Genomic DNA, 57,671 nt, shown 5'->3' on the forward strand with positions numbered 1-57,671 from the left:
ATTTTGTTTGCGGGTAAGCAGCCCCAGCTTGCGTGCCACATTACCCGAATGAACATCTAAAGGACATGATAGGGCAGAAGTGGGGATGTTTTTCCATAACCCAAAATCAACATTCCTATTGTCATTTCGTACCATCCATCTTAAATACATGTTGATTCTTTTTGCTGCAGAACCAATAGTGGGATTGGGTAAATGTTTCTCCGTTCTTTGAAGGTGCGGTGTTTCAAAGAAAATGGTTTTGAAATTAGCAATGGCATTTTGGGTGGAATTATCAGTAACATGCTTGGTAAAAACAGCTTCCAATCCGTTATGATTCATGTAAATGTGCTGCAGTCCTTTTACAAAGCCTATAAAATCCTGACCATTGAAAGTACGGTGGACAAAGTTTTCAAGGTTTTCCAGATGATGTTCTTCATGCGACATGATAAAATCATAAGGCGTATTTCCCATGAGTTCCATCATTTTTTGGGCATTTTTGATAATCATCTTTCGGTTGCCCCAGGCAATGACAGAGGCTAAAAATCCTGCAATTTCAATGTCTTCCTTTAAAGTAAACTGATGCGGAATCTGTATAGGGTCACTTTCTATAAAATCGGGACGGTTGTACAAGTCGGTTTTTTCATCCAGAAAAGCCCGTAATTCATTAAAATCCATTTTAACCTAAATTCACAAGGATGTTGTTAATGTCTTTAATGTTACCGTCAACAATTGTAATTTTACGGTCGGCCATATTCGCCAGATCTTCATTATGTGTAACAATTACAAACGTTTGGTTGAGCTCATCACGAAGTTTAAAAAACAATTGGTGCAGATTCTCAGCTGTGGCAGTATCTAAATTCCCCGAAGGTTCGTCGGCAAAAATAACTTTAGGCTTGTTAATCATGGCTCTGGCAACGGCCACACGTTGTTGTTCACCACCGGAAAGTTCACTGGGTTTATGTTGCAAACGGTGTTCCAGTCCTAAATAACTTAAAAGACGTTTGGCTTCTGCTTCAACTTCAGCTTTTGGTCTTTTGGCAATAAAACCTGGGATACAAACATTTTCCAATGCAGTGAATTCAGGTAGTAACTGATGAAACTGAAAGATAAAGCCCAGGTTTAAGTTTCTGAATTTAGACAGCTCATTATCATTCATTTTCAAAATATCCTGACCATTGATTTCCAGAGAAGAACTCAAGGCAACACCTTTACGGTTCTTGAAACTTGGTTTGTCTAATGTTCCCAATATTTGAAGTAGTGTTGTTTTCCCGGCACCCGAAGCTCCAACTATAGAAACAATTTCTCCTTTTTGAATCTCAAGGTTGACACGTTTTAAAACTTTTAATTGGCCAAAATATTTATGAATGTTTACCGCTTTAATCATTTACCAAGTCTTTCCACAAATAAACAAAGAATTTCATTGAACATCAAATAAAGTTTTGTTAACCCAAAATGAAATTAGATTATCTTTTTTTAAATTTGAATATGGCAATAGTGGAAGTTTCAGAATTAGATAATCCTGTTTGGAGTTCATTAACACAAAAGCACAGAGAATTTGCAGTATCTTCTGATTCTGTTGCATTTTATCAACCAGAAATCTGTCCTTTTGGGGCCGTTAATTCAGATTTAGCGGATTCTGTAGCAATATCAGATTATGCGACCCGGTTGGAATCTTTTTTTATAGTCGGCAATCTGCCTCTTAAGCTGCCTGATGACATTGTTTTGGAAAATGAAGTAAAATGTTTTCAGATGATCTGCAATGAAAGAAACGCATTTGATCAAAAGGAGCAGATTATCCAATTAAAAGAAGAAAACTATCAGAAATTATATGATTTGGTCTGGTTATGCCTGCCGGGTTATTTTAATAAAAACACTCCTTTAATGGGAGATTACTATGGAATTTTTAAAGACAGTAAACTAGTAGCCGTAACCGGTGAACGAATGAAATTAAATAAATTTACAGAAATAAGTGCAGTGGTTACCCATCCTAATTACACAAGGAGGGGATATTCTGAACAATTAGTGACATATGTGACAAATAAAATATTTGATGAGAATAAAATTCCGTTTTTACATGTTTCTGTAACTAATCTGGGAGCAATAAAACTTTATGAAAAGCTTGGCTATTCTGTTAGAAGAGAGATGAGCTTCTGGAAATTTAAATCAACAGACAAATGAAATCTTTAACTTTAATACTATTATCTGTATTCACAATATTTTGTGAGTCTAAAACCAAATCTATGGAGAAAATTGAGCCTATGGCTATGCAGTCTCAAAACGGGAAAGAAACAGCTGTTTTTGCCGGCGGATGCTTCTGGTGTACCGAAGCTGTTTTTTTAGAACTTAAAGGAGTTGAAAGTGTTAAGCCCGGTTATATCGGAGGTAAAACAGAAAATCCTACGTATGAAGACGTTTGTTCAGGTTATACCGGGCATGCTGAAGCTATAAAAATAGTTTTTAATCCGGCACTGATTAGTTATGGGGAATTACTGGAAGTTTTTTTTGCGACACATGATCCAACGACTATCAATAGACAAGGAGCTGATGTAGGATCACAATACAGAAGCGAGATCTTTACTGCAAATGCTAAACAAAAAGAACTGGCAGCAGCGTATATTGATTTATTAAATGAAGAAAATACGTATGGTAAAAAAGTAGTGACTAAAGTAACTGATGCAACCACTTTTTATGTAGCCGAAGATTACCACCAGAATTATTACAACCAAAACAAAGAAAAATCATATTGCACGTATGTAATTACACCTAAAATTGAAAAAGTACGTAAGGTTTTTAAAGACAAACTGAAATAACAAATCTGGCATTGGATTTGATGAATTTAAACTGTTGAATCTTAAATTATAGAAAATGACAAGCGAAGTTCATATTGAAGCCGGCAAGACTTTTAAAAAACAGGCTACAACAGGTAAATTAATCGTTGGGCTATTGTTTGACGTTATAGGGATGATGTCTTACGGCATTCCTGTTATAGCAGAAATTACTGATATAGTTTGGGCACCTATTGCAGGTTTTGCCATGACTATGATGTATAAAGGCACTGTGGGTAAAGTAGCGGGGGTAATTGCAATAATAGAAGAGTTGGTACCGGGTCTTGATTTTATTCCATCGTTTACCCTGACATGGTTGTATGAATTGTACCAGGATAAGAAAAATAAAGCTATATAATACAACAGAAGCTGTCCGAATAGTAAATATCAACATCAGGTTTGTCACTCCGACGCAAGGAGGAGTCTTATAATCAATATTAAATGATTTCTTCCTTTGGCCGAATGAAATAATGCGGCCTAACGAAGTTAAAAGACAAGCCTGCAGACTTTTCGGACAGTTATTTTGTGTTTATTTTCCAAAACGTCTCTCCCTGCGGTTTTTAATCTGATTTAAAAGTTTTTGCTTGAATTCCACTTCAATTTGGCGCAGCATAAGTATTTTTTGATTAGGAATAATACCCTGCAGGTTTTTAACCAGTTGTTTTCTGTTATTTTGAAGTTCGGTTTCAATTCTTTCGTCGTCAGCCATTAACTGCGCCGATTCTTTCTCTGATAAATTACCTGTATTTGCAGGCTTTAACTTATGCAGCAACTGTCTTTTTTGACGTTGCAGCTCAAATTGTCTGTCATCAAACTGATTGAAAACTGGCCAGAATTTTTGAGCCTCTTCAGGGGTCAGGTTCAATCTGTCTGAAATATAAGCAACACGCAAAGCCTTCACACGTTCGATTCTGTCGTCCATATCCTGACTGAAAAGCAAAGAGGTAAAAAGAAGTAAAAATATAGTATATATGTATTTCATATTAATTCAAGTAATCGTTAATGTAATTTTCTGTTTGGGTATCTATTTCAGTAATTTCGCTTTCTAAATGAGTTAAATCTTCATTGGTCAGAAGCATCGCAATTTCTTCAGTGGTGACATCTGCTTCATAGGTTAGATAATCCTGAGTCATTTCAATATTTTCTGTTGTTTTTTGCTCAAAATAAAGCCATGTTCCAATAGAAATCACTACAGCCGCCGCAATTCCTGAAATCCATTTAGATTTGCGTTGCCACAACGAAATTACTTTTACTGGCTTTTCTTCTTCTGAAATGCGTTGCATTAATCGGTCTTCAAAAGAATCGAAGTAGTTGTCAGGAATTTTAAAGCCTGATTCTATTTTTTCATCATTTTCTAAATCTATCTTTTTCATATAAGTTGGACAAAATTAATGGGAAAAGGTTTAATTGGAATTTAAAAATTCTTCAATTTTTTTTACGGCATGAAAATAAGATGCTTTTAAGCCGCCTACCGAAGTTTCTAATATTTCACTCATTTCTTCATATTTCATTTCTTCAAAGTATTTCATTTTAAATACCAGCTGCTGTTTTTCTGGGAGAGCGGCAACCGCTTTTTGTAATTTAAGCTGCATTTCGTCACCATCATAATCAATATCAGCCTCAAGATTTTTAATCATTTTATCCTGAAGTTCTTCATTTGAAATACCGCTTTTTCTGGCTCTGGTATTAATAAAAGTTATGGCTTCATTAGTGGCTATCCGGTACATCCAGGAGTACAATTTGCTTTCTCCTTTAAAGTTTTTCAAATGCTGAAAAATTTTAATAAAGGTATTTTGCAGCACATCATCTGTATCATCATGATTTAAAACAATAGTACGGATATGCATATACAAAGGGCGCTGGTATTCACGTACCAGTTTTTTAAACGCTTCATTTTGCGTTTCAGGGTTTAGTAATTCGGTTATAAATATTTTTTCGTCCTGCAATTGAGGTAATTTAAACAGTAAGACTAAAGATATTTAAAAAGGTTTAATTAGGATGAAAAAACTTTGTTCCTGCAATTTCGGACTGTATCTTTGCACAATATAAAAAAACCATGATAAAGACTGTAATTTTTGACATGGACGGCGTAATTGTAGATACCGAACCCGTTCACAAATATGCCTATTACCAGCATTTTATTGAATTGGGAATTGAAGTTTCTGAGGAAATGTATGCTTCTTTTACCGGAAATTCTACCCGGAATGTTTTTCAAAAACTGAAAGCACATTTTAATTTGGAACACGAAGTTGAGGATTTGATTCTGCGTAAACGTCATTTGTTCAATGAGGCATTTGATACCAAACCCGATTTGGAATTAATTGAAGGTGTTTTAGATTTAATCAAGAGACTGCATGTACACGGAATACAGCTTATTTTGGCTTCTTCGGCTTCAAACAGTACTATTAACAGAGTTTTTAACCGTTTTGATCTGAATCAGTATTTTACCCATAAAGTGAGCGGGGAGGATTTCCCGAAATCAAAACCTGATCCGGCTATATTTTTACATGCCGCATCACTTTCTGTGGCTCCTAAAGAGAATTGCATTGTGATAGAAGACAGCACTAACGGAGTAAAAGCGGCAAATGCGGCAGGTATTTTTTGTATAGGTTATGATAGTTTGAATTCAAAACATCAGGATTTGTCACTTGCAGAAAGGGTAATTAAGCATTTTGATGAAATTGATATAAAAAGTTTGAGTCTGTAGTATAATCCCCTCTCAGCGGAGGGGAATACTAACCCACAGCTTCTTTATACACTTTTAAACATTTTTCTCTTGCTTCTTTATGGTCAACCATAGGAAGAGGATATTTTTTAGTTTCAAGTTCAGGAATCCATTTTTTGATATACTTTAAATCTTTGTCAAACTTTTTTATCTGCTCTGTTGGATTAAAAATTCTGAAATACGGTGCCGCATCAACACCACTGCCTGCGGACCATTGCCAGTTGCCTACATTGCTCGATTGTTCGTAATCCAGAAGTTTGTTTGCAAAATAGGCTTCACCCCAGCGCCAGTCAATTAATAAATGCTTGCATAAAAAACTGGCTACAATCATTCGAACACGGTTGTGCATGTGTCCAGTTGCATTTAATTCGCGCATTCCGGCATCTACAAATGGGTAGCCCGTTTTGCCTTCACACCATTTTTGGAATTTGGCTTCATCATTCTCCCATTGGATGTAATCGTATTTTTCTTTAAAACTTTTCGTAACCGTATGTGGAAAATGCCAAAGAATCTGCATGAAAAATTCCCGCCATATCAATTCGTTTAAAAAAGTCTGATTCTGAAATTGCAGTGCATAAGTCACCATTTGCCTGATTGAAACACTTCCAAAACGAAGATGCGGTGCCAAACGGGAAGTGCCTTCAATTGCAGGGAAATTCCGCGTGTCCTGATAATTGTTTATCAACGATTCCTCAATATTGCACTTGGGAACTTTTATTTCAGATTTGGTAAATCCAATATCTTCCAGTGAAAGAAACGGATAATCATGATTAATTATTTTTTCAAGATATTCTTCGGAAGAAAAAGTTTTAATAACTGATTTACTGAGCTTTTCTTTCCATTTTTTAGAGTAGGGAGTATAAACGACATAAGGACTTCCATCATCTTTTACCACTTCATTTTTTTCAAAAATGACCTGATCTTTACAGGTTTTGAAGGAAATTCCGTTTGCTTTGAAAAACTCATTCATTTCTTTATCACGTTTGCGTGCATAAGGCTCGTAATCATGATTGGTATACACTGCGCTTATTTTATTTTCGGAAATGAGTTTCCCGAATACTTCTTTTGGATTGCCTTGAAATACAGCTAGAGATTTTCCGTTGTTGTGTAATTTCTCTTGAATTTTGTGTAATAATTCGTGAATAAAAGTGACCCGTGCATCATTTTTTTCTAACTGGGACAAAATTGTTTTATCAAAAATAAATAACGGCAGCACTTTATCATTTTCAAACAATGAATGAAAAAGTCCCGTATTGTCTTCTAATCTTAAATCACGTCTAAACCAGAAAATTGTCATAATGCTCCAAATATTTCGGTTAATTTTTGCTTTCTAAAGGAAAATATTTCTTCTAATTTTGGTCTGACCAATAAAGGATGAATAAGCTGACCAATTATTCCAAACGGGAGTTTGTAATGTACAATATCTTCCATAAAAACACCTCCTTCAACAGCAGTAAAAAAGTGCTTATGATGCCAGAAGGAGTAAGGGCCAAAACGCTGTTCGTCTACAAAAAAATGTTGATTGGCAACATGTGTAATTTCAGTCACCCATTGCATTTTTATAAAAGGAAAAGGTGAAATTGTGTAATGAATAATTTGTCCGGCAAACATTCTCCTGTCATCACCGGAAAGTGTCTTGAATTTCATTGAATCAGGTGTGATAGTCTTTAAATTTTCAGGATTGCTGAAAAAATCCCAGGCTTCATCCAATGAAATAGGTAATAATTGTTTTGTATATAAGGTATATAATTTCATTTGAAATAAATTGTTTAACAAAATAAAAAATAAATTAAACAAATTATTTTTTATTTTATACTTTTCTTAACAATTAAAAAAAATACAGAAACTTATCTTTGAATAACTAAAAAAAATAAAATGGTACGATTTATAATTGCAATAGCAGTATTTATTGCTTCATTATCTGTAGAAGCACAGATTAAAGTTCCTCAGGCCAGTCCTAAGGCAGTTGTAACGCAAACTGTAGGTTTGACTGAAGTAGAAATTGAGTATTCAAGACCCAGTGCTAAAGGCCGTGTGATTTTTGGCGATTTAGTTCCTTTTGGAAAAGTATGGAGAACCGGAGCAAATGCTAATACTACTATCTCTTTTTCTGAAGATGTAGTGATTAACGGGGCATCATTAAAAAAAGGAAAGTATGCGCTTTACATCACACCTAAAGCAGATGAATGGGAAGTTTTTTTCTATGCTGATACTAATAACTGGGGTAATCCTGAGAAATGGGATGACAGTAAAGTGGCTTTAAAAGCTTCTGCCAAGACAGAGTTGTTAAATAGAACAGTAGAAACTTTTACCATAGGAATTGCCAATACTGATTTGAATTCAGCCAATTTGGAATTTAGCTGGGAGAAGACTTTGGTAGCTTTAAAGTTTGAAGTACCAACACAAAAAACAGCTTTGGCAAGTATAGATAAAGTACTTTCAGGACCTACAGCAGCTGATTACTATGCTGCGGCTCAGTATTATTTCAGTTCAAACGGTGATTTGAATAAAGCATTTGCTTATGTTACCAAAGCTTATGATATGCATGAGAAAAAACCTTACTGGTATTCCCGTTTAAAGTCACAAATTCAAGCTAAATTAGGAGATAAAAAAGGTGCGCTTGAAACTGCTAAGGTTTCATTGGAAGGAGCTAAAGCAGCGAACAATCCTGATTATGTTAAGATGAATGAGGAAAGTATTAAAGAATGGAGTAAAAAATAAATTATTAGAACTATAAAGCCGTCAAACCGACTTTGTAATGAGAAATATATTTTACTGCAAGAGACCGTTTTATTAAACGGTCTCTTGTTATTTTATATATTGCTGTAAGATTGCCGGATTTTTTAAAACTTAATATTGCGGTAATTCACATCCTTTAAATAGTGGGAAAGATATTTTTTAGCTGTTAAACATCCAAATCAAATAATTTTCTTAAAGTTTCAAGAGCAGGATTAAGTTCTTTCATCCGCTCGAATTTTTCCTCGGCAGTAAAAGCTTTTTTGATTTCAATTGCTTCATTGACTTTGATTTCGATATTTATGTTGTGGTTGTGAAGTTTACCGCGTAAATACCCTAATAAATCATGTTTGCCGCTTTCAAAATCTATCTTGGAGCTCTCATTGGGTAATTCGTGAATGATAGTTGTTCCTTCCAGGAAAGGATCGTTAATCAACATTAAAGCTTCTAAAATTTTATAGCCTTTATCACCTAGACGACTGGCGTATTTAACCCACTGTTCCAGCATTTCTGTTTCAGTGAATGTCTCAGTAGGTAAATCATCATGATGTTTTTGCTCAGGTTTTAACTGAGCCTCCATTTCTTTTTTTGCTCTTATACTTGAAAGTGACAAAGCAGATACTTTTGGCTGATTTGAAACTACAGGAGCATTTGAATTATTATTGGAAACTTCCGTCGAATTGTCAACTTGAAGGGAAGGTTGATTTAAAACAGGGTTTTCTGTTTTCAATTCTTCAGCTTTGGTTGTTATTTGTTCAGAAACTTTTGAATTCGAAATTGAGGGTGTTGTTTTAACTTCAGTAATAGAAAAATCCGATTTTCTATAATAAGTTGGTGGAATTATAAAGGACTTAGCTTTTTTTTTTTTCTCCATCAAAAGTGATAGAGGCCAGCTGCATAAGGCATAATTCAACAAGTAAACGTTGGTTTTGCGAAGCTTTATATTTTAAATCGCAATCATTTGCCAATTCGATTCCCTGTAATAAAAATTCTTGTGAAGCTTTTTGTGCCTGCTCACCAAAAAGTTTTTGGGCATGCTCACCGGCTTCCAGTAAAATAAGTGTTGCAGGATTTCTGCAAACCAACAAATCTCTGAAATGGGAAGCAAGACCTGCAATAAAATGGTGTCCGTCAAAACCTTTAGCCAAAATATCATTATACGCTAAAAGTAATTCGGGTATTTTATTTTCTAGGATTAAATCAGTTACTTTTACATAATATTCAAAATCAAGAACATTAAGATTTTCAGTAACAGCCGTACGGGTCAGGTTAGTACCGCAGTACGAAACTACTCTGTCAAAAATTGAAAGTGCATCACGCATAGCTCCGTCAGCTTTTTGGGCTATAATGTGCAGTGCGTCATCTTCAAAAGTAATATTTTGGCTTTTAGCTACTTCAGCCAAATGTTCTTTTGCATCTTTAACTGTAATTCTTTTGAAATCAAATATCTGACAACGGGATAAAATAGTTGGAATAATTTTATGTTTTTCAGTAGTTGCCAAAATAAAAATAGCATGGCGCGGCGGTTCTTCCAATGTTTTAAGAAATGCATTGAAAGCTGCTGTTGACAGCATATGTACCTCGTCAATAATATATACTTTGTATTTTCCTGTTTGGGGAGGAATCCTAACCTGGTCAATCAAATTACGTATGTCATCAACCGAGTTGTTTGATGCTGCATCCAATTCAAATACATTGAAAGCAAAATCTTCGTTAGGATCATCATAGCCCTCCTGGTTTATTTTTCGGGCTAAAATACGTGCACAAGTTGTTTTTCCAACACCTCTTGGTCCTGTAAACAATAACGCCTGAGCAAGGTGATTGCTTTCTATGGCATTTAATAAAGTATTAGTAATAGCCTGTTGTCCAACTACATCTTTAAATGTTTGCGGACGGTACTTTCGGGCAGATACTATAAATTGTTCCATAGAAAATTATGAGTCGCAAATATAGGGTTTGCAGCGACAAATTACAACATGCAAATGATAATTTGTACTGTCATTTTTTGAAAACTGCGTGAAATAGTATTAAAGTCCTTTCCGGCCCTTAATGGTGAGTCCAATTAAAAAGCGAGTTGACTCACATTCAGAATTTGCAGAAAATCCTGATACAAATATGCCTTTTTTATCATGATTTGATTTTGAACGTATTCCGTAGACTGTTGATTCATCATCAGCACTTGAATCGCCTTCATATCTGAAAATATGTACGATTTCAAAATCATGGGGGTTTTTTAAAAACTCATCATGATGAATGTTGTAATCATATATAAATCCCATTTCCTGCAGCTCTTTAAGAGCGTTTGATGTGTCTGCGTAATTGTAGGTATGTATCATAGTATTGTTAATGAGGAGATTATAAAGTTAATAAAAAATATAATAATTATTGTTAAAAACTGATAAAACTAATTTCGTATTAGATAATTATAATTGTAATTTTGCATCGCAGACCGCCTTATCGCTTCTTACTAATAAGAGGAGGAAAGTCCGGACACCACAGAGCAGGCATAGCGGGTAACGCCCGTCATTTCGTCTTTCGGGACGAGAGAGGACAAGTGCAACAGAAAGGATGTACAGGTAATGCTGTAGTGAAACCAGGTAAACTCTATGCGGTGAAATGCCATGTATATCAGTAATTAAGGGCTGCTCGTCCGTTGCTGAGGGGTAGGCAGATAGATTTAGCTGGTAACAGCTAAGCAAGATAAATGATAAGGATTTCAATTTATTGAAATACAGAATCCGGCTTACAGGTCTGCATTTTTTTATTATATTCGAATTTAAATATTCTGTATCTATGAAATTAAATTTGACTGAAATAGAAAGAGTAAAAACAATCTCTAAAGAAGACTTTTATAATAATTACGTCAAAAAACAAAAACCACTTGTTATTGAGCAACTTACTGCTGACTGGCCTGCTTATGCAAAATGGAAGTTAGAATACATAAAAGAAATTGCGGGTAATGAAATAGTTCCTTTGTATGATGACCGACCGGTATCACACAAAGACGGGTTTAATGAGGCCCATGCTAAAATGAAAATGAGTGATTATGTTGATTTGCTGTTGACGAAACCAACAAACTACAGAATTTTTGCGTATAATTTCATGAGTAAAATTCCAAGTTTGCAAAATGATTTTCTCTGGCCAAGCATTGGTCTGCATTTAATAAAACAATTGCCTATGTTGTTTTTTGGAGGTGAAAATTCAAAAGTATTCATGCATTATGATATTGATTATCCTAATATTCTGCATTTTCATTTTCATGGAAAAAAACAATGTATCTTGTTTGCGCCATCAGAAACTCCCTACTTGTATAAAGTACCTCACTCTTTAATTGCCAGAGAAGATATCGATTTTGACAATCCTGATTTTGAAAAATGGCCGGCATTACAGCATGCAAAGGGTTTAATATGCAACTTAAATCACGGAGAAATGCTTTATATGCCTGAAGGTTACTGGCATTACATGAAATATCTTACGCCTGGTTTTTCAATGAGTTTAAGGACTTTTCCTAGAAAAATAGCGAGTTTGATCAAAGCACTTTATAATATTGGGGTAATGCGTCATTATGATGTATTAATGCGTAAATGGAAAGGGCAGGATTGGATAGATTATAAAAATAAAAGAGCTGTTACAGACACGCATAAAGCTTTGGGTATAAAATAAATGAAATTGTTTTAACGAAGTTTTTCAGTCTTTAAATTATCTCTTTCTGATATTAATTTTCCTAAGAATCTTAAGCTGTATTAAAAAAAGCAGTCACAAATTTAATTTGAGACTGCTTTTTTGATGATGTCAAAAATGGAAATTTTAAAAACCCAAATCAGACTATTTACTCATAGTTTTCATTTCCTTTTCGATCATATCGTAGAACTGATCAATTTTAGGCATAATGATAATACGTGTTCTTCTGTTTTTTGCTCTGTTTTCCGGAGTGTCGTTTTCTGCTAATGGAATGTAAGAACTTCTTCCGGCAGGAATTAACTGTTTTGGATTAACCCCTAAATCATTTTGTAATACACGGACAATTGAAGTCGATCTTTTTACAGATAAATCCCAGTTGTCAAGTAACACAGCGTTTTTAATCGGCACATTGTCTGTATGACCTTCAACCATACATTCAAAATCAGGTTTGCTGTTAATTACTTTGGCAACTTTGCCTAAAACACCTTTAGCTCTGTCGCTTACATCATAACTTCCTGATTTGAAAAGTAAGTTGTCAGCTATTGAAATCATTACAACTCCCTTTTCTACATTAATGTTAATGTCCGGATCATCAATTCCAACTTCTCTTTTTAAGCTGGTAACTAAAGCAAGTGTAACCGAATCTTTTTTAGTTAAGGCATCCTGCAACCTTGATATTTTAAGGTCTTTTTCTCTTAAGCTTTCTAACGATTTTTCAAGATTCTGAGCGCCTTTTGTAGTCAGGACAGTCATTTCTTTTGAAGAATTTATCAAATCTGAATTGTTCTTTTTTAAATTCTCATTTTCATTTTGCAAAGCTGCTAAAGAAGCATTTAAGCCTGATTTTTCTTCTAAACATGAATTTAATTTAACTGTAGCTGTATTTAATAAATCCTGTGTTTCTTTGTTTTTAGCCTCTAATTCGGCAAATTTTTTCTTTGACACACAAGAGGTTGCAGTAAGTGCAAGGGCTGATAATACTAAAATTGATTTTCTCATATTTTGATTTTGATTTTCTATAAGTCCGCAAATAGCTTGCCATTCTTAACAAAATAACGGTAAACAACCGACTTTATTTTGTAATAATTTTCCTGTTGGGTTAATCCTCTTTTACTTAGATAGTTATTTAGATAAATGTAAAAATAAAAATGCGATTTTAAGACCGCCCAAAAATGTTTTGGTTTTCCTTCGGTTAAAAATTTCAAACCTGCAGCTCCATCCAGCATTAAACGGAATAATAAAACCGGGAATAATTTACGTGCCGGAAGATTTTTGAGCATCATCCATAATGAATTTCTGAAGTTTAAAAAGGTTTTCATCGGGCTTCCTGTCTGCAAAGTAGCACCGCCTACGTGATAAACTGTTGATTTTCCGCAATATTTGGCCAGATATCCTTTATTATGTGCACGCCAGCACAAATCGATTTCTTCCTGATGTGCAAAAAAATCGGAATCAAATCCTTTTAATTCTCTAAAAACATCTTTTCGGATAAACAGACAGGCACCGGTAGCCCAGAAAATATCTATAATATCGTTATATTGACCTTTGTCTTCTTCCAAAGTTTCAAATATGCGTCCACGGCAAAAAGGGAATCCGTATTTATCAATAAAACCACCTGCCGCACCGGCATACTCAAACATTTTTTTGTCTTTATAGTCTAAAATTTTTGGTTGAGCAATAGCAACTTTTTCATCGCTGAAAAGTTCAATGATGGGTTGAAGCCAATTTTCTGTTACTTCGATGTCTGAATTTACCAAAGCATAAATTTCTTCTTCAACAAATTGTAAAGCTTCATTATATCCTTTGGCATAGCCAAAATTTCCTGAGTTTTGAATTATCTTAATTGACGGATATTGGTTTTTTACAAATTGAACCGAATCATCTGTCGAGGCATTGTCAGCCACATAAATAACAGCTTCCTGAGAATATTGGACTACAGAAGGTAAAAACTGTTCCAATAATTTTTTTCCGTTCCAGTTAAGTATGACTACAGCTATTTTTTTCATTAATTGCTTTTGTGAAGAATTTTTTTGTATCCTAATTTTAGAAGCACAAAAATAAGTACAAGAAAATAAAGAGTAGTTAATATGCTCTTAATAATTGTAAAATTACTGGCAAAAATGACTAAATTTTGAGAAACTTCTGGAAAAGAGCGCAGCATTGCAATTATACTGAAGTTCTCCAGATAATCAAAACCACCTGAAATTAAAGGTAAAATTGTCAGATAAATTAATTTAGTATTCAGTAGATTTAATTTATTTAAAAAAAATGCCAAAATCAAACAAAAACTAATTCCGAATAAGCCCGGGTAAATTAAGTCTAATGGGATTTGACGATACAAATAGATGTTTCTGCCTTCTGCACCAAGATTGTTTAAAAGTTCAATTGCCTCCTGATAAGTATAACCAAATTGCCTGATATCGAAAATTTTAAGATTATCTGCAAACCCGGCAACTTTTGGAATTGTGACCAATATCATTGTAAAATAAACAACCTGTGTAATTGCAAAAAACCAAAAGACTTTTTTCCCCTGTAGGTTTTCTTTAATTATCGTAAACATTTATAAAGTTTTAAAATTAGGCAGATCTGTTAGAAAAGTATATTTTTCATTTTCAAAATCCATTTGACAAAAATAATGATTCAGACCATTTGTCACCATTAAATTTTCTGCTTTCAAAACCAAATTATAACGTGCTATCTGATCAAAAGTCTGCTGTGTAATCTGAACTTCGGGAGCTTTACATTCAATTAATAAAAATATAGAGCCATCTGGTTGAAAAACAGCTATATCGTAGCGTTTAGTTAAATCGTTTATTTTGATTAATTTTTCAACATTTACGTAGGATTTCGGGTATTTTTTTTCTTCCAGTAAAAACCGGACTACATTTTGACGTACCCATTCCTCTGGAGTGAGAATCACAAATTTTTTCCTGATTTCATCAAAAATAGCGACTTTATTTTCACTATTTTTGAACCGAAACGAATATGTTGGAAAGTTTAATTTTTGCATAGAACAAAAATAGTTATTTGTTAATAACTGCCAACGGTTACTGAATACTGAAAACTGGAAATGGACGAAGTTTTAAAAATCATTAAAGACATACAAGCCGGCAATATAAAACCTATTTATTTTTTAATGGGTGAGGAGCCATATTATATAGATAAGCTTTCGGAATATATAGAAGAAAATATATTACAGGAACACGAACGCGATTTTAATCAAACCATTTTATACGGGCGTGATGTTACTGTTGAAGATGTTGTAGGAAATGCCAAGCGTTATCCAATGATGGCAGACCGGCAGGTTGTTATTGTTAAAGAAGCGCAGGAATTATCAAGAACTATTGATAAGTTAGAATCGTATGCCGAAAATCCGCAGGATACAACTGTTTTAGTAGTATGTTATAAATATAAAACACTCGATAAGCGTAAAAAGGTAACCAAAGTTTTAGAAAAGAACGGACTCGTTTTTGAAAGTAAGAAACTCTATGAAAATCAAGTCGGGACATGGTTGACCAGAGTTTTACAAGGAAAAAAACTTCAGATAGAACCTAAAGCCGTACAGATGTTTGTTGACTTTTTAGGAACAGATTTAAGCAGAATTGCGAACGAAATTGACAAGCTGGCTATTATATTAAAACCGGGAGAAGTTATCACACCTGCAATTATTGAGGAAAATATAGGATTTAGCAAGGATTTCAATCCTTTTGAATTGCGTAAAGCCATTGGTGAACGAAATCAATTGCAGGCATATAAAATAGCAGATCATTTTGCGCAAAATCCTAAAGACAATCCTATTGTTTTAACTATTGGATTGGTTTTTAGTTTCTTCTCACAATTGCTGCAGTATCATGGACTTAAGGATAAAAATCCTAAAAATGTGGCTTCTGCATTAAAAGTAAATCCGTATTTTGTTAAGGATTATGAATTGGCAGCAAGAAACTATCCAATGAAAAAAGTAAGCGGGATTGTAGCAACTTTAAAAGATATTGATTTGAAAAGCAAAGGTGTAGGAGCTTCAAATCTGCCACAATCAGATTTGTTAAAAGAAATGCTTGTAAAATTTTTTAATTAAATAATTTATATATGAATCCAATCATCAAAAATATTTTGGCGGTAATCGCCGGTCTTTTTATAGGAAGTATAGTTAATATGGGGATAATTTTAATGGGTGGTTTTGTTATAAGTTTACCCGAAGGAATTGACCCGTCCAATATGGAGAGTCTAAAAGCAGGAATGCATTTATTTGAACCAAAACATTTTGTTTTTCCTTTTCTGGCACACGCTTTCGGGACATTGACAGGTAGTTTTACAGCATCAAGGTTTGGAGCTTCCTATAAATTTGGATTAGCTATGTTTGTAGGTTGTTTTTTTCTGCTGGGAGGTATATCAAATGTATTTGCTTTGCCTGCGCCTATGTGGTTCAGCGCTTTGGATTTGAGTCTGGGGTATATTCCTATGGCTTATTTAGGATGGAAACTGGGAGTAAAGAAAAAATTAGAATAAGAATAAGTTTCTAATTAAATTTTAAAATGCCGATATTTGCATTCCAAATTTTATAAACCAAACAAAACGTAAAGATTATGAGTGTAGGAATGAATAAAAATACTGTATTAGGCTGGGCAACATTAATAATGGTTGTAATGGGGTTTCTTTTAATTGGTTTAGGAGTATATCGTTATGCAGATGTAGCCGGCTGGGGGTTTGGAGCCGTTGGTATAGGATTTTTAGCTAATGCCTGGGTATTCAATGCTTTAAAAGGAAGGGTTTAATTTCCTTTTAAAGCGCTTTATATTGCTTCATTACTTCTAATGGTTCTATTGAAATGTGATTATCCCATATTTTAGAATTGTATTGCTTTAAGTTAATATAATTGAATTCTTTTTCTTTGAGACCATCAAAAGTATTTTGAGCAATTTCATCTTTTGATATTGATAATAATTCTGTTTTAGTAATTAAATCTCCTTCAATTTTCAAATCAAAATCCAAAACGTCTTTTTCACCTTCTTTTAATTCAACAAACTTTACAGGTCTGTTTAAATAAAAATATTGTCCGTTTTCTTCTAAGGCATATTGAAGTTCGTATGCTTTTTTATCAGTTGTTTTTTTGAATATTAAAGTACCATTGCTAATGTTTTCTTTGACTTTAATACCAAATAACATTTTTAAATTTAAACCGTCTACAATTTTTCCTTCTGCTAAATAGTAATTGCATTTTACAACAGCATAATCCGAACCAGACACGTATAATTTTCCTGTATATTTAGCTTTGCTTTTTTTAGGAGAAAAACTTAAAATATAAACTAAATCATCAGTCTCATCATCATATAATTTACCATTATAGCTATACTCATATAGTTCAGGGTTATAGATAAAATCAAATTTTGATTTATCTGAAAACTTTTGTTCAAAAAGAAAAGTATTTACTTTCAATTTTGTATTTGCCAAATTCGAAATTTTGTCTTCCTCTTTTTTTGAATCACTTTTAAAACTGATAGTGTCTCTTGATCCAAACCAACCACTTTTTATTCTATAAAACTTAGTAGAATCCAAATGTTTTAATAATATTGAAAGCCCCTTTTTTTGAAAATCTTCCATTGAAGTTGAAGATCCATCTCCTTTAATACTGGTTGCTTTTATGACATTAATCTTTGAATCAATTTTAGGCTTATTTGACTGATAGTAATCTAAAAGTAAATCTTCATATTTTTTTGATGGATTTGATTTTAGATTATTGCAAAACGAATTAACTTCTCTATCCACTTCTTTCAATTTTTTTTTTGAAAAGCCAGTCGATTTATTGATATCAACATTTATTTGTGAAGGATTAAAATGGATTCCCTCTCTTAAAAAAAATGATCTTTTGATAGTGTTATCATTAGTTGCATAATTGTCGTTTAAACGCTTTTTTACCTCTGACATTATTGTGCCGGGGTTTGGCTTAGCATTATTTACTGCAACTTCATTAAGCTGATAAACAACTTCAGTTAGTTTTACAGTTAAATTTTGCTGTTTTAAATCTTTAACGGATATTTTTTGAGTTTGATAACCTAAATAGCTTACTGTTATACTATTATAATCAGCTTTTTGCTCTGCTGATAAATTAAAAACACCTTCATCGTTTGAAATTAAATCAATGTTATTACTCAATTTAATATTTACATGAGGTAATGGCAAATCATTTTTTGAATCAATTATTTTAATTGAAATGCTTTGTGCAGAAACAACTAAAACAAAAAAGAATAGGAACAATATAAACTTGATTTTCGCCATTTTTAGTTTTTTTCAAATGTATGGTAAAACTTACAGAAATTAATTTATTAAATTGAATTTTTCCAAAATGAATGTATAGAAATAAAAGCTCTATACATCATTAAAACTCATTTAATCTTTATATTTGCATAAATTTTTTCACAAATAAAGAATAATAATTTTTGAAATATGTCAGACGATAAGAAAGTAATATTTTCCATGTCGAGGGTAAGTAAAACGTACTCTTCAACAAACAAACAGGTTTTAAAAGATATTTATCTGAGTTTTTTCTATGGTGCCAAAATTGGTATCCTTGGTTTAAATGGTTCAGGTAAATCATCTTTATTGAAAATTATTGCCGGAGTTGATAAAAACTACCAGGGAGATGTTGTTTTTGCTCCAGGATACACTGTAGGCTATTTAGAGCAGGAACCCCAACTTGACGAAAACAAAACAGTTATTGAAATTGTTCGTGAAGGAGCTGCGGAAGCGGTTAGATTGTTAGAAGAATTTAACACCATAAATGATCAATTTGGGTTACCGGAAGTTTATGAAGATGCAGATAAAATGCAGAAACTTATGGACCGTCAGGCAGAATTGCAGGATAAAATTGATGCTTGCGGTGCCTGGGAATTAGATACAAAACTGGAAATTGCTATGGATGCGCTTCGTTGTCCGGATGCTGATACACCTATTAAAGTTTTGTCAGGAGGAGAGCGCCGTCGTGTGGCTTTATGCCGTTTATTATTACAGGAACCGGATGTATTATTATTGGATGAGCCTACCAACCACTTGGATGCTGAGTCGGTTCATTGGTTGGAACAACATTTACAACAATACAAAGGAACCATTATTGCAGTAACACACGACCGTTATTTCTTAGATAATGTTGCCGGATGGATTTTAGAATTGGATAGAGGAGAGGGTATTCCTTGGAAAGGAAACTATTCTTCATGGCTGGATCAAAAATCAAGTCGTATGGCATTAGAAGAAAAAGTAGCTTCCAAGCGCCGTAAAACTTTAGAGCGAGAGTTGGATTGGGTACGTCAGGGAGCTAAAGGCCGTCAGACTAAACAAAAAGCCCGTTTACAAAACTACGATCGTTTATTAAATGAAGATCAAAAAGAACTTGACGAAAAATTGGAATTATATATCCCTAACGGTCCGCGTTTGGGAACTAATGTAATTGATGCCAAAAGTGTAGCGAAAGCTTACGGAGATAAAATTCTTTATGATGATTTGAATTTTACATTGCCTCAGGCTGGTATTGTTGGGATTATTGGTCCAAACGGAGCTGGTAAAACTACCATTTTTAAAATGATTATGGATGAGTTGCAACCTGACAGTGGTGAGTTTACTACCGGAGAAACTGTTAAAATAGCATACGTAGATCAGTCTCATGCCAATATTGATCCTGAAAAATCTATTTGGGAAAACTTCTGTGATGGTCAGGAATTAATTATGATGGGTGGCCGTCAGGTAAATTCAAGAGCCTATTTATCCCGTTTCAATTTTGGTGGAAGTGATCAAAATAAAAAAGTAAACACTCTTTCAGGAGGGGAACGTAACCGTTTACACTTAGCAATGACTTTACGTGAGGAAGGTAACGTATTGTTACTGGATGAGCCTACGAATGATTTAGATATTAATACACTTCGTGCTTTAGAAGAAGGTTTAGAGAATTTTGCAGGTTGTGCGGTGGTAATCTCTCACGACCGTTGGTTCCTGGATAGAATTTGTACTCATATCTTAGCTTTTGAAGGAGATTCACAAGTTTACTTCTTTGAAGGTGGATTCTCTGATTATGAAGAAAACCGTAAGAAACGTTTAGGTGATGTAGCGCCAACAAAACTTAAGTATAAAAAATTAGTTAGATAATTTTAAAAGGCTGTCTCAAAAGTGAGACAGCCTTTTTTTATTGAATTATAGCTTTATAATTTGAGTATAAGCTTTTATAGATTGAAAAAAAAGAGTCGTTACTTTAAAATGAATCTGAAAAGCAGGAGAGACTTTCTTTTAAAGAAGTCTCTTTTTTTGTTTTTAGATCTCTGATTTATAGCTTTTTATATGTAAATTTATAGGTGAATTTTTAAAGCTCTTTGTCATGAGAAATAGATTACTTTTTTTGTTGCTTGCTCCAAATTTATTTTCTCAGAATATTATCACTCAAAATTTTGACAATGTCAGTTCATTATCCAGCTGGACTTTTATTAATTCCAGTAATCCGCCCGGAAGCAGTCTCTGGCATCAAGGTGATGACACTGCTTATTTAAGTGCCCATGAAGGAAATCCGAATGCTTATATTGCCTGTGATTTTTATTCAACCGGCACAAACGGTACTATAAGTAATTGGCTCATAACTCCGTCATTGCAATTAAATAACGGAGATATAGTGAAATTTTATACTTTTAAAGGAGATAATCCTGAAAGTCAAGGTGTATATCCTGACCGGCTCCAGTTACGGTTAAATAAAAATAATGGGGCAAACCCTTCAACTGATCCTGAGGATGTTGGAGGTTTTACCGATTTATTGCTTGACATTAATCCAAATTTAACCACCACAGATTATCCTTTGAACTGGACTGAATATTCTGTCAGTATATCCGGACTGGCAGGACCTGTAAATTGTAAAATTGGTTTTAGATATTATGTGACAGATGGAGGGTTGTATGGAGCTAATTCTGAATATATTGGTTTAGACACATTCTCAGTAGACAGAACATTGTCATCGTCTGCATTCTTAGCCGCTAAATTGAAAATTTATCCAAATCCGGTTGAAGATTTACTTTATATAGTAAACTCTGAAGGCCTAGAAATCAATACTATTTCGATAATTGACCTAAACGGAAAAGTTATTGCTGTTTACAATTCAATTGATGCAGGTATTGATGTCTCTGATTTACAATCCGGGATTTATTATCTGAAAATCGTTACTTCAAAAGGTGTTATTGGTAAAAAAATAGTCAAGAAATAACTATTATAAAAACTTAGCTTTAATTTCCGGAGTGGGCATCATGCAGCTTTCTTTTTTACCATACCATTTGTAACGATTTTTAGCTATATAATCATAAATTGGATCACGCAACCATGAAGGAAAAATTTTAAAAATGGTTAACCAGTTTAAGTAAGGCAATTCTTTTGCAATCTCTATGGCTGCATTAGATTTGATGTAATATGCTTTATTAGGAACATAAAGCACAATACTGTCAATATTTCTATTTTGAATTCCGATGTGTTTTTGAATTTCCTGACCCAAATCACTTTGTAATGACACAAACCTGAAAACATCCTTTGTGTCTTTTTTAATAATGTATTGCACAGCGTTATCGCATAAATTGCAGACACCGTCAAATAGAATGATTTGTTTGTCTTTGGGAAGTTTTTCCATTTTATAAAATTTATAAAAACTGAATACTGAAAACTGTTACTGAATACTATTTTGGTTGAATATATTCTAATTGATCTAAACTCACTTTTGATGTAAAAATGCCATAATTTACAATCGCATTATTTTTTTCAATTTTGTCAATTGTACCTATTGATTTCCCATCTATCATACGAACTCGGTCACCTACTTTAAGTATTACTTTAGGTTTGTTTTGTTCTTCAATTTTGGCTTTTTCTTTCTTTTCTTTTTTCTCTTTGCGAATTTCTTCTACTTTTTCTTTTACTTCTTCAATGACTTGCTTTTCTACTTTTTCTTTTACTTTTTTCTCTTTGGCTGTAATCTTTTTCCGTTTGGAATTTTCTATTTCAACCATTTTTAAAAACTCTCCAATCAAGTCTTTTTTGTTCTTATCATTAAAATATTTCTCTGAAATATCATCAATTTTTTGACCCATGTAAATCAAACGCTGATTAGCATCGTATAATTCCTGATAACGTTCTAATTTATCCTGAATTTTAGTGTTGATGGTTTCCATTTTTTTACTTTCTTCACGCGCTTTGCTTTCTTCTTCTTTCAGGTTTTGTGAAGTTTTTTCCAACTTGGAACGTTCTTTCTGCAAGGAAGCAATAGTTTTATCAAAACGGATTTTACCGACTTCTATTTTCTTTTTGGCACGGTTTATTAATCCGTAAGGAATTCCGTTTTTTTGCGCGACTTCAAATGTGAAGGAGCTACCTGCCTGGCCTAATACCAATTTGTACATTGGTTCCAATGATTTTTCATCAAAAAACATGTTGGCATTTGTGGCAAATGGCAATTCATTTGCCAATATTTTCAAGTTGGCGTAATGTGTTGTAATAATGCCAAAAGCCTCTCGATGATAAAACTCTTCCAGAAATACTTCGGCTAATGCTCCACCAAGTTCCGGGTCAGAACCTGTACCAAACTCATCTATAAGAAATAAGGTTTTAGAATTACATTTTTTTAAAAAGTAATTCATGTTTTTCAATCGGTAGCTATAGGTACTTAAATGATTTTCAATAGATTGATTATCTCCAATATCTGTTAAAATTCTATCAAATAAACAAGTTTCGCTTCGTTCGTGAACAGGGATAAGCATTCCCGATTGCAGCATTAATTGAAGTAAACCAACAGTCTTCATTGAAATGGTTTTACCTCCGGCATTAGGTCCGGAAATTACCACGATTCTATTTTCTGAATTAAATTCAAAAGTTTGCGGATACGTAGTTTCCCCTTTTTCTTTATTAGTCAGATAAAGAATAGGATGGTAGGCATCACGCAAAAATATTCTTCGCTCCTGAGTTATTCTTGGCAATAAACCATTTATTTTTCTGGCATATTTGGCTTTGGCCGAAACAACATCGATATCGCTTAAAAATTCCTGATATTGAATAAGCAATGGTAAATAAGGACGAATGGTATTTGTTAATTGCTTTAGAATTTTAATAATCTCTTCGCGTTCTTCATATTCTAAATTGGCCAATTCACGTGAATAACGCAAAGTAGCTTCAGGTTCAATATAAGCGATACTTCCAGTTTTTGAACTACCTAAAATTGTTCCTTTCACTTTACGGCGATACATTGCAAGAACCGCTAGAACACGTCTGTTCTCAACAACAGTCTCGCGAATTTCGTCCAAATAACCTAACGAATTGTACTGACTCAAAGCCATTCCAAAACTTTGATTGACTTTACCGCGGATTACATTCATACTACGGCGGATTTCCAATAAATCAGGCGTGGCATCGTCTTTTATTTCTCCGTATTTATCAAAAACTGCTTCGATAGCTTTAGTAACGGCTTTTGTAATTTCAATTTCACTGGCTTTTTGTGCCAGAGCAGGATAATAGTCTTCAAACTTTTTTAAGAACAACAATAACGTATTCGTGTTTTCGGCTATGGAATGAATTTTTTTAAAACTTATGGCTTCCAAAAAACTGTCTTCGATTGCCAAAAATTTAAGTTCATTATTTATGGTTTCAAAACTATGACTTGGCAGTGCATTATTATTATCAAAAGATGATCTGTACTCTGAAGTCTGCAATAAAGATTGCATTAATTCCTCTTCTGTCCTTATTGGTTGAATAGCAAATACTTTTTCAATTCCAATATCAGTAATACAATAGTTAGAAATGGTTTCTAAAATTGTTTGAAATTGTAAGTCTTGTAAAGTTTTATTATTTATTGAAATCATTTTATTACTTGGAAAAGGTCAAAGTTACAAAGTTTCAAAGAAGCAAAGAATCAAAGTAATTATATTTGTCAAAAATATAGCATGGAAATTACTATTCATAAATCCTGGAAAAATTTATTTGAAGCGGAAAGCAATAAAGACTATTTTAAAAATTTGATTGTTCAAGTTGATGAAGAGTACCAAAATTTCACCTGTTTCCCTCCCAAAGATTTGATTTTTAATGCTTTTAACCAATTCCCTGTAAGCGATTTAAAAGTGGTTATCATTGGTCAGGATCCTTATCATGGTGAAGGGGAGGCAAATGGTTTGTGTTTCTCAGTAAATGATGGTGTTGCTATTCCACCTTCGTTAAAGAATATTTTTTCTGAAATTAATAATGAGTATGACCGATTGTTTTTTCCTGCAACAGGTAATTTAGAGCATTGGGCAAAACAGGGTATTCTATTGTTGAATGCTTCTTTAACAGTCCGAAAAGATCTAGCCAACAGTCATAAGCATTTGAAATGGAATGTATTTACAGATGCGGTGATTCAATATATTTCTGATAACAACGAAAATGTTGTTTTTTTGCTATGGGGCAGTTTTGCACAAAAAAAAGGGAGCAAAATTGACAGAGAAAAACATTTTGTTCTGGAAACCGGTCATCCATCACCTTTGAGTGCAAACAGAGGACTTTGGTTTGGGAATAATCATTTTTTGAAAACGAATGAGTATTTAATTTCTAAAAACAAAGACAAAATTGAATGGTAATTTATGTTTTAAACTAAATCTATAATACAACTGTAAATGATATGAATGAAAATTTTAAACAAAATGGTTCTGATGAAAACAACAATGAGTTGTCGCAAAATTATCAAATATTAATCTTTATTTATTGTATAATATGTTTTATCACCAGCTTTTTTGAACTTCCTCCAACTTCATATTTAATTCGTTTTTATTCTTTTATTTTTAATACGGATGAATATTCGCCAATGTTGACGGCTTCATTAATGATTTTATTAGTTTTAATACCAATTTTATATTTGAGAAAAAGAAATAAATTTTGAATTTTAATCACTTAATGTTAATTGTCCTAAAATTGATTCACTCATGAATTTTCCACCGGGATAATTAGCGGTGTAATCCAGATTCAGCCAGATATGGCCACGCTCGTCTATATGATAATGGATTTGTTTGTTTTTGCTTTCTTCCACAAATAATACTTTGCGGATTAAAAAAGTAACATTTTCCAAATCACGTTTTGTACCAATATACATTTCGGGATAAATGTGTGCATCAGTGTGTATTAAACGGGGAATGCCTCCTACCGATTTTACTCCGGCGGCCATTAAAACAGCATGATCATCACAATCACCTGAAAAATGCTGCAGGGATTCTGAAGCGCTTGCTATGTAGTTGTTTCCAATGGGATCACTGACATAATTCCAACGGCTTTTGATTTCTTTAAAAACGGCAAATGCCTGAATAATTGATCTGTATTCCTGATAACCTTTAATTTTTTTAGCTTCTTTAAAATGTTCAGTAGTAGCATACAGAGCAAAATTTCTGACTTTCGGGTTAGAAAAATCGATAGCCTTTAAAACTTTGAACTTATTAGGGAAAGGAAGTAACTTGTCAATAATAATATCCTGCGGATAAGGATTATCGCCCATGGTGTACATCATCGAGCGGTAATCATCATACATTCTGTAAAATCCATAACTACCCAAAATTGTCCCGTAACTTAAAATCACTAAGTAGAAGAATACGCCAATAAGGATGTATTTTTTAATTTTTACAAAAACAAAATGAAATCCTGAAAGTATCGCAATGAAAATGAATATTCTGTCGATTGGGATGCGCCATTCGGTATCTAATAAATTGTGATGTGCAATAATAAAAGTTGGAATGGTGAGTAAAATGCTCAAAATAAAAATGACTACTGTATCCCAAGGCTTCGGTAATGAAAGCTTGTTTTTATATTTGGCATATAAATCTTGGAAAACGTTTGTAGTCATTGCATCAAAACGATAAAAATAAGTATTATTTTACAACCGTTTCAAAATTCACTTTATTTTCAATTAAATTTAACTCTAATAATTGGTTTTGAACTTTATCAAAAGTGTTTTTATCTAATTTTTTCTGCGACCATCTTGTTAATTTTAACCATTCCTGGATATCTTCCAGTTTTTGATTGTATCGCGAAGCCAAAGTTCTGTCGATACTAGGTATGTCTTTAAATTCAATTGTGGTATTATTAATGATATCCAAAATTAAATCAACAGTAGAAGTATTGTTTTTTAAAAACTCATTTCTAATAGCAATCACAAAACAAGGCCAGGGAGTAGGGCAGTCGGCAATTCTTCTGAAAGTACCGTTATCTACTAATGGTTTAGTCATAAAACGCTCCCACATAAAATAATCGGCTTTGCCATTTTGTAATGCTTCAACTGCTCCATCGATAGTGTTAACAATTTCAAATTTCAAATTAAAAGTATCCCAATTTTGTTGCTTTGCATTGACAAAACTCATCAAGTGTGAACCTGAACCAATTCTTGAAATAGCTGACGTAGTGTTTTCTAAATCAGATAATTGATTGTATTTAGAATTAGTATCAACATGAATACCCCAAATTAAAGGCGATTGTACATAGACCTGAACAATTGAAGAATTATTACCTGCTGTAATATCTTTAATAATGCCTTCAGTAAGAATAACTGCTATATCAGTTTCTTCATTACGAAGCATCTGACACATTTTACCGGTACCTTCAGGAACATCTGTCCATTGCAGATCAATACCAACTTGGTCAAATTCGCCATTTTCGATACATAAATGCCAAGGAAGATTAAAATGTTCTGGAACACCAGCTATTTTTACTGATTTCATATTTTTAGATTATAAGTTTAAAGGTATATGTTTAGTCTTTTGAAAGTTCGGAAATACAATTTTCTCTGATATTCCAAATTTCCTCAAAGGATTTTGATTGTTTAGTGTCTTTTATCCAATTTTTAATATAGTTTTTATGATAATTTACTTTAAATTGAGAAACCTGATACGGCTCAATTTCTATTTCTTCTAAAATATCATTTTCAATTTTTGGATATAAAGGATTTTCAACTGTGAAATCGAAATAAGCATTATCAATTTTTAAATAGCAATGCGCTTCAGGAATATATTCTATTTTGTTTTCTTTCAGAATTCTTTCTAAAATCGGCATATTCTCATAATTCATTTTAAAAATTCCTATGATAAGTTTTACTTCTTTAGTTGTAAATTCTGATGCCAAAGATTTTAATAAAGCGTGTTTTGAGCTGCAGGTTCCTTTTTTTTCAGTCAAAACCAAGGTGAAATCTTCCCGATTGCTATTTCTGCCGTATGGAATGTTTTTGATGTAATATGTCAAATCTTCCCAATTAGTAATGTTATTTTGTTTTAAAATGTCTTGAACCATACTATATATTTAGAAATATAATTATTACGAATAATTTCTGGATTCTACATTCAAAATTCTGAATTTACAATTTTCCACCAATTCCATTGAATACCATCTTCTGCGGTATATTCTTCCATGAAATTAAAACCGGATTTCTTTAAAATATGATTGGAGGCATCATTTTGACTATGTGTATAAGCATTCATGTTTTCTATTTTCATGTCATTAAATGCATGTTTTATCCAAAATTGTGTGGCTTCGGTTGCATAACCTTTTCCCCAAAAACGTTCGTCTAAACGATAACCATAATCATAAAAATTTGTATTACCGTTTTCTGTATGATCATCAACAAATTTAATTCCTGTCCAGCCTATTAACTCTCCTGTTTCTTTCAGAACAGTTGCATAGCGTCCAACCTTATTTCTTTCGTATTGAGCATGAACATATTCAATTACCTTAATTACTTCTTCAATTTGTTGTGCAGGTTTTTGCCAAAGATATTTGTGTACATTGGGATTTTTATCCATAATGAACATATTCCCGGCATCACTCATTTCAAGCGGACGAAGCAGTAATCTTTCAGTTTCAAAAACAGAGTCCATAGTTTAGTCTTTTAATTTGAAGCATACCAAACGCTTGGTACTTCTTTATTCCAAATAAATTCGTTTTTTAGTTTAAGTCCGATTTTTTCCAAAATCCGTCTTGAACCAGCATTGTCAATATGTGCCGAAGCATATAAAGTATCTACTTTTAATTCGTTAATGGCATAATCATACCATGCTTTAGCGGCTTCGTAAGCAAAACCTTTACCCCAATATTCTTCTCGAAGGCGATAACCAATTTCATAAAAATTGATATGTTTGTTTTCTTCTTCAGTAATAAATTTTATACCGCTCCAGCCTATGAACTCTCCGGATTCTTTAAGGATAACCGCAAAACGGCCTATTCCGTTATTTTTATACTGATTTTGCAGACTTACAATATAAGCAGTGCTTTCTTCTAAGGATTTTACAGGATGGTTTCCTAAATATTTATGTACATTAGGATTACTTTCCAATAAAAACAAACTTTCTGCATCATTCATTTCGATTGGGCGTAAAATCAATCTTTCGGTTTCCAGTATTACATTCATTATTCAAATATTTGCTTCAAATGATGCTTTAGATGTGTTATATAATCTTCTATTAAAAACTCTAAATCACAAATTGAGAAATCATATAGGTTTATTTTTGTTTTTAATTGTTCTTCTGAAATATCTTTTAAAATAAAGGCAATTTGCTTATTAAGATGGCACCATAATTTTAATAAATCATCAAACTTTTTTTCCTGATATTTATTAATCTTTACTAATTCATCCTGATTATAAGCTGTAACCAAATAAGGTTCATCAGAGAACTGGGATTCTGTAAACCTTTTAAGATTGTTGACTGCAGAATCAACCAAATGACCCAATATTTCACTTTTTGACCATTTGTCAGGCGAAGATTTAAAGCTGTAATCCCAATTGATGTTCATGAAATACAGCTTTTTAGTTTCTTTTATAAGCTCTTCGAGTTGAAAGGAATAAAAATGAACCATTATTCAGTCAATTTTTTCAAGGTATAGGCTATCAATTCATCAACTGCTTTATACGGATCAGCACTAAAAGTTCCATTAGCACGATTTGCAATAATAGCGTTTAATGATAATGTTTCGTGTCCTAATAGTTTTCCAAGCCCATAAATAGCCGCCGTTTCCATTTCAAGATTTGTCATTTGTGTACCGTTGAAATTGAAAGCATCCATTTTGCTGTTCAAATCAGTATCTTGAATATTTAAACGAAGTACACGACCTTGAGGTCCGTAAAATCCACCTGCAGTTCCGGTAAAACCTTTATGGATTTCATCACTTTCAATGATTTTTTCCAATGTTTCAGAACAAGCAATTACATAAGGTCTTCCTTTGCGTAAATCCCAATTGGTTTGCTGGATAAATGCATCCTCAATTTCTTTTTCTGAAATATCATCAATCAAATAGGAACGAAGCATGTTGTCCAATCCTAATCCATATTTAGACATTACAAAACTATCACAAGGAATATCAGCCTGTAAAGAACCCGAAGTTCCAATACGAATGATGTTTAGTTTGGTCAGATTTTCTTTTGGCTGGCGTGTTTCCAAATCTATGTTTACCAGTGCATCTAATTCATTCATTACAATGTCAATATTGTCAGGACCTATACCTGTAGACATTACTGTAATGCGTTTTCCTTTCAAGGTTCCGGTTTGTGTCTTAAATTCTCTCTTTTGTGTTGAAAATTCAATTGAATCAAAGAACTTAGTAATTTTTTCAACTCTGTTTTGATCACCAACAAAGATGATGTCATGAGCAATATGCTCAGGTTTTAAATTTAAGTGGTAAACACTTCCGTCTGGGTTCAGAATTAATTCTGATGATTTAATCTCGCTCATTGTATCGATATTTTATCCGCCTACGCGTTTTACTTTAAATCCTTTTTCTTTTAAAATATTCATTATTTTATCACGGTAATCCCCTTGGATAATGATTTCACCATCTTTAAAACTACCGCCAACAGCTAATTTATTTTTGATTTCTTTAGCTAAGATTTTAAAGTCTTCGTCTTCGCCTTCATAACCTGCTATGATAGTTGTTGGTTTTCCTTTTCTTTTTTCGTACTTACAAATCATAGGTTCTTTTTGAACGAATAATTCATGTTCAGACTCCTTAATTTCTTCCGGTTCATTTGAAGGAATATGGTCAGGGAATAAATTTTTTAATTGGTCTTTTAAATCCATCTTTTTAAAATTTCAATTTTAAAACCCCAAAATACAAATAATTTTAAAAAAACTAAATTCCAAATCCCGTCTTTGTTTGGGATTTGGAATTTGTATTTTGGTATTTTAAAAAAATTACTTCTTAATTAATCCTAAATCAACCAAACGTTCATATAAGAAATCACCGGCAGTGATATCTTCATAAAGTTTAGGATTGTTTTCATCAATACATTCAGGTAAGCAATTTAATGACATATCGCTCACTGGGTGCATAAAGAATGGAATTGAGAAACGGGAAGTTCCCCACAATTCCCTTGGCGGATTAACTACCTGGTGAATAGTAGATTTTAATTTATTGTTTGTATGACGGGATAACATATCTCCCACATTAATCATTAATTCATCTTCTTGAGCAATGGCATCAATCCATTCTCCTGCATGATTTTGTACTTGTAAACCTTTACCCTGAGCTCCCATTAATAATGTAATCAAGTTGATATCACCATGGGCAGCGGCACGAACAGCACCGTCTTTAGGTTCGTCAGTAATAGGAGGGTAGTGGATAGGGCGTAAGATTGAATTTCCATCTTTAATGAATTTATCAAAGTAAAATTCATCCAATCCGATATAAATTGCTAAAGCTCTTAACACATACACACCTGTTTTTTCAAGCATTTGGTATGCTTCTTTTCCTACTTCATTAAAATGAGGTAATTCGGTAACTGTTACGTTGTCAGGATATTCTCCGGCCCATTTAGAACCTTCAGAAACATACTGACCAAAATGCCAGAATTCTTTTAAATCACCAGCTGAACGGCCTTTAGCATGTTCTTTTCCAAAAGAAACATAACCTCTTTGCCCTCCAATACCTGGAATTTCATATTTTTCTTTCACTTCAAGAGGTAAGTTAAAGAAGTTACGTACTTCACTGTACAAGTCTCCAACTAATTTGTCATCTAAAAAGTGGCCTTTTAATGCTACGAAACCAATCTCTTCGTAGGCTTTTCCGATTTCATTTACAAAATTTTGTTTACGTACCGGGTCGTCCGATAGGAAATCACGTAAGTCAACACTAGGAATTTTTTGCATTGTCTTAGTTTTTGTTAATAACTTTTATTAAGGCAAAGCCTTATAAATACAAATATATAGAATTATTTAGTTAGGAATTGACGAAAGTTATCAACAATTCAAAAAAATACAACTTATTTTACTAATACTGTTATTTTTTTATACATTTGAGATAAAGCCAAACTAATAAAAAAATGAATTTTGAACGAAAAAATTTATCTAATGATCAATTGTTAGATTTATATAGAAAACTATTAAAACCAAGATTAGTCGAAGAAAAAATGCTGATCTTAATTCGTCAGGGAAAAGTTTCTAAATGGTTTTCTGGGATAGGACAAGAAGCTATTGCTGTTGGAATTACTGCCGCATTTGATAAAGACGAATATATTTTACCAATGCACCGTAATTTAGGTGTGTTTACCACAAGAGAAATTCCATTACATCGTTTATTCTCTCAATGGCAGGGAAAAAGTAACGGATTTACAAAAGGCAGAGATAGAAGTTTTCATTTTGGAACTCAAGAATATAAAATCATTGGGATGATTTCTCACTTGGGGCCTCAGATGGGAGTAGCCGATGGTATTGCCTTAGCAAATAAGTTATCTCAAAATGGTAAGATAACTGCTGTTTTTACAGGTGAAGGTGCTACAAGTGAAGGAGACTTTCATGAAGCATTAAATGTTGCATCAGTTTGGGATTTACCTGTTCTGTTTGTAATTGAAAATAACGGTTATGGATTATCGACACCTACAAATGAGCAATACCGTTGTGAAAATTTAGCCGATAGAGGAATAGGATATGGTATAGAAAGTCATGTCGTTAACGGAAACAATATTTTAGAAGTTTTTAATTTAATCACAGAATTAAAAGCATCAATGATTGATAATCCAAGACCTATACTATTGGAGTTTAAAACATTCCGCATGCGTGGTCATGAGGAGGCAAGTGGCACAAAATATGTTCCGCAAGAATTGATGGATATATGGGCTACTAAAGATCCAGTAGAAAATTACAGAAAGTATTTGAAAATGACCATGGTACTTTCGGATGAAGAAGATGATGCCATTCATGCAGAAATTAAAAAAGAAATTGATGCTGATTGGGCTAAAGTTCAAGACGAACCTGCTATTATTGCTGATTTAGACGAAGAATTAAACGATGTTTATTGTCCTTGGGAATATGAACAGATTGATCATTTTGATAAGCTTGAAAACATTCGTTTGATTGATGCTATTTCACAAGGCCTGAGTCAATCCATGGAACGTCACTCTAATTTAGTGATTATGGGGCAGGACATAGCCGAATATGGTGGTGCTTTTAAAATAACGGAAGGTTTTGTAGAAAAGTTTGGTAAAGAACGTGTACGCAATACACCTATATGTGAGAGTGTGATTGTATCTGCAGCTAACGGATTATCTATAAACGGACATAAAGCAGTGGTAGAAATGCAGTTTGCCGATTTCGTTTCGACTGGATTTAACCCTATTGTAAATTTATTGGCCAAACAGCATTACCGTTGGTGTGAAAAATCAGATGTTGTGGTTCGTATGCCTTGTGGCGGCGGCACTCAGGCAGGACCTTTCCACTCACAGACAAATGAGGCCTGGTTTACGAAAACACCTGGTTTGAAAGTCGTATATCCCGCATTTCCCTACGATGCAAAAGGATTATTGGCAACAGCAATAAACGATCCTAATCCCGTAATGTTCTTCGAGCACAAACAATTGTACAGAAGCGTGTATCAGGATGTTCCTAAAGATTATTATACTTTGCCTTTTGGAAAAGCTTCTTTGTTGAAAGAAGGTAAGAATGTTACCATTATTTCTTTTGGTGTAGGCGTACACTGGGCTTTGGAGACGTTGAAAAACAATCCTGAAATTTCAGCTGACTTATTGGATTTAAGAACCTTACAACCATTGGACTGGGAAGCAATTTATACTTCGGTTAAGAAAACAAGCCGAGTAATCATTCTTCAGGAAGATACATTGTTTGGTGGTATTGCGAGTGATATTTCTTCCATGATTATGGAAAACTGTTTTGAGTATTTGGACGCTCCGGTCCGCCGTGTAGGGAGCTTGGAATCCGCCATTCCTTTTATGAAATCGTTGGAAGACCAGTATTTGCCAAAAGAGCGATTTGAAAAAGAGTTGAAGGAATTATTGGAGTATTAATCAATGAATACATTATCATAAAAACTTATACAGCATAAACATAAGGCGTAGCTTTTTAATAAACTGATTTTTACAGACTGATTTATGTCTGTAAAAATCAGTTTTTCATTGTAAGAAAAGGTGTTGTATCAAAAGTTATAGTTTATGTTAAAAAATGTCTCAAAAATGTTGATAAGACTATATGTAAGAAAGTTTCTTTTTTCTTAAATTGGCAAAATTATTTCCGCTTTTTTGTAATAAAAATTTTCACAAAATAAATACAGGTCAAGATTACTGTAATAAAAAATAATAATTTATTTTTGAATGTTCTGTGGTTGTTTTTACAATTGCGTATGGAGTATTTTTACTGGTTTAGAAATTTTTAAAGTTAATAAACGCTGTAAAAATGTATGTTTACAGAAAATATCTTTTTAATTGATTAATAAAAAATAAAATTTGACTTTACGATAATATGGCAATTAATTTACAGAAGGGACAAAAAATTGATATTGGATTATCAAAAATAACTGTCGGATTAGGATGGGATCCAAATGAAGGAACTGGTTTTGATTTTGATTTGGATGCTTCGGCAATTATGATTGATGTAAACAGGAAGCTATTAGGTGAAGAGTATTTTATTTTCTATAACAATCTTAAATCACCGGATGGCTCGCTTGAGCATACCGGAGATGATCCTAATGGGAAAAGCAGCAACGGAGATGATGATGAAGCAATCAAAGTTGATCTGGATAAAATCAGCAATGAAGTTAATGAAGTTTTGTTTGTTGTTACAATTGAAGATTTTGAAAGAAGAAAACAGAATTTTGGTCAGGTAAGAAATTCATATATCCGTATTGTGGATGATTCTAACGGACAGGAAATCGCAAAATATGAACTTGATGAAGATTTTTCGATAGAAACCGGAGTTGAATTTGGACGTTTGTATAAAAGGAATGACCAGTGGAAATTTGAAGCTTCAGGTATTGGTTACAGAGCTGATCTGGGGTTCTTTTTGGAAAAATATTATTCGGGACAAATCATTAAATAAGTAACTTTTGGAAATTAATTACAAAGATTACAGTCATTTTTCATTTGATTTATGGCTGACACTTATCCGTTCGAATCCTGAATTTAAAAATAAGAGAAATCAGTTGTTCAGAGACTTTTTTGAAGCCGATTGTCCTTTGGATAAAGTGGCTGAGATTGTACGTTACTATGATGTTTTAACCAATAATATCAATGAAAAGACTGGATTGAATTTAGATACTTACGAGATATATTACCTCATTTTGAGTGCAATGGGTTTAGATATCAGGGAAATAAGCACTAAACGTCTGCAAGAATTTTATAACGAGACTGAGTCGTTGTTTTTGGAATACAAGCCGGAATTGCTTAATCCGGATATTCAGGTTTTATTTAAAAAAATAAGAGAAGAGGAAAAAACAATGAACATCTTGAGCAATACTGCATTTATCAAAGGACTGACTTTGAGAAAAATACTTTCACATTATGAATTGGAAGATTATTTCTCATTTCAGATTTATTCAGATGAAGTTGGTTTTTCTAAACCAAATCACGCTATTTTTCAGATGGTTTACGATTCAATCAGTGATGAAAAAAGAATAGAGAAAAAGAAGGTACTGCACGTAGGTGATAATGTAATTGCAGATTATAACGGTGCCAGAAATTTTGGCTTTGAAGCCTATTTATTAAAATAAGAAAAGTGAATATACGATATAGTTTACATAAAATTAATAAAAAGGAAAACTGTCCTTTTAACGAAGAAGAATACAGTTGGTTTAAATTTGGGGATAAATATTATGCTGAAAAATTTGCAGCTGAATTATTTGAAGGGTTTATAAAAGAGCACGGTGAACTGCTTTTGTCGAAAGAGGAAATAGTGATATTGCCAAGTCCTTTTTTATCAATACCTACAGCGTCTAATTTCTTATGCGCTTATTTCAAAAAACATTTGAACAGTTATTTGTTTGTTAATGATAAGAAATCGAGCATAGAATCAAAAATATACAGAAATCAAACCTATGTGACTGATTATGGTAATTTAGGATTTGAAGACAGGGTAAAACTGATATCCAATGATACCTATTACATAGACAGAAGTTTTATCGCGGGTAAGCTGTGTATTTTTGTTGATGACATAAAGATTACCGGAAGTCATGAACATACGATCAATAAAATATTGAATCAGTATAATGTGGAAGGTGATTTTGTATTTGTTTATTATGCTGAGCTGATGAATAAAGAAATACATCCAAATATTGAAAATTATTATAATTATTTTGCTGTAAAAGGGGTTGAAGAAATCATTGCATTGGTAAACAGAAAAAGCTTTCAGTTTAACACCCGAATTGTCAAGTATATTTTGAACCTGGAGCAGGATAAGTTTTGTCTGTTGCTGGACAGCATGACAAATGAGCGAAAAGACGAGCTGTTTCATCTAGCAATCAGTAATAATTACCATCAAATTACCGAATATAAGTATAACATAAACGCAATTAAATTAGATTAAACATGGCTATTAATTTACAAAAAGGGCAACGTGAAAATATCAATGCGCCTAAATTCACCATTGGTTTAGGCTGGGACACTAACAGCAGTTCTACTGGTGTTGATTTTGACCTTGATGCTTCAGTTTTTATTTTAGGGGAAAACAAAAAAATATTGTCAGATTCACACTTTGTTTTTTATAATAACTTAAAAGCTCCGGATGAATCAGTAATCCATACCGGGGATAATTTGACAGGTGAAGGTGACGGTGATGATGAGCAAATCAAGATTGATCTTACAAAAATCAATCCAGCAGCCAAAGAAGTTTGTGTTGTGGTTACCATTCATGACGCTGACGGCAGAAAGCAAAATTTTGGTCAGGTACGTAATTCATTCATTAGAGTAATTGATGACAGTAACAACAGTGAACTGGTTAAGTATGAACTGGAAGAAGATTTTTCTATTGAAACCGCTGTAGAATTCGGTAGAATTTACAACAAAGACGGTCAGTGGAAATTCGAGGCTATCGGAATGGGGATGAAAGGCGGATTAGAAGATTATTTAAATAAATACAATTAAAAAATATGGCAATCAATTTAGAAAAAGGACAACGTATCAATTTAGAAAAAAGTAACGGCAGTAAATTACAGAATGTTTGTGTTGGAATCAACTGGGGAGCTATGGAAAAGAAAGGGCTTTTCGGAACAAAAAAAGAAGCCGTTGATTTAGATGCCAGCTGTGCAGTATATGATGAAAATAAAACTCATATTGATTCTGTAAACTTTAGAAAATTGCAGTCAAACGACAGAGCCATCAAACATAGCGGTGATGATTTGACAGGTGATTTGAATGGTGATGACGGATTAGATAATGAAGTAATAACACTGGACTTATCACAATTGTCTCCATCGGCTAATTATGTTGGTTTTTTTATCAACAGTTTCAGAGGACAGGATTTTAAAGATATTCCTTTTGCATCTATCCGTATTTATGAAGGTACACCTAAACATGTTAACGAAGTGTTTGCAAAATACGATATTGCAAATGACACTACTTTCGCCGGAAATGTGTCAATGGTGTTAGGTGTTTTTTATAAAAGAAACAACGAATGGAAATTTAATGCTGTTGGAGTTCCAACGAGAGACAGAAAATTAGAAGAGACCATTGTTACAATCCAACAAAACCATTTATAGTCTTTATAACCATGACAGAAAACCAAGTAGTGGTGCAGGATACCACAAGTTTGATTGATAAAGACGGTAATGTTAATCTGACCAATATTACCGAAACTCAGGCTGCCAATTATAAAACAATGGGTAATCAGCTGAATGAGAATGATGTGAACTCGATTTTGAATTACGGTGCTGAGATTCAGAATACAATTTCAAAACAAAGTGATACCTTTTTATCGAATGTAAGAACATACAATTCAGGTGAAGTAGGAACATTGATTAATGATTTGCTGACAGAGTTGAACTATGTTGACGTAGATCAGTTGGAACAGGGACCTTTTAAAAAGTTTTTGTCTAAAATTCCATTGGTTAACAAATTAGTTGTTGATGTAAAAAAATTATTCCAGCAATATGATAAAATCACGGTAAACGTAGAAAAGATCAGTAACAAAGTGAAAGCTGGAATGATTAATTCAGTAAAAGACAACACTTCTCTGCAAACAATGTTCGACAGTAATGTGAGTCTGATTAAAGAAATGGAGAATCATATTATTGCTGGTCAAATCCGTTTTAAAGAACTTAATGAAGAACTTGCTGTAATGGAAGGTAATCCATCCCAGTATCAGGATTATCAGATTTCTGATAAGAAGAATTTCATCAACCGTCTTGATAAACGTTTAGCGGATATGAAGATTGTACGTTTCATTATGTTGCAGTCATTAGCTCAAATCCGTGTGGTTCAGAACAACAATACATCCATAGCTGAAAAAGCACAGTCTATTTTAACTACTACAATGCCGGTATGGAAAAACCAGCTGACATTAGCTGTAGCATTACAAAGACAAAAACAGAATATTGAAGTTCAACGAAGAGTATCAGAAACTACCAATACTATTTTACAGAAAAATGCTGAAATGCTCAAACAGAATAGTATTGAAGTAGCCAGAGAAAATGAAAACACAATCGTTTCTCTTGATACATTAAGAATGACTACCAAGTCATTGATTGATACTCTTACTGAAGTAAAACAAATTCACGAGCAGGGTGCAGAAACCAGAAGGCAGCTTGATGCCGGGTTGCAAAGCCTTGAAAGCGAATTAAAAAAAGGAGTGGTAAGTTAGATTGAATACATTGTAGACAGGGTTGATGCAAGAGGAGGACGAACTGTTTGTTCAGGTAATAAAGGATAGCAAAAAAAGGATACAGGTTTTGAGATTGCTTGGCAATTTTTTTAACCATGCAGATTTTGTTGGCGTAACAATACGTACGCAAATCATTCATGATCTTTTTGAAACCAACAGGCAATTGGATTTTAATAAGTTGGAATTGTTTCATATACAATATACCAACAGTCTTATTGATTTATTTCAAAAGCTGAAAAAATCCAAGGAACAACAATATCTTTTGGTTTCCAATGAAATTTATATCAATGAGGATTATATCAAAAGATTAAGTTCAGGATTAGAGGAAACAAAGTTTCCTGAGCTGATGAAATCCCATGCGCAGCAGATGTCCCATAAAATTGAGAAGCTGTATAAAATACTGGCGCTTGATCTGACAGAACATTTCAGTTGGGAAGAAATTACCAATGTTTCGAATTCAGTACAAAAAGAATATTACCGTTCAATTCCGGTTGAACAGTATGAACAGTTGACCTGTCAAAACAGAAAAGTGTATGAAAACGCTTTCTGTAAATTTGAGCGTAAGCTTTTGGGTAAATTGAACATATTGAAATTCAGAATAAAATTTTTATGTGGTTTGGAATGTAACGACCATGTGATTGAAGTATATGAATTCCGGGATTCGAATGATAAATTTATTTTCATAGCAAATGAAAAGGCTTTTTATCTCTTGGATGAAAAAGATGTTAATGGTATTGATTTATCAAAAAACCATTCGTCCCAGAATCAGATAATTACTCAGCTGAAAATAAAGAACGAAGCATTGAAAGAGCAATTAGGGAAAATAAAAACCACCTTACCTGATGATGTGGAAGAAGTATTGAAGAGTTATCTTGATAAAATATCAACGGTAGATTTTCTGGAAGAACTGCAAAATGTGGACGAGCAGACCAATATTTTAAAAGCAATGTTAAACATAAATATTAATTCAAAATAAAAAATGGCAATTAATTTAGAAAAAGGACAAAGACAGGCAATCGATGCACCTAAATTCACAGTTGGCCTGGGCTGGGACAGTAATAACAGCAGTACAGGAGAAGCTTTTGATTTAGATGCTTCGGTGTTTCTTGTAGGTGCTAACGGTAAAATTATTAATGACAATCATTTTGTATACTATAATAACTTAAAATCTCCGGACGGCGCAGTGATTCACGTAGGAGATAATCTAACTGGTGCCGGCGACGGTGATGATGAGAAAATCACAGTGGATTTATCACTGATTTCAGCAGATGTTCATGAAATCTGTTTTGTAGTAACAATTCATCATGCTGATACCAGAAGACAAAACTTCGGTCAGGTAAGAAATTCGTTTATCAGAGTCATTGACCAAAACAATACTGAATTAGTAAAATACGAATTGGACGAAGATTTCTCAATTGAAACCGCAGTTGAATTCGGCCGTCTTTACAAAAGAAATAATGAATGGAAATTTGAGGCTGTTGGACAGGGAATGAAAGGCGGTTTACAAGATTATCTGACAAAGTATAACTAATAACAAATTTATTATGGCTATTAACCTGACCAAAGGACAAAAAATTGATTTAAGAAAAACCTCAGGAGAAACATTGACCAATTTCTGTGTTGGGGTAAACTGGGGAGCAATCGAAAAAAAAGGAGGACTGTTTGGTCTTTCAAAAACTGTACAGGATATCGACTTGGATTTAAGCTGTGTTTTGATTGATGAACAGAATAACGTATGCGATCATTTATATTCACCGTTATACAGAGTGGAAGTTTTACAGCAATTTGGATTGCCAAAAGGTAAATTAATTACTGTTGACAGTGCTTTAAAACATACAGGTGATGATCTTGCAGGTGATACTGGAGGTGATGACGGATTGGATAATGAGATTATCACGGTAGATCTTTCCAAGCTGAATGCAAATGTATCCCAGATTTTCTTCTTTTTAAATAATGCTGGTCGTGAAGACTTTTCACAAATCCCTTATGCTAAAATCAGAATGTATGAAGGTACGCCTACAAGAGTAAATTCTGTTTTTGCTGATTATAATGTCTCAGCCGAAAACCAATATGCAGGTAAAAGCTCGATTATCATGGGTAAACTGTATAAACGCAATGGTGAATGGAAGTTCAGTGCCATTGGTGACCCAACTGAAGACAGCTTTTTAGGGCAGACTATTCACAGAATTGTAAGATCGTATCTATAAACCATGCGTATAAATAATATTGAAGGATTGAGTGTTTCTCAAATCAGGGAGATGGTCAATAATGGAGGAAAATTTGTGTTTTTCCCATTTACAATATCGATTCTTATAATGACTTTTCAAAGAACTTCCGATATTTATTTTATCCGTCCCGGAGAAAGCACTGTTAAATATTCATATGGTTATATACTGCTGAATTTATTTTTTGGCTGGTGGGGTTTTCCTTGGGGGCCAATCTACACGATAGGCTGTATTTACAGGCATATAGTTGGAGGTAAAGATATTACACAGCCGGTTTTAAGTGATTTGATCCAAAATGACCCGGATGCAGATACAGCAGCTTATGGGATTAACAACATGATTAATCCTATTGAAGAAACAACTGCAGCTGGACAAACGTATAATATTCCAAGATAATCAGTAAAAAAATGAGAAGACTCCCTGTATATTTTTTATTGGACACTTCGGGTTCCATGTATGGTGAACCCATTCAGGCATTAAATAATGCTTTAAGCGGAATGATCAATATCTTACGTTCAGATGCCCAGGCTTTGGATTCACTTTGGATCAGTATTATTACATATGATAAAGAAGTCAAAGAAATAGTGTCACTTACTGAGTTGGTTAATTTTCAATTGCCTGAAATTACATGTCCTCAGAGTGGCCCCACCAATACCGGAGCTGGTCTTGATTTTGTTATTCAAAGAGTTGAAAGAGACGTTGTCAAAGGTTCAGCTACCCAAAAAGGGGACTGGAAACCGTTGTTGTTTCTTTTTACTGATGGTAAACCTTCTGATATACAATTTTACAGGGAAAAAGTTTCGGAGATCAAAAAATTAAACTTCGGAACTATAGTAGGTTGTGCAGCCGGACCTAAAGCAAATAATGAAATACTGAAAGAACTTACAGAACATGTTGTCCACTTAGACTCTGCCGACAGTCAAACTCTGAAATCCTTTTTCAGATGGGTTTCAGAAACCATTGAACAGGGCAATAAAAGTCAGGGGACAGGAGAGAGTGTTTTATTGCCGCTTCCGCCAAGTGAAATCACTGTTATCATTTAATTATCCGGTCAAAAATTACAGGAATTTGTTTTTTACAGTTTAACTAAAAAGTATGAGAAGATTACCTATATATTTCCTTATTGATGTTTCTGAATCTATGGTGGGAGAACCCATTCAACAGGTTGAAGAAGGACTTGCAACAATTATTCAGGCGTTAAAAACGGATCCTCATGCCCTTGAGACAGTTTATATATCTATAATTGTTTTTGCAGGACAGCCTAAGACATTGGTTCCTCTTCAGGAAATCGTTACTTTTTATCCTCCTAAATTTCCAATTGGAAGCGGTACCTCATTAAGTAAAGGTTTAGGACATTTAATGTATGAGCTTAGAAATAATATAGTTAAAACTACTTATGAGGTAAAAGGAGACTGGAAGCCAATCGTATTTTTATTTACTGATGGTGTACCTACAGATGATACTAAAGCGGCGATTCAGGAATGGAAAGACAATTGGCAGCGGACAGCGAATCTTGTAGCGATTTCATTTGGCGATGAAACAGACACAAAACTGTTAGGGGAACTGACAGAACATGTGCTTCATTTCAAGAATGCTACAGTCCAATCCTATAAAGAGTTTTTCAGATGGGTAACAGATTCAATAAAAACAAGCAGTATCAGTGTTGAGAGCAGTGTTACAGGATTTGAACTGGCTAAGCTTGAAGGAGATACGCTGAGTAAGATTGATTTAACTAAACCGGAGCCGGTACGTCAGTATGTAGATGATAATTTTGTGGTTTTAAACGGAAAATGTCAGAATACAAAGCGACCGTACTTAATGAAATATCGAAAATCAGTAATGCCTTCTATTTATGCTGGGGTGGAATTGTCATCTAAAAATTACAGATTAGTAGGCGCTTATCAGGTAGATCAGTCTTATTTTGAATTGGCTGACAGCAACAATTTTGATAAAATGATCAATACAGATGAGTTGATTGGCGGTTCGAATTGTCCGTGTTGCGGTAACCAAATTGGTTTTGCGATGTGCGTATGCGGAAAAATTCACTGTATAGGAGAAGATGAAATCAATACCTGTCCATGGTGCAATAATGTAGGGAGTTATGTTGGAGGAGACGGTGGATTTGATGTTAACAGAACGCAAGGATAAAATGGAAGAAACCAGAAAATATGTTGAAGCATTTTTAATGCAGCACAAAATTTCGATTTCACCAGAAAAACGTACGTTGTTAGACGGTTTTATTGCTGACAAAAACACTGTTGATGCTGTAAAAACGATTAAAGAAAATCAAAAAAATATGCTTGATAAATGGATTATTAAAAACAGAATTGACGACATCGAGCGTCAATCGGTTTTTCTGCCCAATGCCATAGTAGGAAAAAAGTACGAGGCAAAAATCGATTTTTCCGAGTTGGAGTGGCAGGATATCGTTTTTTTTGAGCTTTTGAATTTAGAAAATAGCGGACTTGATTATGACAGCGAAAAAAGTATAATCAAAGGAATACCCAGAACCAGTGGTGATTTAAAACTGCGTTTTTTATTCAGGCTTGAAGGTGAGCCTGATAACGCTGCGTTGCATGAAAAAATGCTGCAGCTGATTATCAACCCTGATCCTAAATCACTTTGGAAAGACATACCAAGCGACCGTAATGATTTGTACTGGAAAGATGAAAATGTGGCTGTATCAGACCGTTTTCTGGATAAGAGAATTGTAATTTCATCTAAAAGAGGCCGTAGTCATGCAAATGTTGGTTCATTTCGTGACGATGATTTTGCCTATAAAAATTTTGAAACCAGCGGATGGAGCGTTCTGGCGGTATCTGACGGGGCAGGAGGATACCCTGTTACCCGTAAAGGATCCCAATTAGCCTGCGAAGCCGTAGTGGATTATTTTGATAAAAACTTTACTCCTGATTTTTTAGCTGATTTTGATAAAACTATTTCAGAATATAATTATAAAAAGGACAAAACCACTTTAGAAAAAATAAACACCTTTGTTTTTACAAATCTTTCAAAAGCTGCGAAGTATGCCAATGAGAGCATTGCTTCATTTGCTGTAAAAGAAAACAGGTCTATAAGTGATTTTCATTCGACACTGATTTTTACTTTGGTAAAGAAATATTCTTTCGGTTATGCGGTTATGACTTTCAGTGTAGGGGATTGCCCTATCGGATTGGTGAATAAAGATTTTTCAGAAGTAAGACTGATGAACTGGCTCGATGTAGGCGAATTTGGTGGCGGGACACGTTTTGTAACCATGCCTGAAATATTTGCACATGATAATTATGCCAGCCGTTTCGGTTTTACACTCACAGATGATTTCTCCTATTTGATGCTTATGACAGATGGAATCTATGACCCTAAATTTGTTGTGGAAGCCAATCTGGAAAGTATAGAAAAATGGAAAGATTTAGTTGAAGACATGAAGGGGAAAAATGAGGAAGGTATTTGTGTGGATTTCAGTTATGAAAATGAAAAAATAGCAGCACAACTTTCCAATTGGATGGATTTTTGGAGCCCAGGGAATCATGATGACAGAACTTTAGCCATAATTTACTAATCTATGAGAACCATTACAGTTAAATCAGTACATGACGTTTCCAAAACGTACCAGTATGTTGACAATGGTGAACCCATGAAAGGAGGAGTAAAGGATGTGTATTTCAGTCCTGACAGACAATATGTTGTCGCTTTTTTCAGGGATAAATTAGATGCCAACCAAAAAGAACGCTTACAGAAAATCACCAATCTATACCTTCCACAGATACAAAACAGGGAAGCAAGTGATTATTATCTTAATGAAATCTACCGCTGGCCTACAGATGTAGTAGAGCATAACGGGCTGACCGGTATTATTGTACCTGTTTATAATCAAAATTTTTTCTTTGCAAAAGGAAATGCTGTTGGCGATGCCATCAAAGGAAAAGAAAAAAACGGATTATGGTTTTCGAGCGCTAAGTTTAGAAACCCTAATTTTCCTTTACGGATTGCTAAAGAAGAGTTGGGAAATTGGCTGAGTTATTTTCAGATATGTATCAATTTGACCCGTGGAGTTAAGAAGATGCATGCCATGGGATTAGCACATTCCGATTTATCTCATAACAATGTCTTGGTTGATCCTGTCGAAAAGTCAGCGTGTATGATTGATTTGGACGGCTTGGTCGTGCCAGGTTTGTTTCCCGCTGAAGTGATTGGGACACCGGGATTTATAGCACCTGAAGTATTGGCGACTAAACATCTTAAAAAAGATGATCCCGAAAGAAAACTGCCAAGCAGATTAACTGATTTGCATGCGCTTCCGGTTTTAATTTATATGTTTTTGCTGCACAGGCATCCGTTAAAAGGAGGAAAAGTGCATGATTTGGATGCAGAAATTGATGATTTATTATCGATGGGATCCAAAGCCATGTTTATCGAACATCCGGAAAATGACTCGAACCGGCCAAAAACGGATCAAATTTCAAAATGGGATTTACCGTGGGGAGATATCAATAAATTGCCTTATACAATTACCGGGCCCTATCTTAAGACTTTGTTTGACAGGGCTTTTATTGATGGACTGCATAATCCTATGCAAAGACCAACAGCAGAAGAATGGGAAATAGCTTTGTTGAAGACTACCGATTTGATGCAGAAATGTTCCAATAGTTATTGCGAGCAGCAATGGTATGTTTTTGATAATACAAATACACCAAGATGCCCATTTTGTAATACATCGCATAAAGGAACTTTACCGGTACTGGATTTATATTATCAATTCAAGGAATCTACCTGGAAACCGGAAAACCACCGTTTGATGGTATACGATAACCAATATTTATTTCAATGGCATGTAAACAGAAATATAACCAGAAATGAACGTTTAACCGATGAACAAAAAAAACCGCTGGGCTATTTTGCTTTTTATGACGGTAAATGGGTTCTGGTAAACCAAAAAATGGAGTCGTTAAAGGATTTAACAGAAGAAAAAGAGGTTCCTGTTGGAGAAATGGTTGAACTGACTCACGAAAAAAAACTACTTTTGTCGAAAGAAGAAGGCGGCAGGGTAGTCGTAATTACAATGGCAAATCAATAATAATAAAGTAACTTAATTAAATAAATAATGAATCAACACCCAATTTTTACAGAACATCCAGGGCTTATTGCAATATTTGCGGTTGCCGTAATTATTATGTTATTACTGGATTTAGGAATTTTTAATAAAAAAAGCCACGAAGTAAGCAATAAAGAAGCTGTAAGCTGGTCTGTAGTATGGATCACTTTGGCAATGATCTTTAGTGGTTTGGTATATTATTTCGCCGGACCTGCAAAATTCTTCGAATTTCAATCGGCTTACTGGATTGAAAAAGCACTTTCAGTAGACAATCTTTTTGTATTTATTCTGGTATTCAAATTTTTCGATGTTGCGAACCAAAACAAGCATAAAGTACTTTTTTGGGGTATTATAGGTGCATTGGTGCTTAGAGCTATTTTCATCTTTTCCGGAGCTTATTTAATTGAATTGACTTATTTGAATAAATTATTAAGTCTTGTTGGGGTTCAAGGATTCAAATATGATATCAATTTAATCATGACACTGTTTGGTTTGTTTCTTGTATATGCGGGGATTAAATCATGGTCTTCAGGTGATGAGGACGATGATGAGGACTACAACAATACAAGAGGAGCAAGACTGATCAGAAAGTTTTTCAGTGTTACTGATAAATATGACGGCGACAAATTTTTTACATTTGAAAATGGTAAAAAAATGGCGACTCCTTTATTGGTGGTAGTAGCGGTAATTGAATTTACAGACTTGCTTTTTGCAGTGGATTCAATCCCAGCTATTTTTGCTATTTCGAGTGATCCGTTTATCCTGTATACCTCTAATATCTTTGCTATTTTAGGACTAAGAGCATTATTTTTCTTATTGGATAATTTTATCCATTTGTTCAGCAAATTGCAGTATGGATTGGCAATCATTTTATCATTTATTGGTGCTAAGATGATTATTGCGCCATTCTACCACATTGAATCAGTATATTCATTATTAGTAATCGGCAGTGTATTATTAATCTCTGTAATTGCTTCAATAATGATTCCTGAGCCTAAAGAAGCATAATCAGATAAGTTGTATTTTTTAAAAACTAAAATTACAGATTTTTAAATACTAAAAAGCAGACTAATTACAGTCTGCTTTTTTAGTATTTAGAATTACCTTAGATTTTTCTTTTGCCTTTTTTGATTTTAGATGTTGATGGGTATTTAGCTGCAGAAATGGCAAAACTAAAATCCCCAAAAACATTGTTGTTTATAGTGTCTTTATTATAAGGCGCAATTGTACTATACACATGGCAACTTATGCAAGTGTTTTTATTTTGCACATAACTTTCCATTGTTGAGTTGGCAACTATTGTTTTACCGCTCAGCATTGATGAATTATTCAATTTACGTGGTGCCTGTATAGGAGTTGTTGGATCTGGTTGCGGTAATTGTGACCAAATAACATCAACCAATTGATAGTATTGAAATACTGAATTAGGATAAAAGCTTTGAATACTGTTTTGCATTTTTGCATTTATAGGTGCCGCATCTTCAGAATCAATGCTGTTTACCCTTGTCAATTGTATAGGAACCGGTTGTGCCTGTGTTAAGTAATAGGGAGGGGATACATTGGCGGTACAGTCAACGGAAGCAGTTCCTCCGCCTTTTAAATTAACTTGTTTTGAAGTACAATTTTTATTGTAAAAATTATACCCATAAGGAGGCGGTGTTTCGGTAGTACTGTTTGGAACATTATCAATGTGTTCAAAAGTAGCCCAAACCCACGTAGGCTGATTTTGTGTTTTGTGTAATATATGTAATCCCACAAGAGCAACGGTAGTATTTCGTAATTGACCGGTATAGGCATCCATTACTACAGCTTTTGACAATTTATAGCGCTGCCATTTAGGCGATTGAATGCTGTCAACTTCCATCCAGGCTGCTTTTAACTCAATAGCTCCCACCGCTCCATTGTAAACACCTTGAGGAAAATTTATCGGACTCCCTTTTTGTACAGAATCATGTTGCACAATAGCATTGTAATAACCGTTATTTACTACAAAATCATAATAATCTTTGTTTAACATAATTTCATACCAAACATTAGTGCCATTCTGAGCGCCAAGCCAGTTGGGTTTACCAAAAGGTGCAGCCTGATTAGGATCAAGCCCTTTAATTGTATCTGTATCTGCAAATTTTGCCGAAAAAGTTAAAAGTTTAGTTTTATTACTTTTCATTAAAATTTTTTGAGTTTTAAATTTCGCTGCATAAGCCGGTGAAACAAGCGTTCCCCATGAAGGAGGTTTTATTCCGTTAGGTTGAAACAAAACATCTTTGGGCATATAAGTTTCCCATGCGACCGGCGAAAAATCACCGGGCTGGCCAAAATTACTGCCATTTGTGGGCCAGTTTAAAGCGATGAATTCCTGCCATGCAAAACAATCAGCCTGTGATTGATTGTTGAAAGAGGGAAGATCTCCTGGAACATTGTTGTTGAAATTAATCTTTACATTGTATAATGATGATGTAGAATAGCAGTCACAAGTATTATCTGTTTTAGGGACTTTTATATACTTGTTATTATCAAAATTGATACCTGACAATAAAATACATGATGTTAAAATAATAAATAAAATTATTAAAAATTTATATTTCTGACTTTTCATTAGGAAGGGTTAATAGGTTATAGATGTTTTTTTATAATCAAAAGACCTAAATTGTAAAAAATACAATTTAGGCTTTTGATAAAGGTTATTATTTATAAGAAATAGCTATTGAACATCAATTGATACAACTATTGATCCCAGGTTATCAGTCAATCCGGCTCCATATTCACCATTTAAATCATCATTAATGCACAATTGTATTTCTCCTGAAAGATTTGAAGGCAAAGTTGTACCCATTCCCACTAAAAAAACAGTGTTGCCTACTTTGCCAATTAAAGCCCCTTCATTTTGTCCAGGCATTGTATAACCCGGTTTGGCTGCTATGAAATTTGGGTTGCCATTTGCGTCGTATAACTGACCGTTGTTGTCTTGAGGATTTGCGGTCCATAAACCCGAAACATAGCTTATTTTTGCGGTATTGTTTGCAGATATGACAACCCCTGTATTTTGCCAGGCAATATCTGCCTGCACGGTTACCGGAGTTACTAAAAACAGTGCTGGCATTGCTGCGTTGCCGCTTTGTCCCGGATTAGTAACATATACGCTTTTTTGACCAATGGCTGCGTTTGAATTTACAGTAACTGTAATGTATAAAGCTGTATTAGTGCTTGGCTGGCTATTTCCTGGTACTGCATAAAAGATGTTTTCTTTTACTGAAGTTACAACGGCACTAATATTAGGATCATTAAATGTTATGCTGGGATATGTAGAAGGATCATTTTCTTTTGCAGTACATGTTCCTGCAACAACAACCATTTGAGTGGCTGATGTCCCAACGTTTACTGATAGAGGTACATAAGTACTGTTGCTTAATAATGAAATTGGGTTGTTTACCGGATTTGGCACAAGGGTATTGTACATCTGATCGAAATAATCCTGATAGAATATTTGAAGTGGTTGTGCAAAAGTATTTTCTGGTGTTGGAGTTCCTACTGGTCCATAACCTTGAGGTGTGGTGCCGGTATATGCAGAAGCTACGATTTGCATTTTAAAAGTAGCGGCAATTTGAGAAGCCCAATCAATATATTGTTCGGAAATCTTTATATCACTTACCGTATAGCCTTTATCTTCCGGAACTTCAAAGACAGCATGTAGTATGAAGTTGCCGGGTAATGAACCGCCATTTTGATCATTTAATGTCTCACAACCTCTTTTTATAGTCCAAAAAGCTGATGCATTTGTACCATCGGGTGTTTCATAATTTGAGAAATCCGGCATCTGAATATATAGTCCGGGAGGATCAGCCAAAGTCACCATGTTTCCGCCTGTTACAAAATTATTTACATTTCCACCAATATTTGGATCGCTATTGCGGAAACGCTGGCCAAAAACTCCCACACAAATTAAATCATTGTATTGAGATGAAGGCCACATAGTACTGCCACTGGTGTTTGTTGGCGGGTTAAATCGCTGTACCGTTGAAGTAGTTGCTAAACCTATTTCAGTTTGTAAAGTGTTAGGTGTGCTGGTAAGATGCATGGCTCCACCCTGAGTATCGCTAGATACGGTTCCTGAGTTCCATTTATTTAAAGGATTATATACAGGCTGGTTTGTAATTGGATTTACAACTCCTGGTAAACTAAGGTCTTCAAGTGTTATTTGTGGTTTACCTAAAACGGTTTGATATAATTCCAAAACTTTATTAGGATCTATTTTCCATAGAGTATTCCAGTATTCCGGATTTTCACAAGTAAAATCAATTCTGATAATTTTGTTCTGGGCATTACGGGTTACCGACCATTCACAGTACTCGTCCTGCCATCCACGTGGACCGTAAGGAAAGTAAGCTACTTGCTGCCCGTCAGTACTGCAAGGTGAATTGGTAATCTGACCGCTAATATCACCTGTATCGGCCATTTCATTCAGTTGTGCTTGAGTTGCATTGGGAAAATTAAAACCTAGTCTGCCGGGAAATGCCATCCATTTAATACTGGCTGTTTCACTGGTTGGGTTATTTTCAATTGGATTATAATAATTGGTGGTTTTTGGCGTGTTGGTCGAATTCCATGGATTGTTCAACATACCTTGCTGGGTAAATCCATCAAGGTTATTACTCCAAAATTTATTCATTTCATCTTGTTTGATTGGGTTGTCTCCAAAATCTTGAACCCCGGCCGGTGTCCGAAATTGAAAAGTTGTACTTTGTACCTCTTTAATTTCCTGGAGGGTTTCATTGTTCTCAAATGTTTTCATGTTTAGTCAGTTTAATTGATTAGTAATTATTAAAATCTGTTTTTATGTTCGTTTTACTATATTTTAAGCATGATTATTAAATTCAAATCGAATGTTTTGGACTTCAGGTTTTGAAATTTACATAAAGCTATAGCACTGATTTTGAATTTTTATAAAGCAAAAACCAACAAAAGGTTAATAAATTTTAAACTTATAAAGCTTGAATATTAATCTTTTAGCTTTTATCTAAGTTAGGGATAGTGCTAAAGAGTAAATTACGGATTTACCATAATTTTTGTTAATTCTTTTGATAAAGATGAAAAAGTGATACTAAATCAAAAATCTATTTGATTAATATATAACGATGTATTAGCGGGAACCTTATTATAGTGGTTGCCGCTATCTAAATAACTCTGTAAAGTGAGTTTAGAAAAGTAAAGTGTTGTTAGAGAAAAAAACAGTATTCAGGAAGGGTCATTATATACTAATGACGCATTGTTTATAACAGTTCTCATTCTCTGACGCAATCGTTCAGGTTTTAAAACTTCTAAACCGTCACCAAAACCTAATAAAATGCGTTCTAATTCATAATTTTCTATTAAAAATAAATTGATGACGATACTCCCGTCTTCATTTTGCTGTAATAGTCTTTGTGTATGATGAATGGGTTTGGTAATGACATAAGGAGCATTGTAAGCATCTATCCATAATTGAATGACACGTGGTTTTAATCCTGCATTAACCGTTACACCTACAACATTGTTATAATAAGCTTCTGCATCAAACTTTTCAGTTAAGAAAGGCATGGAAAAATCATAATCAATTTTTACAATTCTGTCCAATGCTAAATTGGTAATAGGCTGGCTTTCTTTCTTTTTTCCAACAACAAACCAGCGGTTGTTAAATTCTTTCAGAATAAAAGGATGAAAATTAAATTTTGTTTCGTCTCTGGATTTGAATGACTTATATGTAATTACCAAAACTACTTTTTTAATTATAGCCTGATAGATTTCATCCAAAAGATGTAGCCCTTTCAGATTATCGTTTTTATCCAAATGAATTACAGGCTGTGTATGTGATTTTTCAGCGTAAATTTTATCTTCCAATCGCTGCAGTATATCCGAAACATCATTAAACAGTGAAAAATCTTTGAATTGCTTCAACATGGAAACCGTTTCTGTTAATACATTAATATCGGTTTCTGTCAGTGGAATATCAGTAATAGAGAAATCTTCTTCAGCATAATGGTAGTATTTTTTGTCATAGACTTCAATAGGCGCGTTGTAGCCTAACTTGTCACTGCGCATCAGTTGGATATCCAGCTGAATCGTTCTTTTGCTTACCGAAGAATCTTTCCCTTCATATTCATACAAAGCTTCAGAACAAGCCTGCATTAAGTCTTCCAGTGTCCATTGGCGGTACTTGTTTTGCAGACATTTATCAATGGTTTTATAGCGGATGAGTGCGTTTTTGTTTTGAGCCACGGTTTTGAATTATGAGTTATGATTTTTTTTAAAGAAGCTCTATTTCTTGTTTAATGTTTTGTCTTGCTTGTTGTTCATATAAATCCCGAAAAACTTTGGTTTGGTAAATGAATTCGTTTTCCAGAAAATGCAGTAATGCTTTTTTACGCCCGGGATTGTATAGAAAATCAGGATAAATCTTGTATTCTTTTCGTATTTGCTTAAAATAGGCTGTATAATCATCCCATTCCTTTGCAAGAATCTTTAAATCGAAATCAATCAGCCATTTTTCGTCTTCATTTTGGCTTGGCTGATGATTCTTGGTAGCCATGATCAATTGATAGATTCTGTCTTTATTTAATGCAGTATTTTCCGGAAGAATTTGTATAGCAAATTCGGCGCTTTTTTGTTCGTTGTCCTTTCGGCTGGATTTATATATATAATCGTGATAAAAAATTGCATACAGAACTTCATCAGGAAACTGAAGCTCATCGCGATACTTTTCAAAGCAGGCAATCATCTCTTTTAAATGATTCAGGTTGTGATAATGCCTTGATTTATGCGAATAGGCTTTTTGAAGTTCATTCCATCTACTAAAAATTTCATTATTACTAAAGCCAATGTTTTCAAGGAGTCTATTGAATAATTGTTGCAATTCCATTATAAAAGTTTTCTCAAAAATAGCATTCTTTTTTTACTACGCAAAATAATTGCGTACACGACTATGCATCTTTGCCATCTCGAAAGGAACAAATGTTTAATTTAAAAGTAACCGAGATGAAATTTAATTATTTTAAAAGAGAAAAAAATGTAGTGACCAACTACGAAGGTGCAAAAGCATACAGCTTGACACCGGAAATGGAATTGTATTCAGCTGTGGTGACTTCGGGATTAAATGATGTTACTTACGAAAAAGGCAGTGACCGTTTAAAAAGAATCCAAAACCTGATTCAGAAATGTGATCCTGAGTTTACCGCTAAGTTGGCTGTATACGTTCGTAATGAAATGTATATGCGTTCTGTTCCAATGGTATTGACAGTGGAGTTGGCAAAAATCAATTCAGGCAATGGTTTAGTGAACAAAACGGTTCAGAAAGTTATTCAACGTGCTGATGAAATTACAGAGCTTTTGGCTTATTATCAAGTTGCAAATAATCGTACTGAAACTAAAAAACTAAACCGTTTGTCGAAACAAATTCAAAAAGGATTATCTGAATCATTCAACCGATTTGATGAATATCAGTTTGCAAAATATAACCGACAAGGTGAGGTGAAATTGCGTGATGCTTTGTTTTTGGTACATCCAAAAGCAAAAGATGAAGCACAGCAAGTAATTTTCAATAAAATTGCTGATAATAATCTGGCTGTTCCTTACACTTGGGAAACGGAGTTGTCACAAGTAGGTCAGCGTTCGTTTAAAAACGATGCAGAAAAGAAACAAGCCTTCAAAAAAAAGTGGGAAGAATTGATTGATAGCAACCGAGTGGGTTATATGGCGATGATGCGTAACCTACGCAACATTATCGAGGCCGAAGTTTCATTCCAGCACATAGAAAAAGTTTGTCAGCATTTGAGTAATGCCAATGCAGTAGCGAATTCAAAACAATTGCCATTCCGGTTTCTGGCTGCCTATCGTGAGATCAAGGCCTTGAAATCCCGTTATACAGCAACGATTTTGGATGCTTTGGAAGATGCGGTAATGTACAGTGCGCAAAATATTAAAGGTTTTGATGGTAATACATCAGTAGTAATTGCTTGTGACGTTTCGGGTTCTATGCAGCAACCAATTTCTAAAAAGAGTAAAATACTATTGTATGATATTGGTTTGATGTTGGGTATGCTGATGCAGTCGCGTTGTAAAAATGTGATAAGCGGTATGTTTGGTGATAAATGGAAAGTGATCAACATGTCAAAACGTAATGTTTTGGCAAATGTTCAGGAGTTTTACCGACGTGAAGGTGAGGTAGGTTATTCTACAAACGGTTATTTGGTAATCGAGGATTTGATCAAGCGAAAAGAAATCGTTGATAAAGTTATGTTATTTACCGATGTTCAAATGTGGAACAGTAATAGTACTGCTCATTCTTTTGAAAATTCATGGAATCGTTATAAAGCCATAGCACCAAATGCAAAATTGTATTTGTTCGATTTGGCGGGTCATGGTAACACACCATTGGATATAAAACAAAATGACGTACACTTGATTGCTGGTTGGTCAGACAAAGTGTTTGACATATTGCATGCTTTGGAAAATAAAACCTCTGCTTTGCAATATATCAATAGTATTGGATTGTAAAAAAGCCGCAGTTGCAAAGGCTGCGGTAATTTTTAGATACTGCGTAAAATAATTGCGTAATAGGTATAAACTTTTGTATCATAAAGTTAATTGAAAAATATAAACAAGTGCCGTAGATAAGTGTTACTTCGATTTTAACGACGGGGTCGCGGGTTCGAATCCCGTCTCTTCCACTAAGCATATAGAAAATGGGAGAGTAGCTCAGAGGTTAGAGCACGTAAATTTCATTTATCGTTTTTGCCTTGTTATATTGTCAGGTGTTGTAAAAAAGAGTTACTTCGATTAAGATTCGTCAATTCAGGTTCGATTCCTGATTAATCGTCTAATGGTAAGACTACGGAAAGTCTATTTTTGATTGTTACCCTGATTAATAAAAGAAATCATGAGATATTATAAAACAACACGTAAAGGAGCATTCTATAGAGCTATAAATCAATAGAATTGCAATTGAAAAAAAGAATGCCGTAGTGGCGTGTTACTTCGTCACCATTTAGGGGAGGAATAGCGAAGTTGTAAAACCAGCAAGGCTATCCGGTTCGACTCCGGCTTTGACTAGCCCCGTTTCATGCTACGATTTTTGCTTCTTTTTAAAAAATAAGATGCCGGTTATAAGTGTTACTTCGTTGGTTGATTTTACATAGGTTCGAGTCCTATAGAAACATTTATAAATCATTGCTCTTATATATAAAGAGTGTCGTACTGTATAGTTACTTCGTATTCCAAATGAACTCCAGACTATGCAGACCTGTTACCTCTTTTTAAAATAAAATATACTATGTAAATTAATCGTGTAGTAATTTTAAAAATCGTTTTAAAAAAATTAATAGATATGAAAAATTCAGAATTTGAAATCCATCCTTTTAATGAAGTTTTTTATATAGAATCTTTATTAAACAAAACACGTTCAATTTTGGATGATGTTGAAGCATTAAACGATTTTTGGAAGAACGGAAATCATGATTGTCAATTTGATGATGTCATTTTGGATATGTTTCAAAATATCATTCTTAATGCAGCAGGAATTTCCCGTTTTTTTTGGCCTTCAAAGAATACTGGATATCATAAAATTAGAGCGAAAAAGTTACGCGAAGTTTATAGTGTTAGCAATTCAAGTGTTTTGAAAAATCGAGAAATGAGGAATCTTATCGAACATTTTGATGAGAAATTAGATGATTTTTTAAAAGAATTTGTTGCTGGAAAAGTCATGCCAAAATACGTGGGGCCAATGTTCTTTTCATATAAAACTACAATATTTTTTAGAGCATTTATTTTTGATAAATTCATTTTTAAGATTTTCAATGTGGAATATGAAATAAATCCAATAATAGCTGAAATTAAAAGAATTCATGAGATTTTATTACTACAACTAGAAAATGGTGGTCGATTTTAAAATCCACGCAAAATAATTGCGCAGTAACTTTTCAACTTTGTATCATCAAAATGAAACAACCCAGTAATGTAAATAAAATTGCCGGGAATAAAATAAAAAAACAAGACCTTGTAGCTTAAAAGGAAAAGCCTATAGCAAAATTACGTACTATAGAGTTTACGGATATTCCGGTTAGACCTGCGCGGACTAATGGGTAGAATTTACAGAGGCACCGAAATCGTGAGGGAAAGTAGGGAAGCGTATTTAGAGCCGTAATGCCCGGGAGGGAATGTGAGTTCGAATCTCACCAAGGCCACAAAAAAAATTGAATTATGAACACACCCATCAACAGAAACGATTTACTAGCCATTGGTTATGAATCAAGTGAGGCATTAGGAATTGCCTTGAGAATCAACAAAAAAAGACTTGGTTTTACCCGTGAGCAAATGATGGCGCATTATAAAAATGTCCTAGAATCACCTGAAAATTATCTGGACGATAAGAATTTCAGCAAATTGGCTTCGGCTTTAATTGAAAAGGCAAACCATAAACCGAAAGATTTTATCAGTTTTAATCCAAATCCGAAAGATTATACGCTTTTCGGTGCCGCACATATCGAGGAAGGAGCCAAAAAACAAATGGAAGTTGCCATGAAGTTACCGGTTACGGTTGCCGGTGCCTTAATGCCCGATGCTCACCAAGGTTATGGATTGCCAATCGGTGGTGTATTAGCTACCAACAATGCCATCATACCATATGGTGTTGGTGTCGATATTGGTTGCAGAATGGCATTATCGGTTTATGATATTCCGGAACTATTTTATTATGAAAACGAATCCAAATTCAAACGTGAGTTGACAGCACATTCAAAATTTGGTGCCGGACATGGTTTCCACGGACAGTACAAATCAGACCATGAAGTATTGGAAAGAAAAGAGTTTGACGACCACTCGTTTATTAAAAATCTGAAGGATAAGGCCTGGTCGCAACTGGGGACTTCGGGAGGCGGAAATCATTTTGTGGAGTTTGGTATTATGGAATTCATGGAAGATGATGCCGAATTGAATATTCCCAAAGGGAAGTACGTTGCTTTACTGACACATTCCGGTTCAAGAGGATTGGGAGCCACCATTGCCGGTCATTATACCAAAATGGCAAAACAGGTTTGTAAACTGCCTTATGAAGCGCAAAACTTAGCGTATTTGGATTTAAATTCAGAATTGGGTCAGGAATACTGGATTGCCATGAATCTGGCTGGAGATTATGCCTCTGCCTGTCATGAAATCATTCACGATAAAATGAAAAAAGCTTTAGGAGCAACCGTTTTGGCTAAAGTAGAAAACCATCATAATTTCGCATGGAAAGAAATCTGGAACGGAGAGGAAGTGATTGTTCATAGAAAAGGAGCCACACCGGCAGGAAAAGGTGTGATGGGAATTATTCCTGGAAGTATGACTGCGCCGGGATTCTTAGTGAGAGGAAAAGGCGAGGAGCAAGCGATTAATTCAGCTTCGCACGGGGCAGGCCGTCAAATGAGCCGAACAAAAGCCATTCAAAATATAACGAAAAATGATATGCAGGCCATATTAAAAGATCATGGCGTAACTTTAATTGGTGCCGGTTTAGATGAAGCACCTATGGCGTACAAAGACATTAATCTAGTCATGGAATCCCAAAAGGATTTGGTTGATGTGGTTGCTAAGTTTACACCAAAGATGGTACGTATGGCAGATGACGGAAGCAGGGAGGATTAAGAAGAAAACTGTCCGGAAAGTAAAAAATCAACGCTCGTTTTGTTGCTCTAAAACAGGATAAATTACACAATCAAAGTTGTGTGATTTATCCTGTTGATTGATGCGACAGTAATTTGGTATCTAGAACTGATTCTTCTTTTAGATGGATAAAATTGTAAGAATAGTAAGCGTTTTTATTTTATATTTGAAGAGATACAAACTAAAAACGAAATGAAAAAAATATTCTTATTTGCCTTGCTGGCAACATTGTCATGCAGGAAAGAAGAAACCGCTGACTATGCAAAGGTTCACAAGCCAAAAGATACAATTCAAAAAACTGAAGAAAAAAAAGTAACACTTGACTTCCCTGAAGCCTATGGATTTCTTGAAAAGCTTATAAAAGAAGATATCGACGGACAGGAATATGATGATTTGCAAATCAAAAAAATTCCTTTCTCAGTGCATTATCCTAATGACGGAGATTCTTACACAGTGTCTTTTTCTATTGTCCAAAAAAGTGATTTCAACAAAGACGGCATAACCGATTATATTGTAAAAAGAAATTCAGAAGGGATGTTGGGAGGTAATGTCAACACGAATCAAAGTCTTATTTTTTATATTATGGGAGATAAGACAAATTCAAAAGAAGAACATACGATTTACGGATATGCTCCATTTTCTTATAATGTAATT

At 34.0% G+C, this 57,671-nt stretch carries 62 protein-coding genes and 1 other RNA gene (1 of these 63 running past the window's edge); 33 read left to right on the forward strand and 30 right to left on the reverse strand.

The window, feature by feature from the left end; genetic code table 11:
• Both EZM65_RS00005 and EZM65_RS00010 read right to left on the reverse strand, forming a co-directional pair.
• On the reverse strand, positions 1–654 hold a 654-nt coding region (locus tag EZM65_RS00005; RefSeq protein ID WP_136666470.1), incomplete at its 3' end, for a TIGR02757 family protein.
• A 1-nt stretch (position 655) separates the two neighbouring features.
• Positions 656–1,363 (reverse strand): ABC transporter ATP-binding protein, encoded by a 708-nt coding sequence (locus EZM65_RS00010; protein WP_136666471.1) that lies wholly within the window; start codon positions 1,361–1,363, stop codon positions 656–658.
• A gap of 68 nt (positions 1,364–1,431) precedes the next feature.
• Here EZM65_RS00010 and EZM65_RS00015 point away from each other — a divergent pair, with 68 nt between their 5' ends.
• The 3 genes from EZM65_RS00015 (at position 1,432) to EZM65_RS00025 (ending at position 3,162) form a co-directional block, all read left to right on the forward strand.
• Positions 1,432–2,157, forward strand: a complete 726-nt coding sequence (locus EZM65_RS00015; RefSeq protein WP_248299632.1) for a GNAT family N-acetyltransferase — start codon at positions 1,432–1,434, stop codon at positions 2,155–2,157.
• A 62-nt stretch (positions 2,158–2,219) separates the two neighbouring features.
• Entirely contained in the window at positions 2,220–2,789 is a 570-nt protein-coding gene (gene msrA / locus EZM65_RS00020) for a peptide-methionine (S)-S-oxide reductase MsrA (RefSeq protein ID WP_248574795.1), read from the forward strand.
• Between the two features lie 55 nt (positions 2,790–2,844).
• Positions 2,845–3,162, forward strand: coding sequence for a hypothetical protein (locus tag EZM65_RS00025; protein WP_136666473.1), 318 nt, complete (start codon positions 2,845–2,847; stop codon positions 3,160–3,162).
• 171 nt (positions 3,163–3,333) lie between these two features.
• On the opposite strand, the gene EZM65_RS00030 is transcribed toward EZM65_RS00025, so the two are convergent.
• Genes EZM65_RS00030 through EZM65_RS00040 form a run of 3 tightly spaced genes read right to left on the reverse strand, consistent with a single transcriptional unit; the run spans position 3,334 to position 4,750 of the window.
• On the reverse strand, positions 3,334–3,786 hold the full coding sequence (locus tag EZM65_RS00030; protein ID WP_136666474.1) for a sensor of ECF-type sigma factor: 453 nt from the start codon (positions 3,784–3,786) through the stop codon (positions 3,334–3,336).
• Position 3,787: 1 nt separating this feature from the next.
• A complete protein-coding gene (locus tag EZM65_RS00035; protein WP_136666475.1) occupies positions 3,788–4,177 on the reverse strand; it encodes a hypothetical protein in 390 nt (129 codons plus the stop codon).
• A gap of 30 nt (positions 4,178–4,207) precedes the next feature.
• Positions 4,208–4,750 carry an RNA polymerase sigma factor gene (locus EZM65_RS00040; protein ID WP_136666476.1) on the reverse strand — a complete coding sequence of 181 codons (543 nt, stop codon included), beginning with the start codon at positions 4,748–4,750 and terminating at the stop codon, positions 4,208–4,210.
• A 110-nt stretch (positions 4,751–4,860) separates the two neighbouring features.
• On the opposite strand from EZM65_RS00040, the gene EZM65_RS00045 reads away from it, so the two are divergent.
• Positions 4,861–5,511 (forward strand): HAD family phosphatase, encoded by a 651-nt coding sequence (locus EZM65_RS00045; RefSeq protein WP_136666477.1) that lies wholly within the window; start codon positions 4,861–4,863, stop codon positions 5,509–5,511.
• Between the two features lie 28 nt (positions 5,512–5,539).
• Here EZM65_RS00045 and EZM65_RS00050 read toward each other — a convergent pair whose 3' ends face one another.
• Positions 5,540–6,826 carry a deoxyribodipyrimidine photo-lyase gene (locus EZM65_RS00050; protein WP_136666478.1) on the reverse strand — a complete coding sequence of 429 codons (1,287 nt, stop codon included), beginning with the start codon at positions 6,824–6,826 and terminating at the stop codon, positions 5,540–5,542.
• Complete coding sequence (locus tag EZM65_RS00055) at positions 6,823–7,284, reverse strand: SRPBCC family protein (RefSeq protein ID WP_136666479.1); 462 nt, start codon at positions 7,282–7,284, stop codon at positions 6,823–6,825. The genes EZM65_RS00050 and EZM65_RS00055 overlap by 4 nt, the downstream gene beginning before the upstream one ends.
• 120 nt (positions 7,285–7,404) lie before the next feature.
• Here EZM65_RS00055 and EZM65_RS00060 point away from each other — a divergent pair, with 120 nt between their 5' ends.
• Entirely contained in the window at positions 7,405–8,250 is an 846-nt protein-coding gene (locus EZM65_RS00060) for a DUF2911 domain-containing protein (protein WP_136666480.1), read from the forward strand.
• Positions 8,251–8,434: 184 nt separating this feature from the next.
• Here EZM65_RS00060 and EZM65_RS15660 read toward each other — a convergent pair whose 3' ends face one another.
• The 3 genes from EZM65_RS15660 to EZM65_RS00075 all read right to left on the reverse strand — a co-directional run bounded on the left by EZM65_RS15660 (position 8,435) and on the right by EZM65_RS00075 (position 10,601).
• The gene (locus EZM65_RS15660) at positions 8,435–9,139 is read right to left on the reverse strand and encodes a DNA polymerase III subunit gamma/tau (RefSeq protein ID WP_248574796.1); all 705 of its coding nucleotides are present in this window, start codon (positions 9,137–9,139) and stop codon (positions 8,435–8,437) included.
• Positions 9,117–10,193, reverse strand: a complete 1,077-nt coding sequence (gene dnaX / locus EZM65_RS00070) for a DNA polymerase III subunit gamma/tau (protein WP_136666481.1) — start codon at positions 10,191–10,193, stop codon at positions 9,117–9,119. The genes EZM65_RS15660 and dnaX overlap by 23 nt, the downstream gene beginning before the upstream one ends.
• Before the next feature lie 99 nt (positions 10,194–10,292).
• A complete protein-coding gene (locus tag EZM65_RS00075; protein ID WP_136666482.1) occupies positions 10,293–10,601 on the reverse strand; it encodes a hypothetical protein in 309 nt (102 codons plus the stop codon).
• A 105-nt stretch (positions 10,602–10,706) separates the two neighbouring features.
• Between EZM65_RS00075 and rnpB the strand changes: the two genes are divergently transcribed.
• Positions 10,707–11,027, forward strand: an RNA gene (gene rnpB, locus EZM65_RS00080) — RNase P RNA component class A.
• A gap of 31 nt (positions 11,028–11,058) precedes the next feature.
• Entirely contained in the window at positions 11,059–11,928 is an 870-nt protein-coding gene (locus EZM65_RS00085; protein WP_136666483.1) for a cupin-like domain-containing protein, read from the forward strand.
• A 162-nt stretch (positions 11,929–12,090) separates the two neighbouring features.
• Here the strand turns inward: EZM65_RS00085 and EZM65_RS00090 are convergent, their stop codons facing one another.
• From EZM65_RS00090 to EZM65_RS00105, 4 genes are read right to left on the reverse strand one after another with little or no spacing between them, the layout of a single operon-like run.
• Positions 12,091–12,945, reverse strand: a complete 855-nt coding sequence (locus tag EZM65_RS00090) for an OmpA family protein (RefSeq protein ID WP_136666484.1) — start codon at positions 12,943–12,945, stop codon at positions 12,091–12,093.
• A gap of 17 nt (positions 12,946–12,962) precedes the next feature.
• A complete protein-coding gene (locus EZM65_RS00095) occupies positions 12,963–13,952 on the reverse strand; it encodes a glycosyltransferase family 2 protein (protein WP_136666485.1) in 990 nt (329 codons plus the stop codon).
• Positions 13,952–14,506 carry a hypothetical protein gene (locus EZM65_RS00100; protein WP_136666486.1) on the reverse strand — a complete coding sequence of 185 codons (555 nt, stop codon included), beginning with the start codon at positions 14,504–14,506 and terminating at the stop codon, positions 13,952–13,954. Before EZM65_RS00100 ends, EZM65_RS00095 begins: the two co-directional genes overlap by 1 nt.
• Complete coding sequence (locus tag EZM65_RS00105) at positions 14,507–14,956, reverse strand: type I restriction enzyme HsdR N-terminal domain-containing protein (protein ID WP_136666487.1); 450 nt, start codon at positions 14,954–14,956, stop codon at positions 14,507–14,509.
• A 60-nt stretch (positions 14,957–15,016) separates the two neighbouring features.
• Here EZM65_RS00105 and holA point away from each other — a divergent pair, with 60 nt between their 5' ends.
• The 3 genes from holA to EZM65_RS00120 all read left to right on the forward strand — a co-directional run bounded on the left by holA (position 15,017) and on the right by EZM65_RS00120 (position 16,718).
• Complete coding sequence (holA, locus tag EZM65_RS00110; protein ID WP_136666488.1) at positions 15,017–16,021, forward strand: DNA polymerase III subunit delta; 1,005 nt, start codon at positions 15,017–15,019, stop codon at positions 16,019–16,021.
• An 11-nt stretch (positions 16,022–16,032) separates the two neighbouring features.
• Positions 16,033–16,452, forward strand: a complete 420-nt coding sequence (locus tag EZM65_RS00115) for a hypothetical protein (protein WP_136666489.1) — start codon at positions 16,033–16,035, stop codon at positions 16,450–16,452.
• 89 nt (positions 16,453–16,541) lie between these two features.
• Entirely contained in the window at positions 16,542–16,718 is a 177-nt protein-coding gene (locus EZM65_RS00120; RefSeq protein ID WP_136667140.1) for a CAL67264 family membrane protein, read from the forward strand.
• Positions 16,719–16,725: 7 nt separating this feature from the next.
• On the opposite strand, the gene EZM65_RS00125 is transcribed toward EZM65_RS00120, so the two are convergent.
• Positions 16,726–18,219, reverse strand: coding sequence for a carboxypeptidase-like regulatory domain-containing protein (locus tag EZM65_RS00125; RefSeq protein ID WP_136666490.1), 1,494 nt, complete (start codon positions 18,217–18,219; stop codon positions 16,726–16,728).
• A gap of 168 nt (positions 18,220–18,387) precedes the next feature.
• Between EZM65_RS00125 and ettA the strand changes: the two genes are divergently transcribed.
• Positions 18,388–20,076, forward strand: a complete 1,689-nt coding sequence (gene ettA / locus EZM65_RS00130) for an energy-dependent translational throttle protein EttA (RefSeq protein WP_136666491.1) — start codon at positions 18,388–18,390, stop codon at positions 20,074–20,076.
• 226 nt (positions 20,077–20,302) lie between these two features.
• Positions 20,303–21,172: a T9SS-dependent choice-of-anchor J family protein gene (locus EZM65_RS00135; protein WP_136666492.1), complete on the forward strand. Its 870-nt coding sequence runs from the start codon at positions 20,303–20,305 to the stop codon at positions 21,170–21,172.
• A gap of 3 nt (positions 21,173–21,175) precedes the next feature.
• Here the strand turns inward: EZM65_RS00135 and EZM65_RS00140 are convergent, their stop codons facing one another.
• Positions 21,176–21,586, reverse strand: coding sequence for a thiol-disulfide oxidoreductase DCC family protein (locus EZM65_RS00140; RefSeq protein WP_136666493.1), 411 nt, complete (start codon positions 21,584–21,586; stop codon positions 21,176–21,178).
• A gap of 46 nt (positions 21,587–21,632) precedes the next feature.
• Positions 21,633–23,801, reverse strand: coding sequence for a DNA mismatch repair protein MutS (locus tag EZM65_RS00145; protein WP_136666494.1), 2,169 nt, complete (start codon positions 23,799–23,801; stop codon positions 21,633–21,635).
• 81 nt (positions 23,802–23,882) lie between these two features.
• Between EZM65_RS00145 and EZM65_RS00150 the strand changes: the two genes are divergently transcribed.
• Complete coding sequence (locus EZM65_RS00150; protein WP_136666495.1) at positions 23,883–24,551, forward strand: uracil-DNA glycosylase; 669 nt, start codon at positions 23,883–23,885, stop codon at positions 24,549–24,551.
• A 302-nt stretch (positions 24,552–24,853) separates the two neighbouring features.
• On the opposite strand, the gene EZM65_RS00155 is transcribed toward EZM65_RS00150, so the two are convergent.
• The 9 genes from EZM65_RS00155 to EZM65_RS00195 form a co-directional block, all read right to left on the reverse strand.
• On the reverse strand, positions 24,854–25,801 hold the full coding sequence (locus EZM65_RS00155) for a transglutaminase-like domain-containing protein (protein ID WP_136666496.1): 948 nt from the start codon (positions 25,799–25,801) through the stop codon (positions 24,854–24,856).
• Positions 25,802–25,826: 25 nt separating this feature from the next.
• Positions 25,827–26,672 carry a substrate-binding domain-containing protein gene (locus EZM65_RS00160; RefSeq protein ID WP_136666497.1) on the reverse strand — a complete coding sequence of 282 codons (846 nt, stop codon included), beginning with the start codon at positions 26,670–26,672 and terminating at the stop codon, positions 25,827–25,829.
• Between the two features lie 31 nt (positions 26,673–26,703).
• Entirely contained in the window at positions 26,704–27,237 is a 534-nt protein-coding gene (locus tag EZM65_RS00165; protein ID WP_136666498.1) for a hypothetical protein, read from the reverse strand.
• A gap of 50 nt (positions 27,238–27,287) precedes the next feature.
• Positions 27,288–27,821: a GNAT family N-acetyltransferase gene (locus tag EZM65_RS00170; protein WP_136666499.1), complete on the reverse strand. Its 534-nt coding sequence runs from the start codon at positions 27,819–27,821 to the stop codon at positions 27,288–27,290.
• 11 nt (positions 27,822–27,832) lie between these two features.
• Complete coding sequence (locus EZM65_RS00175; RefSeq protein WP_136666500.1) at positions 27,833–28,351, reverse strand: GNAT family N-acetyltransferase; 519 nt, start codon at positions 28,349–28,351, stop codon at positions 27,833–27,835.
• A complete protein-coding gene (locus tag EZM65_RS00180; RefSeq protein WP_136666501.1) occupies positions 28,351–28,797 on the reverse strand; it encodes a DinB family protein in 447 nt (148 codons plus the stop codon). The genes EZM65_RS00175 and EZM65_RS00180 overlap by 1 nt, the downstream gene beginning before the upstream one ends.
• Positions 28,797–29,669 carry a nucleoside phosphorylase gene (locus EZM65_RS00185; RefSeq protein WP_136666502.1) on the reverse strand — a complete coding sequence of 291 codons (873 nt, stop codon included), beginning with the start codon at positions 29,667–29,669 and terminating at the stop codon, positions 28,797–28,799. The genes EZM65_RS00180 and EZM65_RS00185 overlap by 1 nt, the downstream gene beginning before the upstream one ends.
• Positions 29,670–29,681: 12 nt before the next feature.
• A complete protein-coding gene (locus EZM65_RS00190) occupies positions 29,682–30,014 on the reverse strand; it encodes a translation initiation factor (protein ID WP_136666503.1) in 333 nt (110 codons plus the stop codon).
• A 114-nt stretch (positions 30,015–30,128) separates the two neighbouring features.
• A complete protein-coding gene (locus tag EZM65_RS00195; RefSeq protein ID WP_136666504.1) occupies positions 30,129–31,082 on the reverse strand; it encodes an isopenicillin N synthase family oxygenase in 954 nt (317 codons plus the stop codon).
• A 173-nt stretch (positions 31,083–31,255) separates the two neighbouring features.
• Here EZM65_RS00195 and EZM65_RS00200 point away from each other — a divergent pair, with 173 nt between their 5' ends.
• The 16 genes from EZM65_RS00200 to EZM65_RS00275 all read left to right on the forward strand — a co-directional run bounded on the left by EZM65_RS00200 (position 31,256) and on the right by EZM65_RS00275 (position 46,358).
• Positions 31,256–33,232 (forward strand): thiamine pyrophosphate-dependent enzyme, encoded by a 1,977-nt coding sequence (locus EZM65_RS00200; protein WP_136666505.1) that lies wholly within the window; start codon positions 31,256–31,258, stop codon positions 33,230–33,232.
• Between the two features lie 451 nt (positions 33,233–33,683).
• A complete protein-coding gene (locus EZM65_RS00205; protein ID WP_136666506.1) occupies positions 33,684–34,259 on the forward strand; it encodes a TerD family protein in 576 nt (191 codons plus the stop codon).
• Between the two features lie 7 nt (positions 34,260–34,266).
• Complete coding sequence (locus EZM65_RS00210) at positions 34,267–34,929, forward strand: HAD family hydrolase (RefSeq protein WP_136666507.1); 663 nt, start codon at positions 34,267–34,269, stop codon at positions 34,927–34,929.
• A 5-nt stretch (positions 34,930–34,934) separates the two neighbouring features.
• Positions 34,935–35,741 (forward strand): phosphoribosyltransferase family protein, encoded by an 807-nt coding sequence (locus EZM65_RS00215; RefSeq protein ID WP_136666508.1) that lies wholly within the window; start codon positions 34,935–34,937, stop codon positions 35,739–35,741.
• Positions 35,742–35,743: 2 nt separating this feature from the next.
• On the forward strand, positions 35,744–36,298 hold the full coding sequence (locus EZM65_RS00220) for a TerD family protein (protein WP_136666509.1): 555 nt from the start codon (positions 35,744–35,746) through the stop codon (positions 36,296–36,298).
• A 5-nt stretch (positions 36,299–36,303) separates the two neighbouring features.
• Positions 36,304–36,912, forward strand: coding sequence for a TerD family protein (locus EZM65_RS00225; protein ID WP_136666510.1), 609 nt, complete (start codon positions 36,304–36,306; stop codon positions 36,910–36,912).
• Positions 36,913–36,923: 11 nt separating this feature from the next.
• Positions 36,924–38,012, forward strand: coding sequence for a toxic anion resistance protein (locus EZM65_RS00230; protein ID WP_136666511.1), 1,089 nt, complete (start codon positions 36,924–36,926; stop codon positions 38,010–38,012).
• 25 nt (positions 38,013–38,037) lie between these two features.
• Entirely contained in the window at positions 38,038–39,009 is a 972-nt protein-coding gene (locus EZM65_RS00235) for a hypothetical protein (protein ID WP_136666512.1), read from the forward strand.
• 3 nt (positions 39,010–39,012) lie between these two features.
• Positions 39,013–39,564 (forward strand): TerD family protein, encoded by a 552-nt coding sequence (locus tag EZM65_RS00240; RefSeq protein WP_136666513.1) that lies wholly within the window; start codon positions 39,013–39,015, stop codon positions 39,562–39,564.
• A gap of 13 nt (positions 39,565–39,577) precedes the next feature.
• Positions 39,578–40,240 (forward strand): TerD family protein, encoded by a 663-nt coding sequence (locus EZM65_RS00245; protein WP_136666514.1) that lies wholly within the window; start codon positions 39,578–39,580, stop codon positions 40,238–40,240.
• A 3-nt stretch (positions 40,241–40,243) separates the two neighbouring features.
• Positions 40,244–40,654 carry a hypothetical protein gene (locus EZM65_RS00250; RefSeq protein ID WP_136666515.1) on the forward strand — a complete coding sequence of 137 codons (411 nt, stop codon included), beginning with the start codon at positions 40,244–40,246 and terminating at the stop codon, positions 40,652–40,654.
• Positions 40,655–40,665: 11 nt separating this feature from the next.
• Entirely contained in the window at positions 40,666–41,301 is a 636-nt protein-coding gene (locus tag EZM65_RS00255) for a VWA domain-containing protein (RefSeq protein WP_136666516.1), read from the forward strand.
• A 52-nt stretch (positions 41,302–41,353) separates the two neighbouring features.
• Positions 41,354–42,406, forward strand: coding sequence for a TerY-C metal binding domain-containing protein (locus EZM65_RS00260; protein WP_136666517.1), 1,053 nt, complete (start codon positions 41,354–41,356; stop codon positions 42,404–42,406).
• On the forward strand, positions 42,384–43,817 hold the full coding sequence (locus EZM65_RS00265; RefSeq protein WP_248574797.1) for a PP2C family serine/threonine-protein phosphatase: 1,434 nt from the start codon (positions 42,384–42,386) through the stop codon (positions 43,815–43,817). The genes EZM65_RS00260 and EZM65_RS00265 overlap by 23 nt, the downstream gene beginning before the upstream one ends.
• A gap of 3 nt (positions 43,818–43,820) precedes the next feature.
• Positions 43,821–45,332: a helix-hairpin-helix domain-containing protein gene (locus EZM65_RS00270; RefSeq protein WP_136666518.1), complete on the forward strand. Its 1,512-nt coding sequence runs from the start codon at positions 43,821–43,823 to the stop codon at positions 45,330–45,332.
• A 27-nt stretch (positions 45,333–45,359) separates the two neighbouring features.
• Positions 45,360–46,358 carry a TerC/Alx family metal homeostasis membrane protein gene (locus tag EZM65_RS00275; protein WP_136666519.1) on the forward strand — a complete coding sequence of 333 codons (999 nt, stop codon included), beginning with the start codon at positions 45,360–45,362 and terminating at the stop codon, positions 46,356–46,358.
• Between the two features lie 97 nt (positions 46,359–46,455).
• Here the strand turns inward: EZM65_RS00275 and EZM65_RS00280 are convergent, their stop codons facing one another.
• From EZM65_RS00280 to EZM65_RS00295, 4 genes are all read right to left on the reverse strand, one after another.
• A complete protein-coding gene (locus EZM65_RS00280; protein ID WP_136666520.1) occupies positions 46,456–47,946 on the reverse strand; it encodes a cytochrome c family protein in 1,491 nt (496 codons plus the stop codon).
• A 105-nt stretch (positions 47,947–48,051) separates the two neighbouring features.
• Positions 48,052–50,139, reverse strand: a complete 2,088-nt coding sequence (locus EZM65_RS00285; protein ID WP_211196183.1) for a hypothetical protein — start codon at positions 50,137–50,139, stop codon at positions 48,052–48,054.
• A 443-nt stretch (positions 50,140–50,582) separates the two neighbouring features.
• Complete coding sequence (locus EZM65_RS00290) at positions 50,583–51,602, reverse strand: YafY family protein (RefSeq protein ID WP_136666521.1); 1,020 nt, start codon at positions 51,600–51,602, stop codon at positions 50,583–50,585.
• Positions 51,603–51,630: 28 nt separating this feature from the next.
• Positions 51,631–52,242: a hypothetical protein gene (locus tag EZM65_RS00295; RefSeq protein WP_136666522.1), complete on the reverse strand. Its 612-nt coding sequence runs from the start codon at positions 52,240–52,242 to the stop codon at positions 51,631–51,633.
• A 116-nt stretch (positions 52,243–52,358) separates the two neighbouring features.
• Here EZM65_RS00295 and EZM65_RS00300 point away from each other — a divergent pair, with 116 nt between their 5' ends.
• From EZM65_RS00300 to EZM65_RS00315, 4 genes are all read left to right on the forward strand, one after another.
• Positions 52,359–53,876: a TROVE domain-containing protein gene (locus EZM65_RS00300; RefSeq protein ID WP_136666523.1), complete on the forward strand. Its 1,518-nt coding sequence runs from the start codon at positions 52,359–52,361 to the stop codon at positions 53,874–53,876.
• 829 nt (positions 53,877–54,705) lie between these two features.
• Positions 54,706–55,266 carry a hypothetical protein gene (locus EZM65_RS00305; protein WP_136666524.1) on the forward strand — a complete coding sequence of 187 codons (561 nt, stop codon included), beginning with the start codon at positions 54,706–54,708 and terminating at the stop codon, positions 55,264–55,266.
• A 311-nt stretch (positions 55,267–55,577) separates the two neighbouring features.
• A complete protein-coding gene (locus EZM65_RS00310) occupies positions 55,578–56,999 on the forward strand; it encodes an RtcB family protein (protein ID WP_136666525.1) in 1,422 nt (473 codons plus the stop codon).
• A gap of 210 nt (positions 57,000–57,209) precedes the next feature.
• A protein-coding gene (locus EZM65_RS00315) for a hypothetical protein (protein ID WP_136666526.1) crosses the window boundary here: on the forward strand, positions 57,210–57,671 show its beginning. It continues 633 nt past the right edge of the window; 462 of the gene's 1,095 nt are visible here — the first part of the coding sequence; the start codon lies at positions 57,210–57,212; the stop codon falls past the right edge of the window.

Source organism: Flavobacterium sp. H122 (assembly GCF_004959765.1).
Taxonomy (GTDB): domain Bacteria; phylum Bacteroidota; class Bacteroidia; order Flavobacteriales; family Flavobacteriaceae; genus Flavobacterium.

Bases quoted from the DNA above. Each gene is read 5' to 3' on its own strand.
- EZM65_RS00010 (WP_136666471.1), bottom strand. From the start codon at position 1,363: ATGATTAAAGCGGTAAACATTCATAAATATTTTGGCCAATTAAAAGTT.
- EZM65_RS00015 (WP_248299632.1), top strand. From the start codon at position 1,432: ATGAAATTAGATTATCTTTTTTTAAATTTGAATATGGCAATAGTGGAA.
- msrA (WP_248574795.1), top strand. From the start codon at position 2,220: ATGGAGAAAATTGAGCCTATGGCTATGCAGTCTCAAAACGGGAAAGAA.
- EZM65_RS00025 (WP_136666473.1), top strand. From the start codon at position 2,845: ATGACAAGCGAAGTTCATATTGAAGCCGGCAAGACTTTTAAAAAACAG.
- EZM65_RS00030 (WP_136666474.1), bottom strand. From the start codon at position 3,786: ATGAAATACATATATACTATATTTTTACTTCTTTTTACCTCTTTGCTT.
- EZM65_RS00035 (WP_136666475.1), bottom strand. From the start codon at position 4,177: ATGAAAAAGATAGATTTAGAAAATGATGAAAAAATAGAATCAGGCTTT.
- EZM65_RS00045 (WP_136666477.1), top strand. From the start codon at position 4,861: ATGATAAAGACTGTAATTTTTGACATGGACGGCGTAATTGTAGATACC.
- EZM65_RS00050 (WP_136666478.1), bottom strand. From the start codon at position 6,826: ATGACAATTTTCTGGTTTAGACGTGATTTAAGATTAGAAGACAATACG.
- EZM65_RS00055 (WP_136666479.1), bottom strand. From the start codon at position 7,284: ATGAAATTATATACCTTATATACAAAACAATTATTACCTATTTCATTG.
- EZM65_RS00060 (WP_136666480.1), top strand. From the start codon at position 7,405: ATGGTACGATTTATAATTGCAATAGCAGTATTTATTGCTTCATTATCT.
- EZM65_RS15660 (WP_248574796.1), bottom strand. From the start codon at position 9,139: ATGGAGAAAAAAAAAAAAGCTAAGTCCTTTATAATTCCACCAACTTAT.
- dnaX (WP_136666481.1), bottom strand. From the start codon at position 10,193: ATGGAACAATTTATAGTATCTGCCCGAAAGTACCGTCCGCAAACATTT.
- EZM65_RS00075 (WP_136666482.1), bottom strand. From the start codon at position 10,601: ATGATACATACCTACAATTACGCAGACACATCAAACGCTCTTAAAGAG.
- EZM65_RS00085 (WP_136666483.1), top strand. From the start codon at position 11,059: ATGAAATTAAATTTGACTGAAATAGAAAGAGTAAAAACAATCTCTAAA.
- EZM65_RS00090 (WP_136666484.1), bottom strand. From the start codon at position 12,945: ATGAGAAAATCAATTTTAGTATTATCAGCCCTTGCACTTACTGCAACC.
- EZM65_RS00095 (WP_136666485.1), bottom strand. From the start codon at position 13,952: ATGAAAAAAATAGCTGTAGTCATACTTAACTGGAACGGAAAAAAATTA.
- EZM65_RS00100 (WP_136666486.1), bottom strand. From the start codon at position 14,506: ATGTTTACGATAATTAAAGAAAACCTACAGGGGAAAAAAGTCTTTTGG.
- EZM65_RS00105 (WP_136666487.1), bottom strand. From the start codon at position 14,956: ATGCAAAAATTAAACTTTCCAACATATTCGTTTCGGTTCAAAAATAGT.
- holA (WP_136666488.1), top strand. From the start codon at position 15,017: ATGGACGAAGTTTTAAAAATCATTAAAGACATACAAGCCGGCAATATA.
- EZM65_RS00115 (WP_136666489.1), top strand. From the start codon at position 16,033: ATGAATCCAATCATCAAAAATATTTTGGCGGTAATCGCCGGTCTTTTT.
- EZM65_RS00120 (WP_136667140.1), top strand. From the start codon at position 16,542: ATGAATAAAAATACTGTATTAGGCTGGGCAACATTAATAATGGTTGTA.
- EZM65_RS00125 (WP_136666490.1), bottom strand. From the start codon at position 18,219: ATGGCGAAAATCAAGTTTATATTGTTCCTATTCTTTTTTGTTTTAGTT.
- ettA (WP_136666491.1), top strand. From the start codon at position 18,388: ATGTCAGACGATAAGAAAGTAATATTTTCCATGTCGAGGGTAAGTAAA.
- EZM65_RS00135 (WP_136666492.1), top strand. From the start codon at position 20,303: ATGAGAAATAGATTACTTTTTTTGTTGCTTGCTCCAAATTTATTTTCT.
- EZM65_RS00140 (WP_136666493.1), bottom strand. From the start codon at position 21,586: ATGGAAAAACTTCCCAAAGACAAACAAATCATTCTATTTGACGGTGTC.
- EZM65_RS00145 (WP_136666494.1), bottom strand. From the start codon at position 23,801: ATGATTTCAATAAATAATAAAACTTTACAAGACTTACAATTTCAAACA.
- EZM65_RS00150 (WP_136666495.1), top strand. From the start codon at position 23,883: ATGGAAATTACTATTCATAAATCCTGGAAAAATTTATTTGAAGCGGAA.
- EZM65_RS00155 (WP_136666496.1), bottom strand. From the start codon at position 25,801: ATGACTACAAACGTTTTCCAAGATTTATATGCCAAATATAAAAACAAG.
- EZM65_RS00160 (WP_136666497.1), bottom strand. From the start codon at position 26,672: ATGAAATCAGTAAAAATAGCTGGTGTTCCAGAACATTTTAATCTTCCT.
- EZM65_RS00165 (WP_136666498.1), bottom strand. From the start codon at position 27,237: ATGGTTCAAGACATTTTAAAACAAAATAACATTACTAATTGGGAAGAT.
- EZM65_RS00170 (WP_136666499.1), bottom strand. From the start codon at position 27,821: ATGGACTCTGTTTTTGAAACTGAAAGATTACTGCTTCGTCCGCTTGAA.
- EZM65_RS00175 (WP_136666500.1), bottom strand. From the start codon at position 28,351: ATGAATGTAATACTGGAAACCGAAAGATTGATTTTACGCCCAATCGAA.
- EZM65_RS00180 (WP_136666501.1), bottom strand. From the start codon at position 28,797: ATGGTTCATTTTTATTCCTTTCAACTCGAAGAGCTTATAAAAGAAACT.
- EZM65_RS00185 (WP_136666502.1), bottom strand. From the start codon at position 29,669: ATGAGCGAGATTAAATCATCAGAATTAATTCTGAACCCAGACGGAAGT.
- EZM65_RS00190 (WP_136666503.1), bottom strand. From the start codon at position 30,014: ATGGATTTAAAAGACCAATTAAAAAATTTATTCCCTGACCATATTCCT.
- EZM65_RS00195 (WP_136666504.1), bottom strand. From the start codon at position 31,082: ATGCAAAAAATTCCTAGTGTTGACTTACGTGATTTCCTATCGGACGAC.
- EZM65_RS00200 (WP_136666505.1), top strand. From the start codon at position 31,256: ATGAATTTTGAACGAAAAAATTTATCTAATGATCAATTGTTAGATTTA.
- EZM65_RS00205 (WP_136666506.1), top strand. From the start codon at position 33,684: ATGGCAATTAATTTACAGAAGGGACAAAAAATTGATATTGGATTATCA.
- EZM65_RS00220 (WP_136666509.1), top strand. From the start codon at position 35,744: ATGGCTATTAATTTACAAAAAGGGCAACGTGAAAATATCAATGCGCCT.
- EZM65_RS00225 (WP_136666510.1), top strand. From the start codon at position 36,304: ATGGCAATCAATTTAGAAAAAGGACAACGTATCAATTTAGAAAAAAGT.
- EZM65_RS00230 (WP_136666511.1), top strand. From the start codon at position 36,924: ATGACAGAAAACCAAGTAGTGGTGCAGGATACCACAAGTTTGATTGAT.
- EZM65_RS00235 (WP_136666512.1), top strand. From the start codon at position 38,038: ATGCAAGAGGAGGACGAACTGTTTGTTCAGGTAATAAAGGATAGCAAA.
- EZM65_RS00240 (WP_136666513.1), top strand. From the start codon at position 39,013: ATGGCAATTAATTTAGAAAAAGGACAAAGACAGGCAATCGATGCACCT.
- EZM65_RS00245 (WP_136666514.1), top strand. From the start codon at position 39,578: ATGGCTATTAACCTGACCAAAGGACAAAAAATTGATTTAAGAAAAACC.
- EZM65_RS00250 (WP_136666515.1), top strand. From the start codon at position 40,244: ATGCGTATAAATAATATTGAAGGATTGAGTGTTTCTCAAATCAGGGAG.
- EZM65_RS00255 (WP_136666516.1), top strand. From the start codon at position 40,666: ATGAGAAGACTCCCTGTATATTTTTTATTGGACACTTCGGGTTCCATG.
- EZM65_RS00260 (WP_136666517.1), top strand. From the start codon at position 41,354: ATGAGAAGATTACCTATATATTTCCTTATTGATGTTTCTGAATCTATG.
- EZM65_RS00265 (WP_248574797.1), top strand. From the start codon at position 42,384: ATGTTAACAGAACGCAAGGATAAAATGGAAGAAACCAGAAAATATGTT.
- EZM65_RS00270 (WP_136666518.1), top strand. From the start codon at position 43,821: ATGAGAACCATTACAGTTAAATCAGTACATGACGTTTCCAAAACGTAC.
- EZM65_RS00275 (WP_136666519.1), top strand. From the start codon at position 45,360: ATGAATCAACACCCAATTTTTACAGAACATCCAGGGCTTATTGCAATA.
- EZM65_RS00280 (WP_136666520.1), bottom strand. From the start codon at position 47,946: ATGAAAAGTCAGAAATATAAATTTTTAATAATTTTATTTATTATTTTA.
- EZM65_RS00285 (WP_211196183.1), bottom strand. From the start codon at position 50,139: ATGAAAACATTTGAGAACAATGAAACCCTCCAGGAAATTAAAGAGGTA.
- EZM65_RS00295 (WP_136666522.1), bottom strand. From the start codon at position 52,242: ATGGAATTGCAACAATTATTCAATAGACTCCTTGAAAACATTGGCTTT.
- EZM65_RS00300 (WP_136666523.1), top strand. From the start codon at position 52,359: ATGAAATTTAATTATTTTAAAAGAGAAAAAAATGTAGTGACCAACTAC.
- EZM65_RS00305 (WP_136666524.1), top strand. From the start codon at position 54,706: ATGAAAAATTCAGAATTTGAAATCCATCCTTTTAATGAAGTTTTTTAT.
- EZM65_RS00310 (WP_136666525.1), top strand. From the start codon at position 55,578: ATGAACACACCCATCAACAGAAACGATTTACTAGCCATTGGTTATGAA.